Raw genomic sequence first — 43,441 nt, 5'->3', positions numbered from 1 at the left:
CTTTTTTTGCCGAAATATTCTCCTGATTTAAATGATATTGAGCATGACTTTAGTGCCTTGAAACGAGCTAGAATGTACGCTCCTATTGACACGTCTCTTGATGAAATTATCCGTTCTTACTGTGGCGTTTAGCGTCTCAGCTTTATTTGAAACTACTATATTTGCTGAATTTTGCGGAACAAAATATGCAGTAGCAGTTAGCAGTGGTACTGCCGCGTTGCATTTGGCTCTCCTCGCCTTAAATATTGGTGCCGGTGATGAGGTAATTGTTCCAACGTTAAGTTTTATCGCTACGGCTAATGCAGTTACTTACACAGGAGCTAAACCCATTTTTGTGGATAGTGAATGGGAAACATGGAATATTAACCCTGATTTAATTGAAGCTGCCATTACTCCTCGCACCAAAGCCATCATGCCCGTTCATCTCTATGGACATCCTGCGAAAATGGACAAAATTCTCGATATTGCTCAACGCTATCATTTAGCTGTGATTGAAGATGCAGCAGAAGCTCACGGCGCAACTTATCAGGGAAAAACCGTTGGAAGCTTAGGAGATTTGGGGATTTTTAGCTTTTATGGTAATAAAATTGTAACCACAGGGGAAGGCGGCATGATAGTTACTGATGACGAAGAATTAGCACAAAAAATTCGTATTCTCAAAGACCATGGAATGTCGAAAAAACAAAGATACTGGCATCCTATTTTAGGATATAACTACCGCATAACTAATATTCAGGCAGCTTTAGGAGTTGCTCAAATGGAGCGAATTAATAAAATACCTGAGGCTAAACGACGCATTGCCCAACTGTATGAACAAGAATTGTTACAAATTCAAGGCTTAACTTTACCTCCGCGTCAACCCTGGGCAGAAAGCGTCTTTTGGTTATACACGATTTTAATTAATCAGGACAAACTGGAATTAAATCGAGATCAATTAATGTCGAGGTTGCAAGAAAAAGGAATTGAAACCAGACCTTTGTTTATTCCTATTCATCGTCAGCCCATTTATAACACTCATCAGTCATTACCTGTAGCTGAATCATTAAGCAAGAATGGGTTAAGTTTACCTAGTTTTGTTACCTTGTCTAATGAAAATCTTTATCAAATTATAGACTCGATTAAAAAAGTTATCAGTTAACCCTCAAAACAAGAAAGATCATGTTCATGCAGAAAATACAAGCCAAATTTTACTCTTTAAAAACTAGACTAATTAATAAATTTATTAGGCTATCTCCTTGGTGTTATGATATTTACTATCGCTATTTTACTTCTTGGCAACAAGGCTCAATTAAGGGAATATATTTACACCCATCATGGAAAAAAAATGCAAATCATGTTCTCATATTTACTCAGCGATATTGGCTAATTCATACAGCAGTGGAAAGTGCTTTTGCCAAAGAACTTCAAACACAAGGTTGGAATGTAACAGTTGTAGGATGTGATCAAGCCATAAGAACTTGTGATAATATGATGTATGGTCAAACCTTAGAAACAAAACCCTTAACACATCAGTGTAGTTACTGCTCTTATCTATTAAAGAAACTTTGTCAAAGAGTGGGAGTGAATTATATTTCTATTCGTGAATATTTAGAAAGAAATCCTGTTCAATCTGATAGTTTGCCATACCGAGACTATGAAAAAATTGTTTGGTGTTCATGGGTAAGATTGTTAAGAAGTCAACATCCTCAAGAGCAAGAAGAATTTGCTCTGCGTCATTCTCTAGTAGAAAGTTGTCAAACAATTGATCGATTTTTAACCCATTATTTAGAACATAACAAAGTAGATCAAGTAATTATGTTAAATGGCAAGTTTTTTGCTGAACAACTTTTGAGAGAACATTGTCACGAAAAAGATATTCCTTATATTTCCTATGAAAAGGGAACGTTTAAGGAAACTCTGGTATTTGCCAAAAATAAAGCGGCTATCCCTTATCCAACCTTAGAAAAATGGCAACAACGAAAAGATATTCCTTTAACCCAAGAACAAAAACAACGATTGTATGGGTATCTAGAACAAAGAAAAGTGGTTGGTAATGCTGGAATTGTTCCGTTATATTCAACCATGACTGAAGATCAAAAGCAACTTAGTCTTAAGTATGGAATTGATTTAACTAAAGATATAGTAGTCCTATTTACTAATGTCATTTGGGATTCTTCTGTTGTTTTAGAAGACACGATTTTTTCTAATATTTTTGAATGGATAACTACAGTAATTAATTTTTATATAAAAAATCAGGATACCCAATTGATTATTAGAATCCATCCTGCTGAAATCAAGATATCTCCACAGCAGCAAACCCGAGACAAAGTTCAAGATTTTATTCAATCAAAATTCCCTACTTTACCTAGTAATATTATTGTGATATCACCTCAAGATGACGCGAGTCCATATACTTTAATGAATTTGGCAAAAATTGGATTGGTTTATACTTCTACTACTGGATTAGAAATGGCTTTAAAAGAAAAACCTGTAATAGTTTGTAGTAATACTCATTATGCCAATACAGAGTTCGTTTACACACCTTTAAATACAAAAGAATTTTTAATCTTTTTGAGTCAAAATTTGCAACTACGCAATCAACAGTTAATTTACGCCGAAAGATATGCTTATATGCTGTATTTTGAATATATGATTCCTTATTCAAATTGGATTAATCAAAAAAATGCCAATTACAAATTCAAAACCGCTATATCTGAAATGAATCTTCTAAGGCAGGCGGAATTATGAACGAAGAAAAACAACAAGAATTATTGATATCAGTCATAATAACTAACTATAATTATGACCAATTTATTGACCAAGCTATTGAGAGTGTGTTAAGTCAAACATATTATAATTTTGAGTTAATTATTGTTGATGATGGCTCAACAGATAACTCAAGAGACGTTATTTCAAGCTATACAGATTCTCGGATAAAAGCCCTTGTAAAAAACAATGGAGGTCAAGCTTCTGCGTTTAATGCCGGGTTTGAGCAAGCAAACGGCGAAATTATTTGCTTTTTAGATAGTGATGATTGGTGGAAACCAGAGAAACTAGAAACTATTATAAGATGGCATTATTTTATTAATAAAGACTATGCCATATTCCAGCACGTTTTAGATGTTTGGTATGAAGGAAAAACTCGTCCCTATAAGCACATATTGCCCAGTGGTGATTGTTTTGCTGAAATGAAAAAAGTTAAGAAGCTCGATTTTTTCGTACCGACATCAGGACTATCATTTCCTAAAAAAATATTAGATAGGATATTTCCAATTCCTATCAAGTTTATAATTGCAGCAGATTCCTACATCATGAGAACCGCTTGTGTATTTAACATGGTATATTCTATTCCAAAATCTTTAGGTTTTTATCGTCAACATGATAATACTGTTTTTCTTAATCCCGATTTTGACCTGCAGCCATTTCTTAAAGAAATTTTAATTCCTGAGTTGAATCAATTTTATCAAAAATACAGGATAAACTATCAAATTGAAATATCAGACTACAATTTCAATGAGCGGAAAAAGAATAAAAAACAAAAAATTTTTGAATATCTAAAAAAAGTCTTTTTTTAAAGGAGGCATCAACTTGTTACTTTCTATGCTAATCACAAAACAATTATTCTTGTCTATAAAAAGCAAAGTTAAATTTTATTTATGGTATCTAAAATATGCCCTTAAACTGGCTTCTTTTAAAAACATTCATCAGGGAGAGGATTGTTTTATTATTGGGAATGGTCCCTCTCTCAATAAAATGGATTTGGCAAAACTAAATCAATATTATACCTTCGGACTCAATAAGATTTACTTGATTTTTGAGCGAGTTGATTTAAGTTTAAGTTATTATGTAACAGTTAATCGTTTGGTCATCGAACAATGTCAAAATGAAATTCAGAATTTTCGTTGTCCTTGCTTTCTTGAATTTACAAAATCAAAAGATATTATACCCTTCAAAGAGAATATTTATCGTTTAGCTACAACGGGAAGACCTTATATGTTTCAAACAGATATTACCCAAAAAATATGTGAAGGAAATACTGTAACTTATGTTGCCATGCAGCTTGCCTACTATATGGGGTTCAAAAGAGTCTTTTTGATCGGAGTAGATCACAACTTTAAATATTCAGGAAATCCTAATGAATCCTAATGAAAAGCAAATTTTAAATTCCGAAGACCCAAATCATTTTGATTCCCGATATTTTAGTAACCAAGAATGGAATTTGCCTGACTTGGAAGCCTCCGAACTAGCCTTTCACCTTGCAAATTTTCATTTCAAGCGAGATAGCAGAAAAATTTATGATGCAACCTTAGAAGGAAAACTTAATATTTTCGACAAAATTAGCTTTGAACAGGCACTTTCCATGGCGAAACCAAAAAATTAAAAATCATCATCAGCGTTATATTTAGTGGACATGAAATATCCTAGGATTTTAATTATTAATCCAGTTCCTTTTAATCATATTAATGCTAGCGGTATAACAACTAGTAACCTTTTTCGAGGTTGGCCGCTAGACAAAATTGCACAGATTTATAGCCATGAGAATGACAAATATATTGATCATAAAATTTGTCAGAACTATTTACATATAGTATCTAAATCTTTAATTCCTGAAAAGCTTACTTTGGAGGAGCTTAACAAGCCTCTTCAACGAATTTCTGATTTGCTTAGTGGTAATTCTTTAACTTTGGGGGGGTGGCTTGCTAATCCTAGTCCTATCTTAAAATGGATAAAAAATTTTAATCCGGAAATTATATATGCGCGTCCCTTAGATACACCTTATTTTTATTGGCGTTTACCCTACCAAATTTCAAGAAACCAAAATATACCTTATGCCATTCATATTATGGATGATTGGCCAGCACGCTATGGGCAAAGAAGCGGAATAATCGACAATTTTATCCGAAAACCAGCACTACAGAAACAACTCAAAAGATTAATAGAAAATTCTAGTCTCAATATTGGAATTTCAGAGCAAATGTGCAAAGCATTTGAAGAACGTTATAAAAGGCCATTCGTTACATTTCATAACTGTATAGAAATAGACAATTTTATAAATCAAGGCAAGACAGATAAACCTTCTGATAACTTACAAGTAGTTTATACTGGTTCGGTAACCGAGGATAAAGAACTAGGAAGCTTAATTGATATAAAAGACGTTATCCTATCGCTTAACACAAAAGGTTATCAAATTACATTAACTATTTATGCTCCTTCCATATATCAAGAAATTATTGATCAAAAACTTGCCATACCAAATGTAATTAAATATGGAGGATTTTTTCCCCCTGAACTTAAGCCCAATATCCTAGCAAATGCAGATTTGCTATTATTGCCACTGAATTTTGACGTCAAAAGTATTATCTATACTCAATACTCGTTCCAATCAAAGTTGCCCGAATATATGGCATCTGGTACGCCAATTTTACTGTATGGGCCAAATAATAATCCTAATATAGAATATGCTAAAAAGAATGACTTTGGATTCATTGTTACTGAAAATAATCAGAAAGAACTAACGAATTTTTTTTTACGTATCATTAAAGATCAGAAACTAAGAGAACATCAAGGTAAAATGGGACAAAGATTAGCTTTTGCCGACTTCAACGCTGAAGTGATTAGGGAAAGATTTCATAAATCACTTTGTCAAATCGCCCGAAACAAACTAGGTTAATCGTTTTATGAGTTTTTCTGAACATCATCTTGTTTCTATCTATCCCTTTCCCGCTCTTAGACCCGTCTTAATTGATGTCGGAAGCCATCAGGGGGGAGTGTCCCAGTTATTTGCCCAAAAAAACTGGAAAATCATTGCGTTTGAGCCTGAAACAAAAAACCGACAAGTCTTTGATAAAAATCTATCAGGCTTTGATAATGTCACCTGTATCCCAAAAGCCGTCTCTAATGTTACCGGTGATAAAGTCCCCTTTTATACCAGTCAAGAACACTTTGGCATCCATACCCTTAAACCCTTTCATCCAACCCATAAATTTGCCTACGAGGTAGAAACAATCCGTTTAGACGATGCGTTAAATGCCTTAAAAATAGACCAAGTTACTTTTCTAAAGATTGATATTGAAGGAGCTGATTTTTTTGCTCTGCAAGGCTTTGACTGGAAGAAATATCATCCAGAAGTCGTTATGGTCGAGTTTATGGACAACCGATCCCAGCCAAACTTTAGCTACACTCACCACGATATGGTCAACTACATGACAGAGCGTGGTTACATCACCTACATTTCGGAATGGGATGTTATCAAAGAGTATGGACGCTCCGGACAGACTAGCGAGCCTCATCGTTGGCTACAATGTGTCCGTTATCCCCTTAACCATGAACCAGCCTGGGGGAATCTGATCTTTATTACCCAGGGGAACGAATCAAAATTCGAGCAAACGTTAGCCCAATATCTAGAAAAATCGAAACATCAAGACCGTTGGGAAAAACTAAAGCAAATCTTTAAAAAATTGCCTGGAGTTCATGCTCTCTATCAGAAATTAAAATCAGGGTTTAAATCAATCTAGTCAATTATTGAATTATTCTCTAAATTATTCACTCTTTTCACACCAGAATGCCCCTTGTCTCCCTAATTATTCGTTGTTACAACGAAGAAAAACACATTGGCCGCTTGCTCAGCGGCGTTATGCAGCAACAGGGCATCGACTACGAAATTATTATCGTGGACTCCGGCTCAACCGACGCCACCGTCAGCATTGCCCAACGCTATCCCATTCAACTCATCAGCATCGACCCCCAAAACTTTTCCTTTGGGCGCTCCCTCAATCTCGGATGCCAACAAGCTAGCGGTGAATATCTAGTTTTTGCCAGTGCCCACGTCTATCCCGTTTACCAAGACTGGCTTAAACAACTGATTGCCCCCCTGCAAACCAATCCCCAGATTGCCCTCAGCTACGGCAAACAACGGGGCAACAACCAAACCCAATTTTCCGAACATCAAATCTTTGCCCAGTGGTTCCCCGACCAAGCTCAGATTCCCCAAACCACTCCCTTTTGTAACAACGCCAATGCCGCCATTCGCCGTGACCTGTGGCAAAAATATCCCTACAACGAAGACCTGACCGGCCTAGAAGACCTGGACTGGGCCAAACGTCTTATGCAAGCCGGTTATCAAATCGCCTACGTCCCCGACGCCGAAATTATCCATGTCCACCAAGAAACCCCTCAACGGGTCAGAAACCGCTACCGTCGAGAGGCGATCGCCTTAAAACAAATTTTTCCAGAACAAACCTTCAGCCTAGGGGATTTTGTGCGCCTTACTGTCAGTAATACCCTGAGCGATTACTATTACGCTTGGCAAAGCCAACAACTAATGACCCAACTATGGGCCATTCCCCAATTCCGGCTCATGCAATTCTGGGGAACCTATCAGGGCTATCACCAAAACAATTCCCTCAATCAGCAACTGCGCCAAACCTTCTATTATCCCCGCCCCATCAACACCATCACCCCCAACGTCCCCAGCAAAGACGCACTCAAAATCAACTACGCCCAAAGCGATACCCAGCTAGTGCCTGACCCCTCTCCTCCTTCCCCCCATCAATGACTGCTTACCACCTAATTGATATTTCCGTCGCCGTTCATCCGCAGCTTCCCCGCTGGCCAGGCAGTCCCGCCATCGAATTTCAGCCAGAACTAGACCTTGCCAACGGCGATATTGCCACCGACACTACTATTCACATGAGCGTTCACACCGGAACCCATGTGGATGCCCCCAGTCATTTTCTCCAGGGCGGTAAAACCGTTGAAACCCTGCCCCTCGAAACCCTCCTTGGCCCCGTCACCGTCATTGACCTCAGCCACGTCGATGCCATTGAACCCCACCATCTCGCCCAAGCCCCCATTCCAGATAGAACCCAGCGCCTGCTCATCCGCACCCGCAACTCCCTGCACTGGCAGCAGAATCAATCCGAATTTGACCCCAACTTTGTCGCCCTCACCGCTCAGGCCGCTCAATGGGTCGTTGAGCAGGGAATAAAATTAATTGGCATCGACTACCTATCCGTCCAACGCTTCCGCGATGACGCCACCACTCACCAAATCCTACTGGGGGCAGAAGTGATTATTATTGAGGAATTAAACCTCTACGCTGTCCAGCCTGGAGAGTATGAACTCATTTGTTTACCAATTAAGCTCCAAGGCTTAGAAGGCGCTCCTGCTAGGGTAATTTTAAAGACAGTCTCTAACTAATTTGTCAGACTCAATGAACTCTGTAAAAATTGCGGCCCTTGTTCCCATGCGCCATGACAGTGAGCGAGTCATCGGCAAAAACTATCGTTCTTTTGGCGGCAAACCCCTTTACCATCACATTGTTCAAGCACTACTCGACTGCCCTGAAATCGAACAGGTCTGTATTGACACTGACAGCCCCTTTATCCTCGACGATGCCCCCCAACAGTTTCCCAAAGTGCAGTGCTTAGTGCGTCCTGAACCTCTACGCTCAGGCATGACCTCCATGAATGCGGTTTTGGCTAACACCCTTGCACAGATTGACGCCGATTTATATCTACAAACCCACAGCACCAATCCTTTGCTGAAATCCAGCACCATCAGCCAAGCCATTCAGCAATTATTGAATTCTCCCCAATATGACAGTTTATTTGGCGTTACCCGTCTGCAAACTCGCCTCTACGACGCCAATGGTAATGCCGTTAACCATGACCCCGACATTTTGCTAAGAACCCAAGACTTACCCCCAATTTACGAAGAAAATTCCAACCTTTATTTATTTACCAAAGACGTCTTTACCCAACGACAAAACCGCATTGGCAATCATCCCATTCTGTTTGAAATTGACCGGGATGAAGCCTGGGATATTGATGAAGAAGTGGACTTCCGCATTGCCGAAATGATGTATTTTTACCAACAAGAAAAATCATGAAATGGAAAGTTTTAGTAACCTGTCCCCCCATGCTCCATACCCTAGAGCATTGTCAAACCCGATTCGAGCAAGAACAGTTAGACGTGGTTGCCCCAACCATTACCCAACAGTTATCCGAAGCTGAACTCTGTGAACAAATTGCCGATTTTGATGGGGTAATCGCCGGGGATGATCCCTTTACCGCAAGAGTGTTAACTATCGGCAAACAAGGCAAACTAAAAGCACTGGCCAAATGGGGCATTGGCGTTGATGCTATCGATTTAGCCGCCGCAAAACAGTTGGGAATTTTGACATCCAATACCCCCAATGTCTTTGGTGATGAAGTGGCCGACGTGGCGATCGGTTACCTAATTCTCTTGGCAAGGGAATTGCACTGCATTGATCAAGCCGTTCGGCAAGGGGAATGGTTGAAGATTCGCGGCCACTCCCTCCGGGGTAAAACAGCCGGCATTATCGGGGTAGGCAGTATTGGTCAGGCGATCGCCGTTCGTTTACAAAGTATGGGGCTGAAATTGTTAGGCTATGACCCACATCCCATTAGCGCCGACTTCTGTGAGCAAACTGGATTGCATCCTGTACCGCTGCAAGATGTATTACAACAGGCGGATTGTTTGTTTTTAGCCTGTAATCTTACCCCAGATAACTTTCACCTCCTGAATGCAGATACCTTTGACCAGATGAAACCCGGCGTTTGGCTCATTAACGTTGCCAGGGGAGGATTAGTGGATCAAGCAGCACTCATAGAAACATTGCAAACTGGAAAAGTCGCTAAGGCAGCCCTAGACGTGTTTGAGCAAGAACCCTTGGCGGCCGACAGTCCCTTAACCCAACTGCCCCAGGTAATTCTGGGATCTCATAATGGTTCTAATACCCGAGAGGCAGTTCTCAAGGTGAATCAGTTGGCCATTGATAATTTGGTGCGGGACTTACAACGAGCAACATCGGGAGACTAACCATGAAACCAGTTGTTCTTATCACCGGTATTGCTGGGGGGATCGGTCAGGCGACAGCCGAACTTTTTGCCCAACAAGGTTGGCTCGTGACGGGAATTGATCGTCAAGCTGACCCAAAATGCCCTTATATTGACCACTATCAACAAGCTGATTGCGGCGATCCTAAAGCCCTTGCGGCTGCCTTTGACAATTTGGTCGGGGAAACCCAAAATCTCCATAGTTTGATTAATAATGTCGCCCTGCAAATTTGTCAGCCAATTCTCGAAACCTCCCTAGACGATTGGGATCAAGTAATGGCGGTTAATCTCCGGGCCGCGTTTCTTTTGGCAAAAATGTCTCACCCATATCTCCAACAAACCCACGGGAGTATCGTTAACATTAGTTCAGTTCATGCGCTGGCGACCTCCGCCAATATTGCTTCCTATGCCGCCTCTAAAGGTGGGTTAATTGCCTTGACCCGAGCCATGGCGATCGAATGGGCCGCTGATCAGATTCGAGTTAATGCCCTATTACCGGGGGCCGTAAATACCCCCATGCTGAGGGAGGGTTTGAGTCGTGGTCATTTGGTGGAACAATCCCCCCAGCATCAACTCCAAGAATTAGGGTCTAAAACTGTGATGGGTCGTGTCGGGCAACCGTCTGAAATCGCTCAGGCGATCGCCTTTTTAGCGGACAATGAGCAATCTAGCTTCATGACTGGGCAAACTATAACTATTGACGGCGGGGCGATCGCACGCCTCAGCACCGAGTAACTTGTTTCCGAGCTCAATTCCATGACGAAAAACACAACCGTAGAGCGTTTGCCAGACGCTAATCCTTATCGGTATGGTTTAGCAGAAATTTGGCGCAGACTTAAATGGGATCTGACTCCTGAATCATGGCGATCACGCCACAGACTTAAGCAGTATGAAAATCAATATGTAGGTCAAAAAGCTGTCATTGTTTGTAATGGCCCCAGCTTGTTACAAACAGATTTTTCATTGCTTAAAAATATTTATACTTTTGGTCTAAACAAAATCAACTTACTTTTTGATAAATCTGATTTTCGCCCATCTTGTATTGTTGCGGTAAACCCCTTGGTAATCGAGCAAAATGCAAGTTTTTATAACAACACCACAATCCCCCTTTTCATCAACAGTAAGCACACATCCCTGATTAAACCTAGAGAAAACATTATTTTCCTTCACTCAACAGAACAAATTAAATTTGCTCAAGATTGTTCAATCAGCTTATTTCATGGATCAACTGTAACCTTTGTCGCTATGCAGTTGGCATTTTATTTTGGATTTTCAAAAGTTGCTCTTATTGGATGCGATCACTCATTTAGAATGACAGGTTTACCTAATGAACAAGTCACTACGGAGCAAGAAGACCCCAATCATTTTGACCCTAAATATTTTGCAAATGGTGTTCAGTGGCACTTGCCAGACCTCTTAGGAAGTGAAGTAGGATATACTATGGCTAAGTTTCATTTTGAACACAATAATCGAGCAATTTACAATGCGACAGAAGGTGGAAAGCTAGAAATTTTTCCTCGATTGTCGCTTACAGATTTCATAGACTTGTAATTCAGAAAAACTAATTGAATTTCCACATTTATCTTAATACAAAGAATTAGTAGATTCCCAAGATACCTAGCGTAAACTTCTCAATTGAAGACAAAGAATATTATTAATTCATGTTTTTCATGCAAAATACTAAGTCTATTTATATTATCATTCCAGTTCATAATCGTCGAGAAGTTACATTACAATGCTTGACAACTCTAAAGCTTAACGAGGATTTAGATCAGTATAGGATTGTTGTTGTTGATGACGACTCAACCGATGGCACAAGAGAAGCTGTTAACGCTCAGTTTCCACAGGTAATTGTTTTAGAAGGAGATGGTAATTTATGGTGGACAGGAGCAGTCAAGATGGGAATGAAATACGCCTACGAACAGGGTGGTGAATTATTTATCTTGCTCAATGATGATTGTTATCCTCAAATGGGAACTATTTCTAAATTACTAAAAAAAATCGACGAAAATCCTAATTCAGTTATTGGCGTTCAATGCCTTGATCCAAAAAGCAAAGAACCAAGCTATGGCGGAATCCTTACAAATAATAATAAATTACAAGTCGTGAAAATTTTCCATACTTTTAATAGCATGACTGATTGCGACGCTTTAAATGGTAATTTGCTGGCAATTCCTCGTAATATTGTTGATAAAGTTGGCTTTCCTGATGCAAAACGATTTCCTCATCATTTTGGAGATTTTGTTTACACTAATCGAATCAAAAAAGAAGGCTATAAACTTTTTTTATGTAATGATATAGTGGCGTTATGCGAATACCATTATAATGGCTTGTCAAAAAAGTCCAGCCAGTTTAACCGTTTTCAAGAGCTATTTACTCCTACATCTCAATTTTACTGGAAAACAGAAATGAAGGGTTATATCGAGTTATTTGGTATTAAGGGCATAATTATATATCTACATAAGCGTTGTTTATTGTCCTCATTAAAAGTGATTTTTTTACTTCTCGATCAAAAACTAACTTTGTGATACCCCCTACTACAAATCCCTATTCTATCTCCACCGCATCAAAAGCTTAATCAAAGAAATCGGCAAAACTTGGCTACCCTAGCCCCAATTAACCTTGTCTGGCCCATAATTAAACATAGAACTACATCGATTATGGCTCCTGATGTTAACATCAGAGAGAATAATAGAAACCGCATTCCCTCCTAGTAATCCGTCCGATTATTTTAGCAATCCGGTCTTTGCTGACCTAGGCAAATTAGGAGAACTATTATCATGAATGAGCTATTGGAATTTACATCGCTAGTCTGGACTATCCTAACGTCAGTGGTGCTGAACACCTAGAGCTATTAAATATTCGGGATCAAATTGGAGAAATTGTTAACATATTTAGCCTACGAGAAAAAAGAAAATTACGAGAAGCAGATAAAAAATGTTAATTAACATGGCAACTACTTATCAAAAAATTTCTCGCTTTATTGATTTATCTAACTATCGAAATGAGCATGAGATTTCCCCCCATCAATGGTGGTGGTATTTAGATGTTTTATCCTTTCTTCCTGATGACATTAGCTCCAATGTAGCCTGATCAAAAAAACTTAAAACCTAGACCTTTTAGCATTGGCGATCAGCAAACTCAGTAAAACCTGGCTACCCTAGCTCCAATTAACTCTCCCTGTCCCAAGATTAAGATAGAACTGCTCTCTCGTTTCCCGTCTCATGGCCACCACCCCCCAAGAAGTCTGGCAACTCCTCGGCGAACTTGCCCAGGCCCAAAAAGAAACCGAACGCCTCCTCAAAGAACAGTCCCAAGAAGCGGATCGTCGTTTCCAAGAAACTGAACGACTCTTAAAAGAACAAAGCCAACGCCTACTTGGCCAACTTGGTAACCGCTTGGGAGAGTTTGTCGAATACCAAGTGCGACCTGCCGCCGTTAGACTGTTCCGGGAACGGGGCATTGACGTTCATGAAATTTCCACCGACCTATCCGTTCAAAAAAATGGTCAAGGGCTAGAAATTGATCTGTTAGTAGTTAATGGCAATGAGGCGATCGCCATCGAAGTGAAAAGTAAACTAGACAAGGAAGATGTAGATGAACACCTAGAACGAATGAGTAAATTTAAACGACTCCTACCCCGCTATCAACCTCTCAAAATACTAGGAGCCGTCGCCGCCATGGTAGTGCCCAACCAGATTGCCAGTTACGCCTACCGTAAAGGACTCTTTGTTATTGCCCAATCTGGCGACGATCTGATGATTTTAAATGATGCTAAATTCCGCCCTAAAGCTTGGTAGTCCACCGTCTCAAAATAATGAATTTCCATCTGCCTCAGCTTTTACCCTCGGCGATCGACAAACTCGGCAAAACTTGGTTGCCCTAGCCCGTTCCTACCCAGCCCAGAATGGAAATAGACCTACTGATGGGGGGTTTTCGGTAAAAAAGCTACACTAAACTAAGACTAAGGCTAGGCATCACCATATAACAAAACCAACTTAACTGGAATCACCCAAATTCAGCCCAAATGCTGTAACAACAACCAATAACTAATTTCCTAAAAACGATGATTTCTAACCCTTCTGTCCCAAGCCTTTATGAAGACGATTATGTCGCTTGGTTAGATACTACCCTTAACCAACTTAAAAACCATGACATCGAACAGCTTGACTGGGACAATTTAACTGAGGAAATAGAAGCATTGGGACGGGAACAACGCCACAAAGTCGAAAGTTATTTACTCCGACTACTGATTCATTTACTACTTTATCAATATTGGCACTCTGAAAAAGAATGGTCAGGGAAAGGTTGGGAAAAAGAAATTGATAACTTTCGCTTAGAACTAGATCTACTGCTAGAGTCCAAAGTCCTCTTTAATCATCTCACGACAATTCTGGAGAAGGATTATCAAAAAGCCCGCAAAAGTGCCATTCGCAAATCAAAATTGTCCCCTGAAATATTTCCATTGGCTTGTCCCTATATCCTAGAACAAATCCTCGATCCCGACTGGCTACCTTAACAATTGAAAAAGTCATTTACTCCCATTGAAAAATTGGTACTACGTCAAAGAAAACAACCCTCTCAAAAATCGCCATTTAACTGGACAGGACAACGACTTCAACTCCGGTAAATCAAACAATCCCATCACCTGTTTAAACTCCCGCCAGCGCCGCCGCCGCAATTGTCGCCACGCCCCCGCCAAAATATATTGATGAAAGAATAATCCTTTGCAAAACTCGATATCCCTTGTCGTCAAAATATTTAACTTCTCCAATTCCCCAAACAACCTCAGCAAAATATTCACCGTTTCTCCATGAAATGACCCCATGGTGAGTGCTTGGCCATGTACCCGATAGGCCACCGTGGCTTCCCGACAGCAATACACTCCATACCGGGCAAACAGCCGCATCCACATTTCCAGATCACAGGGTTCCCGCCAGTCCGGATTGAAATAACCCACCTCCGTGAATAAGTCCCGTCTAATTACCATGGCCGGGAAACGGACAAACGAAGAATCTGAAAAAAGCCGTATTAATGCATCGTGGGGGGGCAAAAGTTTATCTTGTCTAAACCCTTGCCGTTTCACGACCCGTTCTTGGGCATCCACCACCCGGACTCCAAATAATAAAACTGGGGATGAGCTCCCCAACTGCCGCAACTTATTGACCAGCAGACCTAATCCCTGGGGCAAAAAAAAGTCATCGTCGTGGAGAACCATCACATATTGCCCCGTTGCCCATTGAATAGCCCGGTTCCAGTTCTGGGCCATGCCCAACGGTTGTTGATGGTGTTCATAGCACCAAGATCCCGACCAATTTTTTAACACCTCACTGGCGATCGCCTGGCCCTGATCAGTGTCGGAATCATCGGTAATTACTATTTCTATATCACTCCCTTCACCCACGGCGATAGACTCCAAACCCCGCTGGAGCCAGTTAGGGCGGTTATAGGCAGGAATACAAATACTTAACAAAGGTGCTTCAAGCATCGCTTTCCTTTTTCCTCGTCCGCCCCATCCATAGCCAAGCTCTCTGAAATTCGGACCAATCTATTGCCGAGATTATGGCCCTAGTCCTGTAGCCAGCGGGCCGCATCCTTAGCATGGTAGGTCAAAATCAAATCTGCCCCGGCCCGTTTAAAGCTGGTGAGGGTTTCCAGGGTAACTTTTTGTTCGTCAATCCAACCGTTTAGGGCGGCCGCCTTCACCATGGAATACTCCCCAGACACGTTATAGGCCGCCACTGGTAAATTGGTCATTTCCTTAATGCGCCAAATAATATCCATATAGGACAAAGCCGGTTTGACCATCACCATATCCGCCCCCTCTAGCAAATCCAACTCCACTTCTTTCAACGCTTCCCGACTATTGCCTGGATCCATTTGGTAGGTCCGGCGATCGCCGAATTGGGGAGAGGAATCCGCCGCATCCCGGAAGGGGCCGTAATAGGCCGAAGCATACTTAGCCGCGTAGGACAGAATGGGAATATTTTGGAAATCATGGTCATCCAAGGCTTCCCGAATCGCCTGGACAAAACCATCCATCATCCCCGAGGGAGCAATGACATCTGCCCCAGCATTAGCTTGGGAAACAGCGGTTTTTTTCAACAATTCCAAGGTGGGGTCGTTCAATACCCGGCCGGTCAAATCCCCCGTTTCCAGATAGCCACAGTGGCCATGGTTGGTATATTCACACAAACAGGTATCGACAATTACCACCAAATCTGGCACCGCTTTTTTCACCGCTTCCGTCGCCTTTTGGACAATGCCGCAATCATGCCAAGCTCCCGTGGCATCGGTATCCTTATCTTCGGGAATACCAAACAGAATAATGGCCGGAATGCCTAAATCCCGTACTTCTTTAGCTTCGTCAACAATTTTATCCACCGACAGTTGGTACACTCCAGGCATGGAAACTACTTCCTTGGCAATGGCATTACCAGGAACGGCAAACAAGGGATAGATCAAATCATTGACGGTGAGGGTATTTTCCCTGACCATGCGGCGAAGAACATCAGTTTGGCGCAGGCGACGGGGACGGATGGTGGGAAACATAATGGTGCCTAAATATTTTGCTTAATGGATTTTTTTAAAGTTTTTAAAGTAAAAGTTCAGCCTTAGGGATTAGTTAGTGCTTGATTAACGTTGCTAATTGACTAGTTTTTGCCCCCAAGAACTGGTTAAGGTGCCAAATTCCGGCAATGGTTTGAAGCAGAATTCGGTCAGCCCTGGGGAAAAGCCTGGCAACCCAACCCAGACCAGTTCTCAGTTAACCTGAAGATGGGTTAGATCAGCTTGACAAACCGCAGACCGTAAAGCAGACCAAGGGTGACCCCGGTAAAAACAGCAATATAACCAATAAAAATGCCTACACCAGCGGCCATAATTTTGTTCCTCGCTTTGATAAAAACGTTGTAATTGTTTGCTATTGTACGATCCAGCGCCACCGATTGAACCAGCAACTTATGGCCACCACTATCCCCGTTCCCCTGCCCCAGTCCCCCTATCAAGTACAGATTGTGCCGGGAGGATTAGCGGCAATTGCCGACCATTTAGCTCCCCTTGGTTTGGGCAAAAAAATTATGGTGGTGTCCAATCCGGAAATTTATGACTACTACGGCGAAGTAGTGATCCAAGCCTTACAAAGGGCTGGCTATGAAGTTTTTCAGCATTTAATTCCCGCTGGGGAAACCCATAAAACCCTGGCTTCCATTAATGAGCTTTACGATGTCGCTTTCCAGGCCAATTTGGAGCGGAATTCCACCCTGCTGTCCCTGGGGGGAGGTGTCATCGGTGATATGACGGGGTTTGGGGCGGCCACTTGGCTCCGGGGCATTAATTTTGTTCAGGTACCCACTTCCTTGCTAGCCATGGTGGATGCTTCCATTGGCGGCAAAACGGGGGTGAACCATCCCCAGGGCAAAAATTTAATTGGTGCTTTTTACCAGCCGCGCTTGGTGTATATTGACCCCGTTGTGTTAAAAACCCTACCGGAACGGGAATTTCGGGCAGGGATGGCGGAGGTAATTAAATACGGAGTGATTTGGGATTCAGAATTATTCACAGCCCTAGAAGAAGCGGAAGATTTGTCTAGCATCGATCGCCTGCCGGACGAATTATTAACCAAAATCATCCAACGTTCCTGCCAAGCTAAAGTGGATGTGGTCAGCCAAGACGAAAAGGAAGCGGGATTACGGGCCATCCTCAACTACGGTCATACTGTCGGCCATGGGGTGGAAAGTCTAACGGGCTATGGAGTGATTAACCACGGGGAAGCAGTGGCCATTGGCATGGAAGCGGCGGCCAAAATTGCCCATTACCTAGGACTTTGTGACCAATCCCTCGGCGATCGCCAACGGCAATTATTGCTTAAAACTAAATTACCCACGGAGATGCCCCCAACCCTGGCGGTGGAGAACTTGCTAGCGAGTTTACTACACGACAAAAAAGTCAAAGCGGGCAAGGTTCGTTTCATTCTCCCCACGGCGATCGGGCAAGTAACTATCAGTGATGCTGTCACCGACGAAGTTATTAAGGCAACCCTAGGCTAATAAGTAAAACTGTAATCCTGGGGGACTGAAGATCAGCCCAAGGTGGGGTTAGGCAATTGTTAAAGATATGTAACAATGTGGCAGAGTCGGCTGGAGATTGAGCCAGTCTGTGCCAACCAATCGCCTTTTTCCCCGCCATGTTCGTTGATTTTTTCATTAAGCGCCCTGTTTTCTCCAGCGTTTGCGCCATCATCATTTTGCTGGTGGGGACGATTAGCATTTTTAGCTTACCGATCGCCCAATTTCCGGAAGTAGCCCCAACCACCATTCAGGTTAGTTCCAACTACAGCGGGGCCAATGCGGAAGTGGTGGAAAGGGCCGTCACCGACATTTTGGAGCGGCAGATCAACGGGGTGCAGGGGATGAGGTACATTTCCTCTACCAGCAGTAACGATGGCACCAGTAGCATCACCGTCACCTTTGACCGGAGCCAGAATAAGGACATTGCCGCCGTCGATGTGCAAAACCGCGTGGCTCTGGCAGAACCGCAACTGCCGGAAGCAGTGAGAAGAACGGGGATCAGGGTTAATAAAGAATCCAACGCCCTACTGTTGGGCATCGGCATCACTAGCCCCGATGGCGAGTACGACAACGTTTTTTTGAGCAACTACGCCGATCGCTATCTGGTGGATCCCATCCGTCGGCTGGAAGGAGTGGGGGATGTACGGATTTTTGGGGAAAGGCTCTATGCCATGCGCCTCTGGGTAGATCCAATGAAATTAGCGGCCCAGCAGTTGACCATGGCGGACCTGAGTCGAGCTTTGCAGGAACAGAATTTACAGGTGGGGGCTGGACAGATTGGAGCAGAACCAGCACCCCCAGGTCAAGAATATCAATTGGACTTGCTCGCCAGTAGTCAATTAGTAGAAGTAAAAGATTTTGAGGACTTAATTGTTAAATCCGGGGCCAGCGGCTCTGTGGTTAGATTCAAAGATATCGGTCGGGTGGAATTGGGGGCCCAAAACTACAATAGTTTTTTACGCTTTCGGGGCGACGAAGCGGTGGGGCTAGGTATTTACCAATTGCTGGATAGTAATGCGTTGGAAGTAGCCCGTTTGGTGAAAGACGAAATGGCCCGTTTGGCTCAAAACTTTCCCGAAGGTATTGAATACAGCGTTGCCTTTGATACCACGGAATTTGTGCAGGAGTCCCTCTCGGAGGTGGTGGAAACCCTGCTCATTGCCGTCGTTCTGGTAATCCTGGTAATTTTGGTCTTTCTGCAAGACTGGCGATCGGCCTTAATTCCCGCTTTAACCATTCCCCTGGCTTTAATTGGTACTTTTGCCTTTGTCAAAGTCTTTAACTTTTCCATTAACAGTTTGACCCTGTTCGGTTTAACTCTGGCAACAGGGTTGGTGGTGGACGATGCCATCATTGTGGTGGAGCAAATTAGCCGTTTTATCAAAGTTAAACACGAAGATCCCCAAGAAGCGGCCCAGGAGGCCATGGGGGAACTGACGGGGGCGGTCATTGCCACTTCTTTGGTATTGATGGCAGTGTTTATTCCAGTGGCCTTTTTTCCTGGAACGACGGGGGCTTTATATCAACAATTTGCCCTTACCATTGCTTTTTCCATTCTTCTATCTACTTTCCTGGCCTTGACGCTGACCCCTTCCCTCTGCGCCCTGTTACTGCGGGAAGGCCAAGAACCACCGGCCTTTATTGCCGGATTTTTCAACTGGTTTAACCGGGTACTAGACATTATCAAAAACGGTTATGGCAATGTGTTGGGCAAATTAGTCAATCTGCGGGCATGGGTAATTGGCGTATTTGTTCTGTTACTTGGGGCCACCGCTTGGTTGTACGTCACTGTGCCCACTGCCTTTTTACCGGAGGAAGACCAGGGTTATTTCATCACCATTATCCAAGCTCCCCAGGGGGTTTCCCTGCAATACACCAGTAGGGTAATGGCCCAGGTGGAAAAGGAATTGCTAGCGGTGCCAGAAGTGACGGCGACCTTTGCAGTGGGAGGATTTAGTTTTAGTGGTAATAGCCCCAACCAAGGGATTATTTTTACCCGGCTCAAACCTTGGGGGGAACGGACTGCTCCTAATCAATCGGTGCAGGCCATCATCGGTCAGATGTTTGGTAAATTTTCCCAAATTCCCGAAGCCAATATCATTCCCATTAACCCACCTCCTATAAGGGGTTTGGGGCAATTTGGTGGGTTTGATTTCCAGTTACAGGATTTACGGGTGAATAGTGAACTGGACACCATGGTGGGCACGATGGGGGAAATCCTGGGGGCGGCCAACCAAAATCCGGCTTTAACCAGGGTATTTAGTACTTTCCAAGCTAATAATCCCCAGTTAATTGTCAATGTCAACCGCAACAAGGCTAAAAGCTTGGGGGTGCCGGTGGACCAAATTTTCCAAACCATGGAAACGGCGTTGGGTTCGAGCTATGTGAACGACTTTGTTCTGCAGGGCCGCACCTATCGGGTTTACCTCCAGGCCGATGAGCAGTTCCGCAGTAGCCCGGAGGATATTAATAGCCTTTATGTTCGCAGTGAGTCCGGCACCATGATTCCCATGGCTAATTTGGTCACTGTGACCCAGGGGGTGGGGGCACCAATTATTACCCATTACAATCTCTTCCGCTCGATCGCCATTACGGGGTCAGCTAACTTTGGGGTGAGTACGGGGCAAGCCATGAATGCCATGGCGGCGATCGCCCGACAGGTCATGCCACCGGGGTTTGATTTCCAATGGTCGGGTATTTCTTTGGAGGAAATGGGTTCCCAGGGCCAGGCTCCCCTAATTTTTGGCTTAGGTTTGCTGTTTGTATTTTTGGTACTGGCGGCTCAGTATGAAAACTACATTGACCCGGTGATTATTCTGCTCAGCGTCCCCCTGGCTATTTTGGGAGCTTTAACGGCCCAAAGTTTACGGGGTTTCCCCAATGACGTGTACTGCCAAATTGGTTTGGTGATGTTGATTGGTCTTTCCAGTAAAAACGCCATTTTAATTGTGGAGTTTGCTAACCAGTTACGGGCGGAGGGTTATCCCATTGCTAAAGCTGCCCTGGAAGCATCAAAGGATCGTCTCCGCCCCATTTTAATGACCGCCCTTTCCACTCTATTTGGTATTTTTCCCTTGGCGATCGCCACTGGTGCGGGGGCCGGTAGTCGGCAAGCATTGGGTACAGCGGTATTTGGCGGGATGTTGGTGGCCACTTTCCTCAGCCTATTTGTAGTGCCAGTTTTATACATTGTGGTCAAAACTATCAGTGGAAGGCTTTTGGCACCCAAATCCACCAACCCCGAGCCTAGCCCCGAAATCGAATCCCACACCCCAGCCCCAGCGTCCCAAAGGAATAGCTAGAATATGTGGGAAGAAAATAAATCTGGTCTTATTGTTACGGCAGGCTTTTTGAGCAGAATTCAGGGTTTAGCCAATGAATCTCGACACCATTCAGCAAGATATTGCAGAACTTCCGCCTGAAGCCCAAGAAATTGTTTTTGACTTAGTCAAGAGTCTTAAAAAAGATCATGTTGCAAATTTGCCGGTCTCTTCCACAGACTGGTCAGATTTTATTGGTTGCATGGATGCAGAATCTGAATCTTTCTAGGAAATATAAAGCTTATTTGCATCACGAATTAGAAAAAAAATATGATCATTGTTGATACTGGCTTTTGGCTTGCCCTAGCTAATAAAAATGATGAGTTTCATATTCCGGCAGTGAATCTGTTTTATTCCCTACAAGACGAGCAGTTTATAACAACTTGGTGTGTTATGACTGAAACTTGCTATCTACTGCAAAATCGGGTTGGAATTCATGCACCGCAGAGATTTATTAGAAAAATTGGCTTAGGAAAACTCAATATCTTTGACATTAAACCTAGCCATTGTTCTCGCATTGAGCAACTTATGACGAAATATCGTGACTTGCTATAGGGCTTCGTGTTTATAATCTAGTTGCTTACCTCTGTATTTGAGCTTCGGAGTTTTTTTATTTCCTCTTTAGAAAAACCCAAAGAATGGAACTGGGATAAGTGTCTTTCTATGAATTTCTGTCCACTGCTTGTTAAAATGTCAATATTTTGATTAAGTAATTTAATATCAGAATTAAGTTCTAGCAAAAAATTATGTGCTGTATTGATTATGTTTGCTAGGCGTTGATCAACTGCATTAATTAAGATTTTTTTTGATAATTCATTATCTCCAAATTCTTTTTCAATACGCATTAAATCCTTCATAGCCTCCTGCATGGCTGCATCCTGTAATTCTTTATATTTTATAGTTCTTTCATATACTAAGTCTTGAGCTTGTTTTCGTAGACCAAGCTGGATGCTCCCAATCATATTAATTGCATCAACATTTAACTGAGTTAGCTCCCGTTGTAGTCGCATCATCGCTTCAGATACGGCTTTCATTCTTTCAAATTCAGAATCTTTTCTGCATTCCTCAATTTCAGCTATTATTCTTACAATTTCAGTTTCTTTCTTTATTTGTAAGTCGATATCTGCTTCTTGCCTTTTTAACTCAAGATTGAGATTATACTCTTTTTCCTTTTGTTTGTTTTCTGCGTCAATGTTTATTTTGCCAATTTCTCTTTGATATTCCCATCTACGTAGAGGCTCACTGGCCCAATCCGTTGCAAGTTTAACTGGCGCGTAAATGATATCATCAAGTTTGTCAAACATTCCAAATATTTTTGATGTAATACCCATTTTAACCTCTCAGTTTGTTAATTTCCTTTTCAAAAAGGATTTTGTCTTTTTCACATTGTAATTGCAATCGATTGTAAGTTTGTTTCGATTTATCTCCAATTTTTAATATTTCATCCAAGGCATTCATCTTTATATCTAATATTTCCAAGACTAATGAAGATTGATTATTGTTGATATTTGGCAAGCTATACGCATCTACAAGTAGCAAGAAAATTTTTACATAGATGGATGGATTCAAATAATAATTTTCATCAGAAAAATACCTATTTTCTTTCAGCAAATGCCAATATGAGTTGAGCCAAACGATGAAATACTTTTCAATTGAAAGGGAAATTAACTGTTTATCTTCCCTATATCTAAAGCTCGGTAAGTAAATAGTAGGCTCTTCATTCAAAAAATCATCAAGAAGATTTTTCCGCATAGCTCTAAGTGAGCTTAAAATGATTTGATAATCTTCCTGAATATGATTATTCATCGTTAAGATTATCTGGTGCTTTTGCTTGAGTTGATTTTTTTAGTTCTTTTTTAGCCTCACTTTTTAAGATTCCAATTGTATCAATTACTTGATTGGCTGCTAATTCAGAACTAACATCAAGGCTTTTCGTATAGCTTTTAACTAACTCTTGAATCCAAGCTGATGCAATGTCGGCATCAACTCCAGAATTTTTTAGAGTTTCACAAACTTCTCGTAGTCCATAGGTGAAAAACTGCGAACGCTCACGTCGTAAATCTTCTTGAATAGAATTAGCAAATTTTATTTCGTCTTTATGTTGCTGTAAAAGTTCAAGATAATGTTTTTCATATTCATACAAAATGGATAGTCTATTATCGTTTTCAATTTCCGTAATTAAATTATAAATCTCCTTAAGTAATATTTGTTTCTTGTTGCTATCTAGCTCAATCTTCTCAATACAAGCGTTAAGTCTTTCTTCGATTTTTTTGATTTCCATATTTTTGCTTGATTTGTGTAAAATTACCTGGTCTGAAGTCAAATTATTGGTCACATCTACATCAGCTCGAGTCCTTTTTTGAGAATAAACTTCGTGATCTTTACTTTTTTAAGACTTTCTTTGATTTCTTGTTGTATTTTAGATAAAAAATTAATCACTGGTTCATAGTCGGACATCAGTGTAGAATTTTGAGACCTTTTCGTACAGTGATTCTAAGGTAAAAAGTAGAGTTCTAAAAACTTTGTTACTTAGAAAACTGCGTTTACGAGATTTTTTCGTCCCCCCTATATGAACTAAGTATTATAACTATTCTATGTTTATCGACTTTGGTCTCCAATTTACTGGAAGTAATTTTAACTTATTTTTACTGATCATCTTAAAGATAGTAAAAAAACTTTACAAATTAATATCTACTGTCTTCTCGGCTAGAGTCAAACCTTACACTGAGTTGGTTAGAATACATTAAGAAATATTTCACTCATTCCTGAGAAAAATTACTATGCCTCCTACTCTGCTCCTCTCCCAGGATTTACCCAGCCTCAACTACACCACCCCTGGCGATCGCCTCGATGGTAGATGGCGGGAATCTCTATCCACATTGCTGGGTTTGGGCAGGGCCGCCGGAGCGGATTTTGTTGAGTTTTTCCTCGAAAAGGTCAATTACGTCAGTTGCCTAGCGGAAGACGATGCCATTACCAGCCTCACCCCCCGACTCTCCAGTGGTTGCGGTGTCAGGGTTTATAAAGGCAAAGGCGACTGCTACGTTAGCACCAACGATATTTCTTTCAATGGTCTCCGCACTGCGCTGGAAAAGGGTTTGTCAATTTTGGGCTTAACCTTACCGGCGGGCCAATCCTTTGTACCTGAACTGAACTTGGAAATGTTGCGGGACTATGCCGGAGCCAAGGAAAAGGATCAATGGTTACACCGTTGTAGCCCCATGCAGGAAATGAGCGATATTTTGCTGGGAGCTAACCAAAAATTAGACCACTATGCTAGCCATGCCCAATCCCGACGGGCCGCCTATTTTCGCGATTGGCAGGAGGTTCTGGTAGCCGCTAGTGACGGCACCTTTGCCCGGGACATCCGCCTGACCCAATCCGTAGGATTTTCCCTTTTTTGTGCTGATGGCGAACACCGCACTTCCATCGGTAAGCGTTCTGGGGACACCAGTAATCCCGACTATCTACGCACTTGGGACGCAGAAACCTCTGCCCAGGAAGTCGCAGAATCCGCCGGGAAAATGCTCTACGCTGACTACGTGGAATCGGGCAATTATCCCATCATTATGGCCAACCAATTCGGAGGGGTTATTTTCCACGAGGCCTGTGGTCATTTGTTGGAAACCACCCAAATTGAACATAAAACTACTCCTTTCCTCGATAAAAAAGGGGAAAAAATTGCCCATGAAAACCTCACTGCTTGGGATGAAGGGCTGACAGATAACGCCTTTGGCACCATTGATATGGACGATGAAGGCATGCCCACCCAGCGCACTTTGCTGATCGAAAATGGCATTTTGAAAAATTTCATCGCCGATCGCACCGGTTCTATTCGCACTGGCCATCCCCGCACCGGCAGTGGTCGCCGCCAAAGCTATGCCTATGCGGCCGCTTCCCGCATGCGTAACACCTACATTGCCCCCGGTAATTATTCAGTGGATGACATTTTTAATTCCGTCGAAAAGGGCATTTACTGCAAGCAAATGGGGGGCGGTAGCGTGGGAGCCACAGGGGAATTTAACTTTGCGGTTTCTGAAGCTTACCTGGTGGAAAACGGCAAGTTGACTAAACCCCTCAAGGGCGCAACGTTAATTGGCACGGCCACGGAGATTATGAATAAAATTTCCATGTCTTCCCAGGATTTGGGACTAGCGGCGGGATTCTGTGGTTCCGTCAGCGGCAGTGTCTATGTCACCGTCGGGCAACCCCACATTAAGGTTGATGGTATTACGGTGGGGGGACGTTAGTTTTCCTGGGAATTACAAAATCTCCCTAATTCAACAATTCAACTCAAGGTACGGGCGGAAACAAACCGCTCAATGCTTGCTAGGTCCCGGTGAATTTGAATATCTTGGTAGGCTCCACTAGCTCTCAAAAGTTCAGCAACCATGGGGGCCTGGCCGGTCATGATTTCCACCAACCAAAAACCTCCGGGCTTTAAATAAGTTGGCGATCGCCGAATGAGTTGCTCCACTGCTTGCAGGCCATCGGGGCCGCCATCTAGGGCTAAAAGGGGTTCGTGCTTAATCACTTCCGGTTGTAACTGGGCCAATTCCCGTTGGGGAATGTAAGGCGGATTAGACACCATGCCCTGGACCTGGCCCTTCAGATGCTCTAGGGGTTCCCACCAATAACCTTGATGAAATTGAATCCGATCGCCAAACTGATTCAACTGGGCATTTTCTCTGGCGATCGCCAAAGCAGAGCCGCTGCAATCCACGGCATGGACTAGGGCCTGGGGAAACGTGGCGGCTAAACCTAGGGCAATGGCTCCACTCCCCGTACCCAAATCCACCCAATGGTCAGCGCAGTTAGACGGAGATAAGGCAGAATGCTCATGTTGCACTATGTCGATTATTAACTCCGTTTCCGGCCGGGGAATTAGTACATCATCAGTGACTTTAATCACAAAATCACGCCACTGGGTTTGCCCCAACAGGTATTGCACTGGATATTTTTCCTCGACTCTTCTGCGCCAGCCCCGTTGAATATTTTCCCAAGTTTCTTGCAAAGCAATCTCTCGATGGGCAAAATCCTGCAACCGTAGGGTTAACCGGTCTAAATCCGTCCATCCCTGCAATAACCAGTTCAATTCCCCTGTTTCAATGCCATGGGCGATCGCCATTTGTCGGGCTGTGGCATACCAACGGGCAAATTCTTCACCGGAGACAAAGCCCTTATTCATTGTGTTTACGGGGGTTTACGGTTGATGGTGGCATACATGGCATGGGCAAACTTTGGCGCTTTTACTGCGGATGGGGATTAATTAATTCTTTTCGCTCTCCGAAAGGTGGAAGTAGAATACAGTGGAGTGTCCCCTGGAACGCCAAGCAAACGGTTATTCCTCCCCCGGTCCTGCGCCATGTCTGCTAGTCCCCGCCTCCACATTCTCCTCATTGAAGACAACCTGGCTGAAGCTCGCCTCCTGCAGGAAATTCTCAAAGGCTCCCCCAAGGAAAATTTTGCATTCAACCATGTGCAAAGGTTGGGGGATGCTTTAACGGTTTTGGCACAGGGGGAAAAGTTTGACATTATTTTGTTGGACTTAACCCTACCGGACAGCCAAGGTCTAAATTCCTTGCCGAAACTGCAAAGCCATCCTCAAAATTTACCCATCATTGTCCTCACCCATTACCAAGACGAAGAATTGGCCTTAGAAGCGGTCCGTCAAGGGGCCCAGGACTATTTGGTCAAGCGGGACGTGAGCTTGGATATTCTCCTACGTTCGCTCCATTATGCCATTCAACGCCATTGCCTCGCGCGGGAATTGGCGGCGGAAAACCAGATCCTGAGTGCCAGCATTAAACGCCAGGAAAGGGAATTGTCCGAGGCGAAGGCAGCCAATAAGCTCAAGTCAGAGTTTGTTTCCATGCTTTCCCATGATTTCCGCAATCCCCTCAATACCATTCTTTTGTCGGCGGGCTTGTTGGAAGAAAGTGGCGATCGCCTGAGTAAAGGGCAACAACATAATTATTTCAACATGATCCGCACCGCTATTAAGGATCTAGATGAATTATTGTCGGAGGTATTACTGCTGGGAAAAACGGAAAATGGCCAGCTCAGTTGTCAATTTGAATCCCTGGATTTACTTTACTTTTGCCAGGATTTAATGCGTTTGGTGAACAATGCCCAGCGCCAACCAAGGCCGATTCATTTCCACACCCAAGGCAATCTGCAACAGGGAGTTTGGGATGCCCATTTATTGCGCCACATTATTTGTAATCTCCTCAGCAATGCGATCAAGTATTCTCCTTCTCCCACCCCCATTTTGTTCGATGTAATTGCCGAAGGTAAAACCATGATCTTCCGGGTCACGGACCAGGGCATCGGCATTCCTCCCCAGGCCATGGCGGAATTATTTAATCCCTTTTTCCGAGCGGACAATGTGGAGGGGGTAACGGGTACTGGTTTAGGACTGGCGATCGTACAGCGTTGTGCCAATATCCATGGGGGAGAAGTGACAGTGGAAAGCAAGGAAGGGGAAGGGTCCTGTTTTGCTGTGCGTTTACCGATTCTGGAAATTGCCGACAATGGCGATCGGTTCAGCCCCTGAGAGTATGCTGGTCAAGCTCCAATCTGCCCCTACATCCCCCAACACTAGAGGCTTGTGAATACGCTCTAGGGAACGGGGAAAATTTTATCAATGGTGGCTGAATAAGATGGGACAAAGGATGGATAGGAGTGGACTAAGGTGGAGGAAATTCTATTTTTTTCCATGTTTAGAAGGGAAGTGGAAACGCTGAAACCCTTGATTTTACAGGTTTTTTGGGACTGACATGCCCTGGAGATTTCCCTATGCTGTAGTTATTGAAAGCAAAGGAACACCTCACCATGTTTGCCTCCACCAACTACACCTCCACCGCCATCCGCAACTACACCATCGCCGCCGTCACCGTTTTAACCTTGAGCATGGGTATGGGTGAATTGTTCAATAATCCTAACCGCATTGCTACCCAAAACACCATTGACAATTACAGTTCCTACATTGGCGCTGGTTTAGTTAGCTATGCCCAGTCTTCCCTGAAATAAACTAAGGTTGCTGGTCTTTTATCCCCATTACTCCATAGCCCGCTAAGGCTTGCAGTAGTAAGACCCATTGGTCAATCATCGCTAAAAGTAAAAGCAGAAAATATTTAGTTCAAAGAAGCAAAGTTGGCGCAAGGAAATCAGCAACAGCTTAATCAGCGCCGTCAACCCACTGTTGCATTGCCTTACTGAAATCCGCTAACTGCTGATAGTGCCCCAATAGACGCTGTTGATAATGGTGCTGTCGTTGAGGGGAGCGGGCCGATCGCCAGAAGATTAATTCCGTCGAGAGCAGGCGTAGGGTTCTTTGCAATTCCGTTTGTATGGATGACCATGGTTGCGGTCCTTGGCAAGGCCAGTCTTCCATTGTGACGCTAAGGAAATGATGCTGAATGAAATCCCCCAGTTCGTCAACCTGTTTGGCCACCGTCGCCCCCTCAGCCCCAGGATCGGCCATGGTGCACTGACATTGATCCAACAATTGCTGAAATTCCCTAAGGCGATCGGGTAAATCGAGTGGTAGCGTAGACGACATTGCTCCGATGAATTTGACGGGGGTTGGGCGAATCAAGGTTAAAATAATGTTAAGGCTTGCTGATTATTAACTCAAACTTGTCGACCCTGTGTGGTCCAACTCCCTGGGAAATCTCCTGGGGAGAGTATCGCTTTTACCTGTCCCTAGTAAAAGGAGCAAAAATCATTAATAACCATTAACATTAATTAACATTAATCCCAAAAACCTGCACCGATACAGAAATGTCTGCTACAAGATAAATACGGGATTTTGACAAGCTAATAGCTGATACTATTTTTCCCCCGTTAATTGGCAATTATCGGCTTTTTTGGTCGTTTTTTCTGTTTTATAACTAGTTAGTGCAAACTACCCTAACACCCTCCCCAAAACTATGAATGCCGTCGCCGCTCTGCCCACCCCCACCATTCACACCACCTGTGCCCAAGACATTCACGATATTGAATTGCCCCAGTGGTTAGAGGATTGTTTACAGCAGTGGCAGAGGGAGATAGAACAGGGCCAGGACGAAACAACGGCGCCCCATTGTCTAATTTGTCGAGCGTTCTGTTTTGCCTACGATCTCCATGCCCAACAGCGGCGGAAATCCGGGGAACCCTACATTGCCCATCCGGTGGCGGTGGCGGGGCTACTGCGGGATTTGGGGGGAGATGAGGCAATGATTGCGGCGGGTTTTTTGCATGATGTGGTGGAAGATACGGACATTAGCATTGAACAAATTGAAGCTTTGTTTGGGGAAGAAACGGCCAGTTTGGTGGAAGGGGTAACTAAACTCTCTAAATTTAATTTTTCTAGTACAACAGAGCATCAAGCAGAAAATTTCCGGCGTATGTTTTTGGCCATGGCCAAGGATATTCGGGTGATTGTGGTCAAGCTAGCCGATCGCCTGCACAATATGCGGACCTTAGATGCGTTAAGTCCAGAAAAACAACGGCGCATTGCTAGGGAAACCAAGGATATTTTTGCGCCTTTAGCCAACCGTTTGGGCATTTGGCGCTTTAAGTGGGAATTGGAAGATCTTTCCTTTAAGTATCTAGAACCCGATTCCTATCGCAAAATTCAGTCCCTGGTAGTAGAAAAAAGAGGTGATCGAGAATCCCGTCTGGAAACTGTCAAGGATATGTTGCGCTTCCGCCTGCGGGATGAGGGCATTGAACATTTTGAACTCCAAGGGCGCCCCAAACATCTCTACGGCATTTATTACAAAATGACCAGCCAGGATAAGGCCTTTGAAGAAATTTATGACATTGCCGCCCTACGCATCATCGTGGAAAGCAAGGGGGAATGTTACCGAGCTCTGTCGGTGGTTCATGACGTCTTTAAACCCATTCCAGGGCGCTTTAAGGATTACATCGGTTTGCCCAAACCCAACCGTTACCAATCCCTCCACACCACAGTTTTAGGACTAACTAGCCGACCCCTGGAAATCCAAATTCGCACCGAGGAAATGCACCATGTGGCGGAGTATGGTATTGCCGCCCATTGGAAATACAAGGAAAGTGGTGGCTCCGAAAATGCAACCCTCACCTCCACCGACGAAAAATTTACTTGGTTGCGGCAACTGCTGGACTGGCAGAGCGACCTCAAGGATGCCCAGGAATATGTGGAAAACCTTAAACAAAATCTCTTTGATGATGACGTTTACGTTTTCACCCCCAAGGGCGAGGTGATTTCCCTGGCCCGGGGGGCCACACCGGTGGATTTTGCTTACCGCATCCACACGGAAGTGGGCCACCATATGAAAGGGGCCCGGGTGAATGGCCAATGGTTGGGGGTGGATACCAGGCTGAAAAATGGCGACATTGTGGAAATTGTCACCCAAAAGAATTCCCACCCTAGTTTGGATTGGCTCAATTTTGTTGTTACCCCCAGTGCCCGCCACCGCATCCGTCAATGGTTTAAGCGTTCCCGCCGGGATGAGAATATTCTCCGGGGTCGAGAATTGTTAGAGAAAGAATTGGGCAAAACCGGTTTGGAAGCCCTGCTGAAATCAGAACCGATGCAAAAAACGGCAGAGCGATGTAACTACCAAAATGTGGAAGATTTGTTGGCTGGTTTGGGCTACGGCGAAATTACCTCCAATTCTGTGGTCAACCGTCTGCGGGAAAATAATGTCAACAACGTTAAAAATAGCCAGTCTAGCCAGGAAGTTACCCTAGCAAGTTCCCCCCAAGTCCATCCCCCTACTCCCCCTGCCACTGGCAAAGATAATTCGCCCATCGCCGGCATTGAGGGTTTGCTGTATCACATTGCTGGTTGTTGTCATCCGTTACCGGGGGAACCCATTATGGGGGTAGTGACCAGGGGAGCCCGGGGCATTTCCATCCATCGCCAGGGTTGCCATAACCTCGAACAAATGGACGGCGATCGCCTAATTCCGGTGCGCTGGAATCCCAACACCAATAATCACCAAACCTATCCGGTGGACATTGTCATTGAAGCCATTGACCGGGTAGGGGTGCTGAAGGATATTCTTTCTCGCCTCAGCGACAACCACATTAACGTCCGCAACGCCGATGTTAAAACCCATTTGGGACGACCCGCCATTATTAGTCTCAAAATTGATATTCACGACTATCAACAGCTATTGGGCATCATGGCCAAAATTAAAAATATGAGTGATGTGATGGACCTGCGTCGGGTAATTTCTGGTTAGTTTGGAGGCCCAGCCGATCACCATCCCCCACTAGAGGATATCCGCAAATCCTAACATTGGGGGATTGAAAACTTAGCCTGGGGAATTATGGGCATTGCGTCTATGGCCTGCCTAAAAATAAAAAAATCCCCCGAAATATGGGAGATTGAAGGGGTTTTAGGTAAAAAATGAATCCGTAAACGGTTTTAGGTACCGGAAGCCCAGGAATTGATGTATTCCACCTGTTCGGGGGTCAAGCTGTCAATGGCAATGCCCATGGCTTGGAGTTTCAAGCGGGCAATTTCTTGGTCCACTTCCACCGGAATGGAGTGCATGCCAGGTTCTAGTTGACCTTTATTTTTGACCAAATGCTCACAGGCTAGGGCCTGGTTGGCAAAGCTCATATCCATCACCGCACTGGGATGACCTTCGGCGGCGGCCAGGTTAACTAAACGACCTTCGCCAATCACAATAATGGACTTGCCATTGGGGAGAATGTATTGCTCGGTGAAGTTCCGAACTTCCTTAACTTCCTTGGCTTGTTCCTTGAGGGATTTGAGGTCAATTTCAATGTCGAAGTGACCGGAGTTACAAACAATCGCCCCATCTTTCATAACGGCAAAATGCTCAGGACGAATAACGTGTTTGTTGCCGGTGACGGTGATGAAGATGTCTCCCTGGTGGGCAGCTTCGGCCATGGGCATGACCCGGAAACCATCCATGGCGGCTTCAATCGCCGGTACGGGACTAATTTCGGTGACAATTACGTCAGCCCCCATGCCTTTGGCCCGCATGGCGACTCCTTTACCACACCAGCCATAGCCAGCCACCACAATGGTTTTACCGGCCAGGAGAATATTGGTGGCCCGGATGATACCGTCCAGGGTGGATTGGCCGGTGCCATAGCGGTTGTCATAAAAATGCTTGGTGTCCGCATCGTTAACGTTCATGGCGGGGAAGGTGAGTACCCCATCGTTGAACATGGCCCGCAGACGCACAATACCAGTGGTGGTTTCTTCGGTGGTGCCAATGATGTCACTGAGTTGGTGTTGCCGTTCCTGTACCAGGGTGGCTACCACGTCGCTACCGTCGTCAATGATGATGTTGGGGCGGTGATCCAGCGCAATCTGCACATGGCGGTGATAGGTTTCATTATCCTCCCCTTTGATGGCGTAAACGGGAATGCCGTAGTCGGCTACCAAACAGGCGGCCACGTCGTCTTGGGTGGACAGGGGGTTACTGGCAATGAGCAAAGAATCAGCGCCACCAGCATGCAAGGCGATCGCCAAGTTAGCGGTTTCGGTGGTAACGTGACAGCAGGCCACCAAGCGGATACCGGCGAAGGGTTTTTCCTGGGCAAAGCGTTCCCGGATTTGTTTTAACACGGGCATTTCCCGGGCCGCCCATTCGATGCGCTGACGACCTTGGGGAGCGAGGCTAATATCTTTAATATCGTATTTCTGTTTAACGGGCGTTGCTACCATACGGGGTAATTCCTAAGAACTTTGCTTGAATGTGATATAACTTAACATTTTATCGGTCTGGAATGGCGATCGCCCCTTTGTCCATTGACAGACGGTTAGCGCAGGTAGGCAAAGCTCTAATCTGATCCTAAATTTTCCTACCAAAGCTCTGGCAACCCTGCAGAACTTTAAACCTATCCCCCTAGGCTTGGGGCCAGGGGACTTTTCAAGCAACTCCTTGGGGCACTATTTGGAAATGTGATAATGGGAGTTATAATTCGCCTCTCGGAGAAAAGTTGAAATGCACTCATTGTCATCACTGGAATTTCCTGAGCTTAAAAGTGTTATTGCCCAATGTAATCTTGAAGAAAAACTTGAATTATTAGAACTTTTGGAAAAGGATACTTTTGGCACCAGATTTAACAAATTTTTAAATTCTGTCAAAACTGACGAATTAACCTTAGAAGACATTACACAAGAAGTTGAATCGGTCCGGCAAGCTAATTATCATGAACAATGAAGTTATCCGGGTTGTAATTGATACGAATATCTGGATCAGTTTTCTAATTGGAAAAACTCTTCAAGGTTTAAATCAAGCCATCATTGATAACCAAGTGGTCATTTTATTCAGTGACACTTTGTTTACTGAGCTGATGGAAGTATTACACCATCCTAAATTCAAAAAGTACTTTTCCGGAACAGCCATCCAAAATTTAATCGCACTGTTAAACGAAAAAGTTGAATTGGTTGAAGTGAATCTTCATTTTGACAGTTATCGAGACAAAAAAGATAATTTCTTGCTGGATTTGGCAGTCTCAGGCAATGCAAATTATTTGGTGACGGGAGATAGTGACCTATTGACATTAAACCCATTTGACAATGTAGAAATTATCTCCTATCAACATTTTCAAGCTATTATTTTAGCCATGATGGATAATCAGTAATTATTAATCGATGGATTAATATTTAAATTAAATATCATTCACAGCGGTGATTTTTACCTCCGTTTCTAGTTCCGATTGCACCGTCAAACCTGTTTCCAGGAAAGTTTTCACCGGTGCCACTTCTCCCCCCACCGGACTGCAATAGGCGGGAATGGCACTGGCCACCAACGCAATATGGCGATCGCCAACCGCCAAACCATGGGTAGGGTCATAGCCCCGCCAACCAGCTCCAGGCAAGTACACTTCCGCCCAGGCATGGAGTTCCCATTGACTAATCTCCGGATCTCCCACTTCGTAACCACTGACAAACCGGGCGGCTAAACCCATGGCGCGACAGACTTCCATAAATAGCACTGTTAGATCTCGACAGGAGCCTTCTCGACTGCGCCAAGTCACCCCCGCTTCCCAGGGCTCCCCGATAGCCCGCACTGTATAGGTACAATGTTCGTAGAGTTTTTGGGTCAAATTTTGTAAAAAGGCGATCGGTTGTCGCTGGCAATCATGGGCAATGTCCTGGGCTAGTTCCACGGCCACCGGATCAAGACGACCTTCGTAGGGCACCAAGTAACCCCTCAATTGTTGAGCCAGGGATTGGGGATAGTCAAATGGTAGTTTTAATGCCCACGGTTCTAGCAAAAAGTTGAAGGGATTTTCCATGGTGGTTTGCACAAAGGATTCCACGGCGATCGCCAGCTTTTCTGTGGGGTCAGTGAACCATACTTTTTGTTCGCCATTGCCATCGAGGGTGGTGATTTCCGCTAAACCGGCAGGGAGGGGATCAATGGTTAGATTATAGGTCAGCAGATTTTGCCAACCATTACTGCGGGGTCGCAATCGTAAACGGTGAGGACGTAAATAAACGGGCTGATTAAAGCGATATTCAGTGTGATGTTCAATGCGATAGGTTGCCATAAAATCAGAAAATCTAGAGTTGATTATTGGAGGATATGCCGACAAAAATTTTAAGAATTCTTAAATACTTTCAGGCTGTTTAGACTATGACGATGATTTTATTCTGAGAGCCAATCAAAAACTAAGCCAAAATTAATTTGTAGACTGGAAGCAAAGGTTGGCACGGGTAAAATTTGCTCCGCTTGGTCAAAAATATTCGGCTGTTTTCCTGAAATATAGGTAAAAATAATTTGCTCAGCAGGATCAATTAACCAACCCATTTCGCTACCATGGTTTAAACAGTGGAGAATATTTCTAATTACCCTAGTTTGGCTTTGATCTGGAGAAAGAATTTCAATGGCCCAGTTAGGTGCAAGGGGAAAAAAGTTGGCAATTTTACCGTCATCATCCCTGGGAATATTGGACCAAGCAAAAACAGACAAATCCGGCACAATGGAGCGACCACCAAAAGTACAGCGCAATTCGGGAAACGCCCTAGCAATTTTTCGGTTTTTCAGGGATGAATTGATGACTGCAACCAATTCTCCTTGAATGACACTATGTTTTCCTTGGGGCATAGGTTTTTGAATAACTTGTCCTTCAACATATTCCTGTGCCGGTTTAGTTTCTGGCAAATCAAGAAAATCTTTTAAGCTAATCGATGGGGGTGCAATTTGCAGCATATTAATTCTGTAGTCATGGGTTAAGCAATTAAAGACTGATAAACTTCTAGGGTTTTACGGGCAGTGTTTTCCCAGGAAAAATCCTTAGACCTAGTTAAACTTTTTTGCCTTAAGTGATCCCGCCAATCCGTATCACTAACAATTTTTTCCAATGCTAACGCTAGAGCCTGGGTATCTTGGGGATCTACTAATACACCACTGTCTCCCATCACTTCTGGCAAAGATCCAGCCCCAGCAGTAATTATCGGTAAACCAAAGTTCATTGCCTCCACCACTGGCAAGCCAAAACCTTCATAAAAAGAAGGATAAACAAAAGCTGTCGCCCGTTGGTAAAATTCCCCTAGCCACTGGTTGGGCACATAGGCCAAACGATGAATCTGATCTTGATAGGCAGAATTGGCGATCGCCGTGAGAATGGGTTCATATTTCCAGCCCAATTGACCGATGAGCACTAACTGGTGGTGGGCCTTAGTGACTTGTTTGAATAAATTAAAGGCTTCGATCAAGCCAACCACATTTTTTCGGGGTTCCAGAGTGCTGACAAAAAGAAAATAGGGCACTGCAAAATTGTAGGGAATGGTGGCTAACAATGACTCATTTATGAATTTATTTTTTGGAGAACTTGGCTCTGTGGATAACTGTGAACCCCGGTAACGACTAGCTTGGGGAGTAACAAAAATTCGTTCTAGGGGAAACTGGTAATATTCGTTAATTTCCCGTTTTGTACTCTCTGCAAAGGTTAAAATTCCCTGGGCAAAGGGCAAACAACGCAAAATTCTTTGGTGGTAACGTTGCACAATGGGCGGAACGAATTCGGGAAATTTGAGAAAAGTTAGATCGTGAATTGTTAATAAATTGATGGCTTTTTGGCTAGGAAAAATATAATGGTCAATGCCATGGATAAGATCCGGTTTGTCTAGACGCTTCTCCAATAAATTCAAAATGGGATTGGGAAAATTAACTAGGCGATCGCTCAGGGTAACTGGCAACGGCAAACAAGTACAATCGGTGAATTCGGCCAGATGATGTTTTTTTTGCCAATTTCCTTGGCACCAATCTTTTAAGCCAGGTTGATAATAAATTTGTAGAGAAAATTGCCCTTGAAATTGTTGGCTATGTTGTAGTTCATTAAGGGCTCGCAGCAGACTGAGATTATAAAAACCGATACCACTCAATTGGCCCCGTATTGCTGTAGCATCCACACAAACTTTTAGCATCACCAATTAATTTTGCTCACTGTTGATCAATACTTAGCAAATGTCAAAATTTTAAGCACAATCTTTTTCCAGGGGGAGGGTAAAGTAAATCTCTGCCCCCCTACTAACCGCAGTATTGAGACCAATTTGGCCACCGTGGGCCTCGACAATGAGCTTGCAAACGTATAGTCCTAAGCCCAGCCCAAGGGGATTGTTCTCCCGATCGCCGCGCTGATAACGTTCAAAAACTCGGTCAGCGATGGCCAGATCCACACCCACCCCATTATCTTTGACCCGACAGGTTAGGGTTTGGTCTATGGCGGTAACCGTAATGGTAATGCTCAACGGTTGGGGCCGGGGTAAAGGATTGTATTTCAGGCTATTGGCCAATAAATTTTCCAGCACCCGCCAAATAAAGTTGGCATCTCCCATGATTGCGGGTAAATTTTCCCCCAGATTTAAATTAAGAGTTACTTCCTGCTCCCCCAACCCCAACGACCATTCCTCCGCAAAATCCCTCACTAGGGTGCCCAGATCAAGGCGTCGCAACACTAAGGGAACCCCCTGTTGTTCCCAATGCTGGCTTTCCACCAGGGAATTGATCAAGGCTAATTGACGTTCACAACTGCGGGCCATCTGCTCTAGGGTTTGGCGGGGCAGGGAAAGTTCCGTTTGATCTGGATCGGCCCGTTTAAGGCAGTTATTGAGCACCATAGATAACCCCAACACAGGATTACGGAGATCGTGGGACACCACCCGTAGGGAAACCTCCAGGGATTGTTCCGCCCGCTTCCGTTCTTGGATTTCTGCTCGTAGTTGATGTTTTTGTTGTTGTAGTAGCAGTTGGTGTTCAATGCGGGCCAGCACTTCTTCCATTTGAAATGGCTTAGTGATGTAATCCGCTCCCCCCAGGTTAAAGGCTTTGACTTTATCAAGCACATTATCCAGGGCACTGATAAAGATAATTGGAATTTCTTGGGTGTGGGGATTGGACTTTAGCCGGGCACACATTTCATAGCCGTTCATGGTGGGCATGTTAACGTCTAGCAAAATCAAGTCCGGCGGGGACTGCTCAATACTTTTGAGGGCAAAATTAGCATTCAATGCTTTACGGATTCGGTAACCATGGGCGGACAAAAGGTTGGCCAGCAAACGTACATTGTCCGGGGTGTCATCGACGATAAAAAGGGTTTTACAGTCCGGGCCCATGGCGATCGCCTGCGGGAATTGGTGGAGGGGGAAGAAAAGTTGAGTAAAAGTAGAAGTTGAACTGAATTTTCAACACCTGTTAGTACAGTTGGGAGCAATTAATTGGGTTACCCCGCTAGGGTCACCGCCCCAAAACTGGATTCAACCACTAGGAAAATCTGCTCAAAACGATATTCCCTGGCCCAGGTGGCCAATAGATGAGCTAAGGATGGGGACAAGGTCGGCAGGGACTCAACCAAGGTAATCAGGTCATCGTCATTGCATTCTAAAGCCATTTTTGCCATCTTTTGTCGCCAGGACTGGGGAGTTTTAGCCAATTGTTCTGATAGGGACGGAGCCGTTATCACAGGAAATGGCCGGAGAGGGGAAGCCGGTGGTTGCCCCTGGGAAGGTAAAGCCACGGCCAGGTGTTTAGCCAGAAGGGCAATCAATTCTTCGGGGCGGAAGGGCTTACTTAAAAAGTCGTCACAGCCGGCGCTAAGAATTTCGGCCCGTTCCCCTTCAAAAGCACTGGCGGTGAGGGCAATAATGATCGTATGTTGACCTTGGGGGCTGGCTTTAATTTTTTGAGTAGTGCTCCGACCATCCAGCACTGGCATTTGCATATCCATCAAAATTACCTGGGGATGCCAACTTTCCCACAGGGCGATCGCCATTTCTCCGTTTTCCGCTTCTTGGACAACAAAGCCCAGACTAGTGAGTAATTGGCGCAGTAGTAACCGACTTTCCGGGCGATCGTCCACCACAAGAACTTTTTGATTGTACTGATCTAACGGCGGCAGGGTAACCGCTGAAGTTTCCGGGGTTGGCTTGGGGGCCGCCATCACCTGCACTGGAATGGCAAAAAAGAAAGCACTACCTTGATCGACCTTGCTCCTGACTTGAATTTGTCCCCCCATCAACTGAACAAATTTTTGGCTAATGGGCAGCCCTAAACCATTCCCCTGACAAGACTTAAGCCCCGTTTCTGTCTGGGCAAAGGGTACAAACAGTTCATCCATTTCATGGGCAGCAATGCCCGGCCCCGTATCCGACACTAAAAAATGAAGCCAGATGGATGCTCCTTGACCTTCATCAGTCTGGGGAGCGGTCAGGCATTTAACCTTGAGGGTGACACCGCCCTGGGCAGTAAACTTAATGGCATTGGCCAACAAATTAATCAACACCTGCCGCAATTTGCCCCCGTCAGTCTTAATCCATTCGGGCACCTCCGGCGATCGCTCCACTTTAAGGAGGAGTTGTTTTTCCTGAGCCCTTAGTTGGAAAAGAGCCTGGAGATTATCCAACAAACGATGGCAATCAATGATTTTTTCATTGAGGGTGGTGCGCCCTGCCTCAATTTTGGACATTTCCAAAATGTCGTTAATTAGCTCTAATAAGTGCTCACCGCTCCGGTTGATGATATCTAAGGTGGGACGGTGGGGAGCCAAACTGGGATCCCGATGCAACAGTTGACTAAAGCCAATAATGGCGTTGAGGGGAGTGCGTAATTCATGGCTAATACTGGCCAAAAATTCCGTTTTAGCCCGATTGGCCGCATCCGCCGCTTCCTTAGCTTGGGTCAGGGTTGTCTCTGCTTGGTGCCGGGCCTGGGCGATCGCCAAAAATTGTCCCACCAGTTTGGCCAAGTTCAACTCCTCCGGGTTCCAACCATAGTTGTCGTGGAGATGAACCATGCTGATGTAGCCCAACACCTGGGCATCCTTAACCATGGGCACCACTAGGATGGATTTCACCAGGTCAAATTGCAGGGAGACCTTATCCATCTCAGCTTCCGGCGGCATTTGCTCCACATCCCTCACCAAAACGCCTTCACTATCCTGCAAATTGGCCCAGAGCCAAGGATAGGTGGCCACCGGTACTCCTTGAAAAGTTGATAACCGGGGGGCAATACCCACAGCACACCATTCTTCCGCCATGTGTAAACAGTCCTTGGCTGGGTCATGGTAAATCACATGGACCCGCTGACAGCCAAACAACAGCCCCAGTTGCTCTATGGCAAAACGCACCGCTGTGGCCCAGTCCTTTTCCAGCAAAGTTCTCGCAATTGCCCGCAGACAATCTTCCCGTTCCAACTTTTGCTCCAAAACCTCCCCCCGGCGATCGCCTATCCTCCTAGGATTTGACCCATCTCACCAGTTGGGGACAGCCCCAAAGTGATACCCTTAAAGATGGCAAATTTGACCAAAACTCAACAGTAATCCTGTAGTCTAACTATAAACAAATTCCTAGACAATCAGCATGGTAGCCGTAAAAGAAGCAACTAACGTTGGCAAAATTACCCAGGTCATCGGGCCTGTAATTGACGCCCAGTTCCCCAGTGGTAAATTGCCCCGTATTTATAATGCCCTTAAAGTCCAAGGCAGAAACTCTGCTGGTAACGAAGTAGCTGTTACCTGTGAAGTGCAGCAGCTTCTCGGCGATAACCAAGTCCGAGCCGTAGCCATGAGTTCCACCGACGGTCTCGTCCGGGGCATGGACGTGGTAGACACCGGGGCCCCCATCAGCGTTCCCGTCGGCACCGGCACCCTGGGTCGTATTTTTAACGTTCTTGGTGAGCCTGTTGACAACAAAGGCCCCGTGCCCGCTGGTGAAACTTTCCCCATTCACCGTCCCGCTCCCAAATTGGTGGATTTGGAAACCAAGCCCCAAGTATTTGAAACCGGCATTAAGGTAATTGACCTGCTTACTCCCTACCGTCAGGGTGGCAAAATCGGTCTCTTCGGTGGTGCTGGTGTGGGCAAAACCGTAATCATGATGGAATTGATTAACAACATCGCCATCCAACATGGTGGTGTATCTGTATTTGGTGGCGTAGGGGAACGGACCCGGGAAGGGAATGACCTCTACAACGAAATGATCGAATCCAACGTAATCAACGCCGACAAACCGGAAGAGTCCAAAATTGCTCTGGTGTACGGTCAGATGAACGAACCCCCCGGGGCTCGGATGCGGGTAGGCTTAACCGCTTTGACCATGGCGGAATATTTCCGGGATGTGAACAAACAGGACGTATTGCTCTTCATCGACAACATTTTCCGCTTCGTCCAAGCTGGTTCGGAAGTATCGGCTCTGTTGGGCCGGATGCCCTCTGCGGTAGGTTACCAGCCCACTTTAGGTACGGACGTTGGTGATTTGCAAGAGCGTATCACCTCCACCAAGGAAGGTTCCATTACCTCCATTCAGGCTGTGTATGTACCGGCGGACGACTTGACTGACCCCGCCCCCGCCACCACCTTTGCCCACTTGGACGGTACCACCGTGCTTTCCCGTGGTTTGGCCGCTAAAGGTATTTACCCCGCCGTGGACCCCTTGGATTCCACCAGCACCATGCTTCAGCCCTCCATCGTTGGGTCAGAGCATTACGACACCGCTCGGGAAGTGCAATCCACCCTGCAACGCTACAAAGAATTGCAAGATATTATTGCCATTCTTGGCTTGGATGAATTGTCTGAGGAAGACCGTTTGACCGTAGACCGGGCTCGGAAAATTGAGCGTTTCCTTTCCCAACCCTTCTTCGTCGCCGAAGTATTTACCGGTGCCCCCGGCAAGTACGTTTCCCTGGCTGACACCATCAAAGGTTTCAAAGCGATTTTGGCTGGTGAATTGGATGATTTACCGGAGCAAGCTTTCTACCTGGTGGGAGACATTGAAGAAGCTAAGGCCAAAGGTGCCAAGCTCAAAGAGGGTTAAGTTAATAACCTGGGGTCTAGGTTAGGAAATAGTTAGGGGGAATAGCAGTGGTTTTCTAGGATGACCATTGCCTGTTATCCCCCTTCTTCCTGGCCGGCGATCGCCAGTTGTTTGTATAGAAACGCTATCAAAGGGAAATTCCTAAAAATGACGTTAACAGTACGGGTAATCACACCGGATAAGGTAGTTTGGGATGAGGAAGTGCAGGAACTCATTCTCCCCAGCACCACCGGTCAACTGGGTATCCTCAGTAACCATGCTCCCCTGCTCACCGCTTTGGAAATTGGCGTGATGCGGGTGCGCCCAGGTAAAGACTGGCAGAATATTGCCGTCATGGGGGGTTTTGCCGAGGTAGAAAATAATGAAGTTAAGGTATTGGTCAACGGCGCTGAATTAGGCACCACCATTGATGCTGAATCGGCCCGCCAAGCCTACACCGCAGCCCAGGGGGCTTTGGAAGAGGCCAACCGGGGGGAAGATAAACCCAACCAACTGAAAGCTTCTAACAATTACAAAAAAGCTCGGGCTCGCCTGCAAGCGGCCGGTGGAGCCGTCTAGTCGGGACGGTTGTCGTTGGTCAGCACCATGGCCCAACCCAGCTTGGTTAACCAAAGTCTTCCCGGTGTTAAGCACTGTTAGCATTGGGGAGGCTTTTGCCTTGGCACTAGTAACCGTTTTTGCTTCCGCCCCAGTCCCAGTGGCCCATGGGGACTAGGAATGTCCGATCGCCTTGTTTGCCCTATGAAAAAACCTTGGAAAACTTCCCCAACAGTGGCTCCTAACGCTAAGCCCTGGCAACGATTCGTCCTGGTGGCCACCTTGGTGATGGCGATCGCCGTTTTTAGCAATGTTTATTTAACTCCAGCCATTGCCAGGGATCTGGAGAACCAACCCAAAACCCATGATCAGTTGACGTTTCCCCCCCTGCCGGAGATTAACCTGCCGGAATACGAACGTTACACTCTGCCCAACGGTTTGGTGGTTTATCTAATGCCTGACCGGAGACTGCCCCTGGTGTCGGGATCGGTGGTGATGCGGGCAGGATCCCGTTGGGAACCGGCGGATCAGGTGGGGCTAGCCCAGTTGACGGGCACCACCATGCGTTTGGGGGGAACAGAACAAAACTCCCCAGCCCAACTGAATAATTTATTGGAGCAAAAGGCCGCTGCCATTGAAACTAGCATTGGCACCTCTTCCGGTTCTGCTAGTTTTTCCTCCTTGAGCAAGGACTTTGACCTAGTCTTTGACCTATTTGCCCAAGTTCTCCAAACCCCAGCCTTTGATGAAGCCCAGATTGCCCTGGCTAAAAACCAACTTCGAGGAGCCATTGCCCGGCGTAACGATGACCCTGGAGATATTGCCAGCCGGGAATTTAGTAAAATGCTTTACGGCCCCACCAGCCCCTATGCCCGCACGGTGGAGTACCAAACCTTAGCCAATATCGACCGCCAGGCCATTATTGATTTTCATCGGCGCTACGTCCGTCCAGACCAGATGATTTTAGGCATTGTGGGGGACTTTGACAGCGAAACCATCAAACAAACCATTGCGGAAAGGTTTGGTAATTGGCAAGGGTCGGGGACTGTTCCCCAGTTGACTCCCCCCAGCGCTAGCCAAGTTAACGACAGTGAAGTTTTTTTAGTTAATTTGCCCCACGTTACCCAAAGCAATGTTCTTTTGGGACAAATTGGCGGCATGGTGGACAGCCCGGATTACGCTGCCCTGTCGGTGATGAATGGGGTACTGGGGGGTTTTGCAGGCCGGTTGTTTAACAATATTCGCTCCACCCAGGGCTTGGCCTATAGCGTTTCCGGTAGTTGGCAGGCTGCCTATGATTATCCCGGTTACTTTCTGGCTGGGGGTCCTACCCGCACGGAAACCACGGTGCAATTTCTCCAATCCCTGTTACAGGAGTTTGAAAAGTTACGCATCACTGAA

The 43,441-nt window shown here is 44.9% G+C and carries 45 protein-coding genes (1 of these 45 running past the window's edge); 31 read left to right on the top strand and 14 right to left on the bottom strand.

Going from position 1 to position 43,441, the window contains the following annotated elements:
• The 17 genes from H6G46_RS15495 to H6G46_RS15415 form a co-directional block, all read left to right on the top strand.
• On the top strand, positions 1–132 hold a 132-nt coding region (locus H6G46_RS15495; RefSeq protein WP_190759818.1), incomplete at its 5' end, for a transposase.
• Positions 101–1,138, top strand: coding sequence for a DegT/DnrJ/EryC1/StrS family aminotransferase (locus H6G46_RS15490; RefSeq protein WP_010872675.1), 1,038 nt, complete (start codon positions 101–103; stop codon positions 1,136–1,138). The genes H6G46_RS15495 and H6G46_RS15490, both read left to right, overlap by 32 nt.
• Positions 1,139–1,164: 26 nt before the next feature.
• Positions 1,165–2,727, top strand: coding sequence for a beta-3-deoxy-D-manno-oct-2-ulosonic acid transferase (locus H6G46_RS15485; RefSeq protein WP_020861762.1), 1,563 nt, complete (start codon positions 1,165–1,167; stop codon positions 2,725–2,727).
• A complete protein-coding gene (locus tag H6G46_RS15480) occupies positions 2,724–3,554 on the top strand; it encodes a glycosyltransferase family 2 protein (RefSeq protein ID WP_010872677.1) in 831 nt (276 codons plus the stop codon). Before H6G46_RS15485 ends, H6G46_RS15480 begins: the two co-directional genes overlap by 4 nt.
• A gap of 13 nt (positions 3,555–3,567) precedes the next feature.
• Complete coding sequence (locus tag H6G46_RS15475) at positions 3,568–4,125, top strand: 6-hydroxymethylpterin diphosphokinase MptE-like protein (RefSeq protein ID WP_020861763.1); 558 nt, start codon at positions 3,568–3,570, stop codon at positions 4,123–4,125.
• A complete protein-coding gene (locus H6G46_RS15470) occupies positions 4,115–4,360 on the top strand; it encodes a hypothetical protein (RefSeq protein WP_020861764.1) in 246 nt (81 codons plus the stop codon). Before H6G46_RS15475 ends, H6G46_RS15470 begins: the two co-directional genes overlap by 11 nt.
• 30 nt (positions 4,361–4,390) lie before the next feature.
• On the top strand, positions 4,391–5,650 hold the full coding sequence (locus H6G46_RS15465; RefSeq protein ID WP_199303574.1) for a glycosyltransferase: 1,260 nt from the start codon (positions 4,391–4,393) through the stop codon (positions 5,648–5,650).
• A gap of 7 nt (positions 5,651–5,657) precedes the next feature.
• The gene (locus H6G46_RS15460) at positions 5,658–6,494 is read left to right on the top strand and encodes an FkbM family methyltransferase (RefSeq protein ID WP_010872680.1); all 837 of its coding nucleotides are present in this window, start codon (positions 5,658–5,660) and stop codon (positions 6,492–6,494) included.
• A gap of 47 nt (positions 6,495–6,541) precedes the next feature.
• Positions 6,542–7,534 carry a glycosyltransferase gene (locus H6G46_RS15455; RefSeq protein ID WP_010872681.1) on the top strand — a complete coding sequence of 331 codons (993 nt, stop codon included), beginning with the start codon at positions 6,542–6,544 and terminating at the stop codon, positions 7,532–7,534.
• Positions 7,531–8,178: a cyclase family protein gene (locus H6G46_RS15450; protein ID WP_010872682.1), complete on the top strand. Its 648-nt coding sequence runs from the start codon at positions 7,531–7,533 to the stop codon at positions 8,176–8,178. The genes H6G46_RS15455 and H6G46_RS15450 overlap by 4 nt, the downstream gene beginning before the upstream one ends.
• Positions 8,179–8,191: 13 nt before the next feature.
• The gene (locus H6G46_RS15445) at positions 8,192–8,869 is read left to right on the top strand and encodes an acylneuraminate cytidylyltransferase (protein WP_010872683.1); all 678 of its coding nucleotides are present in this window, start codon (positions 8,192–8,194) and stop codon (positions 8,867–8,869) included.
• Positions 8,866–9,822: a phosphoglycerate dehydrogenase gene (locus H6G46_RS15440; RefSeq protein ID WP_010872684.1), complete on the top strand. Its 957-nt coding sequence runs from the start codon at positions 8,866–8,868 to the stop codon at positions 9,820–9,822. The genes H6G46_RS15445 and H6G46_RS15440 overlap by 4 nt, the downstream gene beginning before the upstream one ends.
• A 2-nt stretch (positions 9,823–9,824) precedes the next feature.
• Positions 9,825–10,574, top strand: coding sequence for an SDR family oxidoreductase (locus tag H6G46_RS15435; RefSeq protein WP_010872685.1), 750 nt, complete (start codon positions 9,825–9,827; stop codon positions 10,572–10,574).
• Between the two features lie 21 nt (positions 10,575–10,595).
• On the top strand, positions 10,596–11,390 hold the full coding sequence (locus H6G46_RS15430) for a 6-hydroxymethylpterin diphosphokinase MptE-like protein (RefSeq protein ID WP_010872686.1): 795 nt from the start codon (positions 10,596–10,598) through the stop codon (positions 11,388–11,390).
• Positions 11,391–11,509: 119 nt separating this feature from the next.
• The gene (locus H6G46_RS15425) at positions 11,510–12,367 is read left to right on the top strand and encodes a glycosyltransferase family 2 protein (protein ID WP_020861766.1); all 858 of its coding nucleotides are present in this window, start codon (positions 11,510–11,512) and stop codon (positions 12,365–12,367) included.
• A 696-nt stretch (positions 12,368–13,063) separates the two neighbouring features.
• Positions 13,064–13,639 carry a hypothetical protein gene (locus tag H6G46_RS15420; RefSeq protein ID WP_010872688.1) on the top strand — a complete coding sequence of 192 codons (576 nt, stop codon included), beginning with the start codon at positions 13,064–13,066 and terminating at the stop codon, positions 13,637–13,639.
• Between the two features lie 266 nt (positions 13,640–13,905).
• Positions 13,906–14,358, top strand: coding sequence for a DUF29 domain-containing protein (locus tag H6G46_RS15415; protein WP_010872689.1), 453 nt, complete (start codon positions 13,906–13,908; stop codon positions 14,356–14,358).
• A 39-nt stretch (positions 14,359–14,397) separates the two neighbouring features.
• Here H6G46_RS15415 and H6G46_RS15410 read toward each other — a convergent pair whose 3' ends face one another.
• The 3 genes from H6G46_RS15410 to H6G46_RS15400 form a co-directional block, all read right to left on the bottom strand.
• On the bottom strand, positions 14,398–15,327 hold the full coding sequence (locus H6G46_RS15410) for a glycosyltransferase family 2 protein (RefSeq protein ID WP_010872690.1): 930 nt from the start codon (positions 15,325–15,327) through the stop codon (positions 14,398–14,400).
• Between the two features lie 80 nt (positions 15,328–15,407).
• Positions 15,408–16,391 carry a porphobilinogen synthase gene (hemB, locus tag H6G46_RS15405; protein ID WP_010872691.1) on the bottom strand — a complete coding sequence of 328 codons (984 nt, stop codon included), beginning with the start codon at positions 16,389–16,391 and terminating at the stop codon, positions 15,408–15,410.
• Positions 16,392–16,621: 230 nt separating this feature from the next.
• Complete coding sequence (locus tag H6G46_RS15400; protein ID WP_010872692.1) at positions 16,622–16,720, bottom strand: cytochrome b6; 99 nt, start codon at positions 16,718–16,720, stop codon at positions 16,622–16,624.
• 81 nt (positions 16,721–16,801) lie between these two features.
• Between H6G46_RS15400 and aroB the strand changes: the two genes are divergently transcribed.
• The 4 genes from aroB to H6G46_RS15380 all read left to right on the top strand — a co-directional run bounded on the left by aroB (position 16,802) and on the right by H6G46_RS15380 (position 21,783).
• Positions 16,802–17,887 carry a 3-dehydroquinate synthase gene (gene aroB / locus H6G46_RS15395; protein WP_010872693.1) on the top strand — a complete coding sequence of 362 codons (1,086 nt, stop codon included), beginning with the start codon at positions 16,802–16,804 and terminating at the stop codon, positions 17,885–17,887.
• A 137-nt stretch (positions 17,888–18,024) separates the two neighbouring features.
• Positions 18,025–21,210, top strand: a complete 3,186-nt coding sequence (locus tag H6G46_RS15390; protein WP_010872694.1) for an efflux RND transporter permease subunit — start codon at positions 18,025–18,027, stop codon at positions 21,208–21,210.
• A 73-nt stretch (positions 21,211–21,283) separates the two neighbouring features.
• Positions 21,284–21,457 carry a hypothetical protein gene (locus tag H6G46_RS15385; protein WP_020861768.1) on the top strand — a complete coding sequence of 58 codons (174 nt, stop codon included), beginning with the start codon at positions 21,284–21,286 and terminating at the stop codon, positions 21,455–21,457.
• Positions 21,458–21,498: 41 nt separating this feature from the next.
• A complete protein-coding gene (locus H6G46_RS15380; protein WP_020861769.1) occupies positions 21,499–21,783 on the top strand; it encodes a PIN domain-containing protein in 285 nt (94 codons plus the stop codon).
• A gap of 17 nt (positions 21,784–21,800) precedes the next feature.
• Here the strand turns inward: H6G46_RS15380 and H6G46_RS15375 are convergent, their stop codons facing one another.
• From H6G46_RS15375 to H6G46_RS15365, 3 genes are read right to left on the bottom strand one after another with little or no spacing between them, the layout of a single operon-like run.
• The gene (locus tag H6G46_RS15375) at positions 21,801–22,559 is read right to left on the bottom strand and encodes a hypothetical protein (protein WP_010872695.1); all 759 of its coding nucleotides are present in this window, start codon (positions 22,557–22,559) and stop codon (positions 21,801–21,803) included.
• Between the two features lies 1 nt (position 22,560).
• On the bottom strand, positions 22,561–23,034 hold the full coding sequence (locus H6G46_RS15370) for a hypothetical protein (RefSeq protein ID WP_010872696.1): 474 nt from the start codon (positions 23,032–23,034) through the stop codon (positions 22,561–22,563).
• Positions 23,027–23,509: a hypothetical protein gene (locus tag H6G46_RS15365; RefSeq protein WP_199303572.1), complete on the bottom strand. Its 483-nt coding sequence runs from the start codon at positions 23,507–23,509 to the stop codon at positions 23,027–23,029. The genes H6G46_RS15370 and H6G46_RS15365 overlap by 8 nt, the downstream gene beginning before the upstream one ends.
• Positions 23,510–24,008: 499 nt before the next feature.
• Here H6G46_RS15365 and H6G46_RS15360 point away from each other — a divergent pair, with 499 nt between their 5' ends.
• On the top strand, positions 24,009–25,478 hold the full coding sequence (locus tag H6G46_RS15360) for a TldD/PmbA family protein (protein WP_010872698.1): 1,470 nt from the start codon (positions 24,009–24,011) through the stop codon (positions 25,476–25,478).
• A 38-nt stretch (positions 25,479–25,516) separates the two neighbouring features.
• On the opposite strand, the gene prmC is transcribed toward H6G46_RS15360, so the two are convergent.
• Positions 25,517–26,416: a peptide chain release factor N(5)-glutamine methyltransferase gene (prmC, locus tag H6G46_RS15355; RefSeq protein ID WP_010872699.1), complete on the bottom strand. Its 900-nt coding sequence runs from the start codon at positions 26,414–26,416 to the stop codon at positions 25,517–25,519.
• Positions 26,417–26,593: 177 nt separating this feature from the next.
• Here prmC and H6G46_RS15350 point away from each other — a divergent pair, with 177 nt between their 5' ends.
• Together H6G46_RS15350 and H6G46_RS15345 are read left to right on the top strand one after the other, a co-directional pair.
• Complete coding sequence (locus H6G46_RS15350) at positions 26,594–27,784, top strand: ATP-binding protein (protein ID WP_020861770.1); 1,191 nt, start codon at positions 26,594–26,596, stop codon at positions 27,782–27,784.
• A gap of 278 nt (positions 27,785–28,062) precedes the next feature.
• The gene (locus tag H6G46_RS15345; protein ID WP_010872701.1) at positions 28,063–28,260 is read left to right on the top strand and encodes a hypothetical protein; all 198 of its coding nucleotides are present in this window, start codon (positions 28,063–28,065) and stop codon (positions 28,258–28,260) included.
• Between the two features lie 148 nt (positions 28,261–28,408).
• Here the strand turns inward: H6G46_RS15345 and patD are convergent, their stop codons facing one another.
• Positions 28,409–28,828, bottom strand: coding sequence for a heterocyst frequency control protein PatD (gene patD, locus H6G46_RS15340; protein WP_231848060.1), 420 nt, complete (start codon positions 28,826–28,828; stop codon positions 28,409–28,411).
• A 334-nt stretch (positions 28,829–29,162) separates the two neighbouring features.
• On the opposite strand from patD, the gene H6G46_RS15335 reads away from it, so the two are divergent.
• Complete coding sequence (locus tag H6G46_RS15335; protein ID WP_010872703.1) at positions 29,163–31,445, top strand: RelA/SpoT family protein; 2,283 nt, start codon at positions 29,163–29,165, stop codon at positions 31,443–31,445.
• A 185-nt stretch (positions 31,446–31,630) separates the two neighbouring features.
• On the opposite strand, the gene ahcY is transcribed toward H6G46_RS15335, so the two are convergent.
• Positions 31,631–32,908, bottom strand: coding sequence for an adenosylhomocysteinase (gene ahcY / locus H6G46_RS15330; RefSeq protein WP_010872704.1), 1,278 nt, complete (start codon positions 32,906–32,908; stop codon positions 31,631–31,633).
• Positions 32,909–33,188: 280 nt separating this feature from the next.
• Here ahcY and H6G46_RS15325 point away from each other — a divergent pair, with 280 nt between their 5' ends.
• Both H6G46_RS15325 and H6G46_RS15320 read left to right on the top strand, forming a co-directional pair.
• Positions 33,189–33,407: a hypothetical protein gene (locus H6G46_RS15325; RefSeq protein ID WP_010872705.1), complete on the top strand. Its 219-nt coding sequence runs from the start codon at positions 33,189–33,191 to the stop codon at positions 33,405–33,407.
• Positions 33,397–33,831 (top strand): putative toxin-antitoxin system toxin component, PIN family, encoded by a 435-nt coding sequence (locus tag H6G46_RS15320; protein ID WP_010872706.1) that lies wholly within the window; start codon positions 33,397–33,399, stop codon positions 33,829–33,831. The genes H6G46_RS15325 and H6G46_RS15320 overlap by 11 nt, the downstream gene beginning before the upstream one ends.
• Positions 33,832–33,858: 27 nt before the next feature.
• On the opposite strand, the gene H6G46_RS15315 is transcribed toward H6G46_RS15320, so the two are convergent.
• From H6G46_RS15315 to H6G46_RS15300, 4 genes are all read right to left on the bottom strand, one after another.
• Positions 33,859–34,743, bottom strand: a complete 885-nt coding sequence (locus H6G46_RS15315) for a transglutaminase family protein (protein WP_010872707.1) — start codon at positions 34,741–34,743, stop codon at positions 33,859–33,861.
• 98 nt (positions 34,744–34,841) lie between these two features.
• Positions 34,842–35,405: a Uma2 family endonuclease gene (locus H6G46_RS15310; RefSeq protein ID WP_010872708.1), complete on the bottom strand. Its 564-nt coding sequence runs from the start codon at positions 35,403–35,405 to the stop codon at positions 34,842–34,844.
• Positions 35,406–35,425: 20 nt separating this feature from the next.
• Positions 35,426–36,622 carry a glycosyltransferase family 1 protein gene (locus tag H6G46_RS15305; protein ID WP_041425818.1) on the bottom strand — a complete coding sequence of 399 codons (1,197 nt, stop codon included), beginning with the start codon at positions 36,620–36,622 and terminating at the stop codon, positions 35,426–35,428.
• A 51-nt stretch (positions 36,623–36,673) separates the two neighbouring features.
• Positions 36,674–37,753 carry a hybrid sensor histidine kinase/response regulator gene (locus tag H6G46_RS15300; protein ID WP_230401109.1) on the bottom strand — a complete coding sequence of 360 codons (1,080 nt, stop codon included), beginning with the start codon at positions 37,751–37,753 and terminating at the stop codon, positions 36,674–36,676.
• On the opposite strand from H6G46_RS15300, the gene H6G46_RS18530 reads away from it, so the two are divergent.
• Positions 37,727–37,870, top strand: a complete 144-nt coding sequence (locus tag H6G46_RS18530) for a hypothetical protein (RefSeq protein ID WP_223211387.1) — start codon at positions 37,727–37,729, stop codon at positions 37,868–37,870. The genes H6G46_RS15300 and H6G46_RS18530 overlap by 27 nt on opposite strands.
• A 47-nt stretch (positions 37,871–37,917) precedes the next feature.
• Here H6G46_RS18530 and H6G46_RS15295 read toward each other — a convergent pair whose 3' ends face one another.
• Positions 37,918–39,897 carry a response regulator gene (locus tag H6G46_RS15295; RefSeq protein WP_020861772.1) on the bottom strand — a complete coding sequence of 660 codons (1,980 nt, stop codon included), beginning with the start codon at positions 39,895–39,897 and terminating at the stop codon, positions 37,918–37,920.
• Positions 39,898–40,051: 154 nt separating this feature from the next.
• Between H6G46_RS15295 and atpD the strand changes: the two genes are divergently transcribed.
• The 3 genes from atpD to H6G46_RS15275 all read left to right on the top strand — a co-directional run.
• Positions 40,052–41,503, top strand: a complete 1,452-nt coding sequence (gene atpD, locus H6G46_RS15290; RefSeq protein ID WP_010872712.1) for a F0F1 ATP synthase subunit beta — start codon at positions 40,052–40,054, stop codon at positions 41,501–41,503.
• A 147-nt stretch (positions 41,504–41,650) separates the two neighbouring features.
• The gene (gene atpC, locus H6G46_RS15285; protein ID WP_010872713.1) at positions 41,651–42,061 is read left to right on the top strand and encodes an ATP synthase F1 subunit epsilon; all 411 of its coding nucleotides are present in this window, start codon (positions 41,651–41,653) and stop codon (positions 42,059–42,061) included.
• A 183-nt stretch (positions 42,062–42,244) separates the two neighbouring features.
• Positions 42,245–43,441, top strand: partial view of a pitrilysin family protein gene (locus H6G46_RS15275; RefSeq protein WP_223211367.1) — the 5' portion only. It continues 321 nt past the right edge of the window; only the first 1,197 of its 1,518 coding nucleotides appear in the window; its start codon is at positions 42,245–42,247; its stop codon lies off the right edge, out of view.

Origin of the sequence: Synechocystis sp. FACHB-908 (genome assembly GCF_014698595.1) — a bacterium.
In the GTDB taxonomy this organism is placed as follows: Bacteria; Cyanobacteriota; Cyanobacteriia; order Cyanobacteriales; family Microcystaceae; genus Synechocystis.
The sequence above is the reverse complement of the archived record's forward strand: the minus strand, read 5'-3'. Positions and strand labels throughout refer to the sequence as shown.

What these genes read in the sequence shown, in the direction of transcription:
- H6G46_RS15320 (WP_010872706.1), top strand. Translation starts at nt 33,397, where the DNA reads ATGAACAATGAAGTTATCCGGGTTGTAATTGATACGAATATCTGGATC.
- H6G46_RS15440 (WP_010872684.1), top strand. Translation starts at nt 8,866, where the DNA reads ATGAAATGGAAAGTTTTAGTAACCTGTCCCCCCATGCTCCATACCCTA.
- atpD (WP_010872712.1), top strand. Translation starts at nt 40,052, where the DNA reads ATGGTAGCCGTAAAAGAAGCAACTAACGTTGGCAAAATTACCCAGGTC.
- H6G46_RS15415 (WP_010872689.1), top strand. Translation starts at nt 13,906, where the DNA reads ATGATTTCTAACCCTTCTGTCCCAAGCCTTTATGAAGACGATTATGTC.
- H6G46_RS15420 (WP_010872688.1), top strand. Translation starts at nt 13,064, where the DNA reads ATGGCCACCACCCCCCAAGAAGTCTGGCAACTCCTCGGCGAACTTGCC.
- H6G46_RS15390 (WP_010872694.1), top strand. Translation starts at nt 18,025, where the DNA reads ATGTTCGTTGATTTTTTCATTAAGCGCCCTGTTTTCTCCAGCGTTTGC.
- ahcY (WP_010872704.1), bottom strand. Translation starts at nt 32,908, where the DNA reads ATGGTAGCAACGCCCGTTAAACAGAAATACGATATTAAAGATATTAGC.
- H6G46_RS15335 (WP_010872703.1), top strand. Translation starts at nt 29,163, where the DNA reads ATGAATGCCGTCGCCGCTCTGCCCACCCCCACCATTCACACCACCTGT.
- atpC (WP_010872713.1), top strand. Translation starts at nt 41,651, where the DNA reads ATGACGTTAACAGTACGGGTAATCACACCGGATAAGGTAGTTTGGGAT.
- aroB (WP_010872693.1), top strand. Translation starts at nt 16,802, where the DNA reads ATGGCCACCACTATCCCCGTTCCCCTGCCCCAGTCCCCCTATCAAGTA.
- H6G46_RS15365 (WP_199303572.1), bottom strand. Translation starts at nt 23,509, where the DNA reads ATGGAAATCAAAAAAATCGAAGAAAGACTTAACGCTTGTATTGAGAAG.
- H6G46_RS15380 (WP_020861769.1), top strand. Translation starts at nt 21,499, where the DNA reads ATGATCATTGTTGATACTGGCTTTTGGCTTGCCCTAGCTAATAAAAAT.
- H6G46_RS15370 (WP_010872696.1), bottom strand. Translation starts at nt 23,034, where the DNA reads ATGAATAATCATATTCAGGAAGATTATCAAATCATTTTAAGCTCACTT.
- H6G46_RS15435 (WP_010872685.1), top strand. Translation starts at nt 9,825, where the DNA reads ATGAAACCAGTTGTTCTTATCACCGGTATTGCTGGGGGGATCGGTCAG.
- H6G46_RS15375 (WP_010872695.1), bottom strand. Translation starts at nt 22,559, where the DNA reads ATGGGTATTACATCAAAAATATTTGGAATGTTTGACAAACTTGATGAT.
- H6G46_RS15350 (WP_020861770.1), top strand. Translation starts at nt 26,594, where the DNA reads ATGTCTGCTAGTCCCCGCCTCCACATTCTCCTCATTGAAGACAACCTG.
- H6G46_RS15360 (WP_010872698.1), top strand. Translation starts at nt 24,009, where the DNA reads ATGCCTCCTACTCTGCTCCTCTCCCAGGATTTACCCAGCCTCAACTAC.
- H6G46_RS15425 (WP_020861766.1), top strand. Translation starts at nt 11,510, where the DNA reads ATGCAAAATACTAAGTCTATTTATATTATCATTCCAGTTCATAATCGT.
- H6G46_RS15445 (WP_010872683.1), top strand. Translation starts at nt 8,192, where the DNA reads ATGAACTCTGTAAAAATTGCGGCCCTTGTTCCCATGCGCCATGACAGT.
- H6G46_RS15315 (WP_010872707.1), bottom strand. Translation starts at nt 34,743, where the DNA reads ATGGCAACCTATCGCATTGAACATCACACTGAATATCGCTTTAATCAG.
- H6G46_RS15310 (WP_010872708.1), bottom strand. Translation starts at nt 35,405, where the DNA reads ATGCTGCAAATTGCACCCCCATCGATTAGCTTAAAAGATTTTCTTGAT.
- H6G46_RS15465 (WP_199303574.1), top strand. Translation starts at nt 4,391, where the DNA reads ATGAAATATCCTAGGATTTTAATTATTAATCCAGTTCCTTTTAATCAT.
- H6G46_RS15305 (WP_041425818.1), bottom strand. Translation starts at nt 36,622, where the DNA reads ATGCTAAAAGTTTGTGTGGATGCTACAGCAATACGGGGCCAATTGAGT.
- H6G46_RS15325 (WP_010872705.1), top strand. Translation starts at nt 33,189, where the DNA reads ATGCACTCATTGTCATCACTGGAATTTCCTGAGCTTAAAAGTGTTATT.
- H6G46_RS15460 (WP_010872680.1), top strand. Translation starts at nt 5,658, where the DNA reads ATGAGTTTTTCTGAACATCATCTTGTTTCTATCTATCCCTTTCCCGCT.
- H6G46_RS15480 (WP_010872677.1), top strand. Translation starts at nt 2,724, where the DNA reads ATGAACGAAGAAAAACAACAAGAATTATTGATATCAGTCATAATAACT.
- H6G46_RS15410 (WP_010872690.1), bottom strand. Translation starts at nt 15,327, where the DNA reads ATGCTTGAAGCACCTTTGTTAAGTATTTGTATTCCTGCCTATAACCGC.
- H6G46_RS15400 (WP_010872692.1), bottom strand. Translation starts at nt 16,720, where the DNA reads ATGGCCGCTGGTGTAGGCATTTTTATTGGTTATATTGCTGTTTTTACC.
- H6G46_RS15385 (WP_020861768.1), top strand. Translation starts at nt 21,284, where the DNA reads ATGAATCTCGACACCATTCAGCAAGATATTGCAGAACTTCCGCCTGAA.
- H6G46_RS18530 (WP_223211387.1), top strand. Translation starts at nt 37,727, where the DNA reads ATGGGCGGACAAAAGGTTGGCCAGCAAACGTACATTGTCCGGGGTGTC.
- H6G46_RS15470 (WP_020861764.1), top strand. Translation starts at nt 4,115, where the DNA reads ATGAATCCTAATGAAAAGCAAATTTTAAATTCCGAAGACCCAAATCAT.
- H6G46_RS15485 (WP_020861762.1), top strand. Translation starts at nt 1,165, where the DNA reads ATGCAGAAAATACAAGCCAAATTTTACTCTTTAAAAACTAGACTAATT.
- H6G46_RS15430 (WP_010872686.1), top strand. Translation starts at nt 10,596, where the DNA reads ATGACGAAAAACACAACCGTAGAGCGTTTGCCAGACGCTAATCCTTAT.
- H6G46_RS15455 (WP_010872681.1), top strand. Translation starts at nt 6,542, where the DNA reads ATGCCCCTTGTCTCCCTAATTATTCGTTGTTACAACGAAGAAAAACAC.
- H6G46_RS15490 (WP_010872675.1), top strand. Translation starts at nt 101, where the DNA reads ATGAAATTATCCGTTCTTACTGTGGCGTTTAGCGTCTCAGCTTTATTT.
- prmC (WP_010872699.1), bottom strand. Translation starts at nt 26,416, where the DNA reads ATGAATAAGGGCTTTGTCTCCGGTGAAGAATTTGCCCGTTGGTATGCC.
- hemB (WP_010872691.1), bottom strand. Translation starts at nt 16,391, where the DNA reads ATGTTTCCCACCATCCGTCCCCGTCGCCTGCGCCAAACTGATGTTCTT.
- H6G46_RS15450 (WP_010872682.1), top strand. Translation starts at nt 7,531, where the DNA reads ATGACTGCTTACCACCTAATTGATATTTCCGTCGCCGTTCATCCGCAG.
- H6G46_RS15345 (WP_010872701.1), top strand. Translation starts at nt 28,063, where the DNA reads ATGTTTGCCTCCACCAACTACACCTCCACCGCCATCCGCAACTACACC.